Source organism: Epilithonimonas hungarica (assembly GCF_900102265.1).
GTDB lineage: Bacteria > Bacteroidota > Bacteroidia > Flavobacteriales > Weeksellaceae > Epilithonimonas > Epilithonimonas hungarica.
Genome location: NZ_FNBH01000005.1, coordinates 173015 through 230685 on the forward strand (window position 1 = coordinate 173015; position 57671 = coordinate 230685).

Sequence of the window (57671 nt, forward strand, 5' to 3'; positions counted from 1 at the left end):
GTGTGAAAGATGTTCACGATATGGCAACTGTTGCACCAGTAGCAGCGTCTGTAGAAGTTAATGCTGTTGATGCAGCGGTTCTTCAGAAAGTGAATGATGCATTGAAAGACATCCCTGGTGTGAAAGCTGAAGATGTTGCAGGAACTTTGACATTGACAGGAACTACAACTTCTGCTAACGCAAGAAAAGTAAAAGAGTCTGTAGATGCACTAAAAATTGGTAAATACGATAACAAAATAACTGTTAAATAATTATGAGCTTACAAGATAAATACGCAAGTGTGGTTTCTGCAGCTCAGTCTGCTGGACTTTCTGACCTTTCTGTTCAAGAGCAGGACGGTGTTTTGTACATCACAGGAAAAGCTGCAAGTAGTGCTGCAAAAGACACAGTTTGGAATGCTTTAGGCGCAATTGACCCATCTTATACGGCAACCGATGTCAATATCGATGTTCAGGTTTCCGGATTGACTGCTGGTGCTTCTTTGACTGTTGCAACTGATGAATCCAATCTTAATATCAGACAAGAACCTTCTACAGAAGCTTCTATTGTAGGGAAAGCTGCAAAAGGAGAAACAGTAACTTTGGTTGAGCAATCTTCAGAAGATTGGTGGAAGATCAAAACGGCTGACGGTGAAGAAGGTTATGCATACGCAAGATATTTGAAAGCTTAATTTCAAAACTTTAATAAAATTTGAAACCTCTGACTTTTCAGGGGTTTTTCTATTTTTGAGGTTCAGCATTTAACATTAAGTCAATTTCCAATCTAACTCCTAACTATTAAAAACTATTGATGAGAAAACTCCTATTTCTTTTTATTCTGATTTGTCTAAGACTAAATGCCCAAACGTACAACATCAACGGGAAAGTGACTGACGAGAATAACAATCCAATTGAAAACGCCACAATTTCATTAATAAAACAAAAGGATTCTACTATCATTAATTTTACCGGAACCAATAATAAAGGAAACTTTGAAATCAAGATCCCTGAGCAAAAAGAAACTTCTTTTTTACAGATCTCCGGAGATAAATTTCGTTCGCTTTCTAAAAAATTTGAAATTATTATTAAAGATGAAGAACTTGGAACCGTCAAATTAGAAAAAGATTTAATCACGAATATCGAGGAAGTCCAAATCACAGCTTCGCCGGTCAAAATCAAAAAAGACACAGTTGAGTATAATGCATCTTATCTGAAAGTAAAACCTGACGCCAAAATAGATGAATTGCTAAAAGAGATCCCTGGCGTAGAAACTGATGCCGACGGAAAAATGACAATTAACGGACAACCTGTCAACAAAATCCTCATCAATGGAAAGCCTTTCTTCAATCGAGATGGAAGCATTGCTTTGCAGACTTATCCCGCAGACATCATCAAGAAAATTCAAATCACGACGTCTAAAACCAAGGAAGAAGAATTTACAGGAAGAGCTCCTATTTCCGATAGCTTGACCGTGAACTTTAATATTGATGAAAAAGACAACAAAGTCAATCTCAATAATGTGATGCTTGGCTACGGAAGCAACGACCGCTACGAGGGAACTATGTTTTTCACAAGAGCTCAAAATAATAGAAATATCGCTCTGATTGGTGCTTCCAACAACATCAACACAGCTGGGTTTTCCGTCGATAGTTTTTTTGACAATGGAACCAAAAGCAAAAACTCCGCAATAAACGGCAGCTCTGTAAACCAAGGAATTATGAGGACCTCGATGATCGGGCTCAATTACATTGATAAAATCGGAGAGAATCTCGACTTGGAAAAATTCAGTCTGCAATATGATGATAACAATCTGGAAACTTATTCCAAAACTTCTAGGACGACTTTTTTGCCAGAATATAAACTTGATAAAGACACGGAACGAAGTGGAAATACGGACACAAGAAAATTCAATTTCGGTACAGATACGAATTATAAAATCAATAAATCCACCAAAATCACTTTATCTATAGATTTCACAAATACCAACATAGACAGAACTAATGACAGCAAGAGTTTTACGTTTCGGGATGATGAGCAACTCAATAGCAATGTGAGCTCATCCAGAGGAAATTCTGTCAACAATAGTTTTTCTCCAAAAATTGGATTTACCAAAAAATTTCAGAAAAACGGAAGGTCTTTTTCAGCGTATCTTAAGAATGTTTTTTCGGAAAGTAAGAATGACAATTTTAATCTTCAGGAAACCATTTTCTATCAATCTCCGGAAGACAATGATTACAGAAATCAACGCTCACAGACCAAAAACTCAAGAAATAGTTTCTTTGCAGACGTCAAATATTACGAACCAATTACAGATTATTCCACGATTTCTATGATCGTGACTTATGATAATCAAACTCGTGATAATGAAAAAATTGTGAATGATTTTGATATTGCAAATAATCAATATTCGGTTTACAATTCTCTATTGTCCAATATTCTGAATCAAAACAGCACTTACATCAATCCTGAAATCGGTTATCATCTTAACCGTGGCAAAATATCTTTCAACGCAAGTACGAATCTGAATATTTCTAAATTGGATGTCAGCACGATGTTTAATCTTCAGAATTCTGGATTTCAGAAAAACTTCACTTTGCCAGAATATGATGTTAATTTTAAATATAATTTCACCAAACTTAAAAATATCCGAATCAGCAACCGAGGTAGTTACACGATTCCCACAGCTATGGAACTCAACCCTTTCCGAGACGAGTCAAATCCGCTTTTGACTTTTCAGGGAAATAAGGATCTGAAGAGTACTTGGCAAAACTCGACCAATATTAATTTTATGGGTTCTAACATTGGTAGAACAATGAATTTTTATGTCAGATTGGAATTCAGTTATTGGGAAAATGACATTGTGGATTATTCCTATTTTGATGAGACTGGAAAACAGTTCAGTTCGTATGCGAACATCAGCGGAAACAAAAGACTGAATCTCATTTCCAATTTTACAAAAACCATTAAATGGAACGGAAATCAGCTAAAATTAACACCAGCTTTCTCTTCTAATTTCAATTATCGAAAAGGATTTGTGGATGGTTCAGAATTCACGAATGATATTTTCAGTGTGACGCCAAGATTTAATTTAAATCTAAGACTGAAAGACATTATCGATCTGAGAGCATCTTACAGCTACGGTTTTTCGCAGTCCCATTACACCAATTATCGTCTGGATAAAACCAAGACATCCAACAAAAATCTGAATTTGGGAATGGTCAATTATTTTCTTGCTAATAATTTATTCATCGAAAATGATTTCAGATTCAGAGAGAATAATAATATGTCGGCAAACTTCAACAGAAAATCTTATTTCTGGAATGCAAGTGTGAATTATCAATTTTATAAAAAACAGATGATGCTGAAATTCCGGGTTTATGACTTACTGAATCAAAGACAAAACGCTGTCACAAACATCGGCGACAATTATATCGAAGACCGGGAAGATCTGGTTCTCAGACGGTATTTTATGTTGTCATTAGTAATGAAATTCAATAAAATCGGCGGAAATAAGAGTTGATTCTAATCTAACCACATAGGCACATAAGAAAATCTAAAAAAGAAAAGACCCAGAAGTTCTAATAGCCATTTCATCTTAGTTATTTTTTGCAACAACAAAATCTACTGTACCTATGTGGTTTCATCAATACAAAACCTCTTTTGTGATAATACTCTCAATATTATCCGGGTAATCCACTTCTATCCTATTCTCAGAATTTATCCATTCCCGGATTTTGATTGGGTCAAGTTTGTCAGAATTGGCAATTCCCATTTTGTGAAGTGCAAACGCATTACATTCCTGTTCGTATTGATTTTCAATCGGGATAACGAATAATTTCTTATTCATAAAAAGAGCTTCTGCAGGTGTTTCGAAGCCTGCATTACAAAGAATTCCTTCACAAGTTTCAAAGAATTCCAAATACCTGTTCTCATCTATCGGGAAAATCTCAACATTGTTGAACTTCTGATGTTGCTTGGCATATTTGGAAAAAACTTTCCATTGAACATCAATTCTCGTCAGGAAATTAGTGATGACCTCATCCGAAAAGCTTGGAAGATAAACCAGATAATGACCTTTGTTTTCGGGATTTAGCTTTCTGATCTTTTGTCTGATGACCGGCTTTTTGATATGCGAATTATAATTTTCAAAATGAAACCCGATTTTCTTTTCACAAGGCACATAATGTTTCAGAATAAAATCCCCGAACCAATCTTTCTTCTCTGGCTTCGGTGTTTCTTTGAAAGTTAAAGAAGCTTGATGGCTCAGTTCTACAATTGGTAAATTTCTCAATTTCGCCGACCAACCTGTCAAAGGTTCAAAATCATTGATGATCAGATCATACGCACTTAAATCCAAATCCTTAATCACTTTCGCAGCTTTGCAAAAATTATTTTCAAAAAACGTTTTCTTGTAAGACAAACCGCCAGTTTTATTATAAAGCAAAGAAATCCCTTTGAAACGAAAATCAATATCAAAATCCGACTTCAGTTGGGTCTGATGTCCACTGATTAAAGTATCCACAAGCGCGTGTTTTTTCAGAATGGGAATGATTTCCTGAGCTCTTGCAAGATGTCCGTTTCCTGTGCCTTGGAAGGCGTATAATATTTTCATATTGCTTTAAAAAAATTTAAATATTTGTGTTTTTATAATTTTAAAATAGACATTTCGACAAGCTCAGTATGACAATTTTAACAACAATTATTTTAGCAGTGTCACTCTGAGGTTCTCGAAGACTTTTAAACAATCTGAGTTACGATTTTCATCAGTTCAGTGCTGTCAATTTCCTTCATCTCGTCCGTTTCATCATCTGTAAGCGTATGTTTTTCATCTTCGTAAATGAAAAGTTTCCAGTCGCCATTCTGATATTCCAAAGCGGAAAGATTTTCCACCCAATCGCCGGAATTCAGATAGATACATTTTCCTTTTTTGTTAACAACTTCTCGAATCTGAGGCTGATGAATATGACCACAGATTACATAATCAAATTCATTTTCAATGGCCAGTTCAGAAGCGGTCAGTTCAAAATCACCGATATATTTTACGGCTTTTTTGACATTATTCTTAATTTTTTTTGAGAAGGAATATTTTTCTTTTCCCATTTTTTCCAATCCCCAATTCACAAGATTGTTAATTGCAATCAGCAAATCATAGCCTTTTCCACCCAACTTCGCAATCCACTTGGAATGTTGAACCGACGCATCAAAAACATCGCCGTGAAAAATCCAGGCTTTCTGATTACCAAGTTTCAGAACGTGCTTGTTACACAATTTCAGTTTTCCTAATTCAAAATCTGTAAAATTCCTGAACGCCTCATCGTGATTTCCCGTGATGTAAAAAACCTCCGATTCTTTGGTCGCAAACGAAATCAGTTTTTTGACAACCTTGAGATGAGACTTGGGAAAATAAGACTTCTTGAACTGCCAGATGTCGATGATATCGCCGTTCAAAATCAATGTTTTTGGACGGATAGAATTCAGATATCTTAGTAATTCTTTGGCTTTGCAACCATAAGTTCCAAGATGCACATCAGAAATAATGACAATTTCAACATCTCTTTTCATTCGTTGATCAATGGCAATTTTATTCACAGTCAGATTTATACAAAGAACGAAATCTAATTTGAACTGTGCATGAATGCTATTTTATTTTTGTTGATGAGAATCGGCGATTTTTCTTTGATTCTCTTAATATTAATTTAAAATATTGGTGGTTATTCTCTCAAAAATATTAGTTTTGTTCAGTTACAATTTATGTTGAAGAAATTTTAGCAATGTAATTGGAACACAAAGCACACAAAGAATTGATAGAATAATGCTCAAGAGTTCACAAAGCCGCTTCGCTTATATGAGAATTTTACTCTTTGTTAAGTTTTACGCCTTGGTGAGCCTTAAAACATTTTAATAAATTAAATCTTAGTGGACTTGGTGTTCAAAATATTTAAATCTATATAGAAAGTTATGAAAGGTCAGAATAAACTGTTTATCGCAATTATCGTCGCATTGATTTTGGGTGTCGTTTTAGGAGGCATTGTCCATACAAATTATCCCGATTCTGCCGATGACTTTTCAAAAAACATAAAACTTCTGGGAACGATTTTCATCAGACTGATCCAGATGATCATTGCGCCTTTGGTTTTCTCAACTTTAGTGGTTGGGATTGCAAAAATGGGCGACATCAAGATGGTTGGCCGTGTCGGGACAAAAGCGATGCTTTGGTTCATAACAGCTTCCCTGGTTTCTTTGTTAATCGGTCTGGTTTTAGTGAATTGGCTGGAGCCGGGCCACGTAACACAACTTCCAATCACAGATACTTCTTCAGCTTCCGAAATCGTGAATAATAGCAAAGGTTTCTCGATGGAAGACTTCGTAAAACACGTTATTCCAAAAAGTTTATTCGAAGCTTTTGCAACCAATGAAGTTTTACAGATTGTTGTCTTTTCTGTAATTTTTGGAATTGCGCTTTCTGCAATGGGTGAAGAATATACAAAACCTGTAATCAAAGGATTGGACGTGATCGCTCATGCCATTTTGAAAATGGTGGGTTATATAATGTGGGTGGCACCTCTAGGCGTTTTCGGAGCGATCGCTGCAGTGGTTGCTACCAATGGTTTTGAGATCTTCAAAGTTTACGCCATTTATCTCCGGGATTTCTTCTTTGCACTGGGAATTCTTTGGTTGGTTCTGTTATTAGTTGGTTATATGATTCTCGGCAATCGTCTTTTCGAATTGTTACGAAGAATCAAAGAACCATTATTAATTGCTTTTTCCACCACCAGTTCCGAAGCCGTCTTCCCAAAATTGGTAGAAGAACTGGAAAGATTTGGTTGCAACAGCAGGATTGTTTCTTTCATTTTGCCTTTGGGTTATTCTTTCAATCTTGACGGAAGTATGATGTATATGACATTTGCGTCAATTTTCATTGCTCAGATTTACGGCATCGATATGCCTGTTGGACAGCAAATCATAATGCTCTTGGTTCTGATGCTTACTAGTAAAGGAATTGCCGGTGTTCCGAGAGCGAGTCTAGTAATCATCGTGGCGGCGTGTGGAATGTTTGATATTCCGGTAGAGGGAATTGCTTTGATCTTACCAATAGACCATTTCTGCGATATGGGAAGAAGTATGACGAATGTTCTTGGTAATGCATTGGCGACGTCTGCAGTGAGTAAGTGGGAAGGGCAGTTGGAGAATTAATATTTTGTATTCTAATGTAACAAATCAAAGACCAGAATTGTCCTTATGTCATAACCCAATAACTAATGAAACAAGCTTTCTTGACCCTATTATTCCTAAATCTTTCATTTTTAGGATTTTGCCAAAAAGCAGAGAAAACAAAATCAATCGACAACTATCTTACCGAAGTAATGAAAACTTATGAGATTCCAGGTTTGGCGGTCGGCGTTGTAAAAAATGATAAAATTATTTTCAAAAAATATTACGGCAGAGAAAACTTGGAGTCTGATAAAAAAGTGGATTCACATTCTCTTTTCCGGGTTTATTCTACTACGAAACTGATTACCAATGTTGCTGTTTTTCAATTGATTGAAAAAGGACAACTTTCGCTTGAAGATAAAATTTCGAAGTATGTTGATAATCTTCCAAAACAGTGGCAAGATGTGAAAATAAAAAATCTTTTGTCACACTCTTCTGGCATTCCGGATTTTGCTCGTTATGAGGATATTCCGGCTGATGCATCTAATGCTCAGGTTTTTGAAAGGCTGTCCAAAGAAAAAATGGAATTTGAAACTGGAAATCAATTCAGTTATAATCAGACGAATTATATGCTTTTGGCGATGATTATCGAAAAAATCACAAGACAAAAGTTTGAAGATTATGTTCAGAAAAATCAATTTTCAGATGCTAACAACAAGGTTATATTTTCGTCCAATTCTATTGAAGAAGTTCCAAATCGTATTCAGTTATACCGATACAATGATTCGCTTAAACAGTATAAAAAATCTACGCACGTTGGTGGTCTAAGGTCACATCCTGGCAACGGATTGACAATTTCGCTTCCCGATTTTCTGCAATGGAGCATTAATCTTGACACAAACAAATTCCTGACAGACAATACAAAAAAGATAATGTGGAGATCTTTTGATTATACCAATAAACAAGATGTTTTTGCGCACGGCTGGGAAATTACCAAAACTGGAAACATAATGTCTTATGGTTTTTCTGGTGGAAACATCAGTGCTTACAGTATCTTTCCAGAGAATGATTTGTCTATCATTTTTATGTCAAACGGTTACAAATACAATGCTTTTCCGCCTCTTTATTTTATCGTCAACCACATTGCAGGATTGATTGATAAACATTTGGCCAATCCGTATTGGTCAAGAGAAGAATCGGTAGCTTCTGAAATTATCAACAAGCCTAATGTCAAAAAGGAAATTTATGGCTATAGGATTGAGAATGATAACGTGATTTTCACTTACAAAATCCCTAAAGATTTAAACGCTGAAGCTATAGATAAAATGTCTGTTGCAGGTTCATTCAATGATTGGAATCCTGGGAATAAAGCTTATCAAATGGTATTAAAGGACAAAAATACGTTTGAATTGGTGTTGCCGAAATCTCAATTCGAGAAAGGAAAGACTTATGAGTTCCGGTTTGTAATGAACAAAAGTGGTTGGTTCACGACGCCTTACAGCGCACTCAACACCAATGGAAATCCGAATGATAATAATTTGACTTTTAGGGTTGATTAATAATCATTTTTTGAAAAACACTTTGGCTCCGCCCAGTGTGACATTTATAGTAAGACTTCTTTATTCAGCAATGTCAGTCTGAGGCTCTCGAAGACTTTATAAATTGAAATTCCATTATGTGTTGAGATTGACTTCGTCGAACCACTTCATTAGGTTTCCTACGGAATGACATAATTTTATTTTCATTGACAAAACTAAATTCGAAGACAAAATCCCTAGCCCTGATGGTAGTGGAAATCCCACAGTTAGCGATGGGAAAGCAAGGCGCAAGGAATTGCAACAGACAGCAGGTTCCCGGCTCCTAATTGCGGTGGAGTGTGGGAGTGTTTGAGAGTTGATGATTTTTTTTACTGAATGATTATCTTGAACACTAAAAACGCTCCAACTCGCCCACCCAACTCGCCTGCCAAAAATCATCAACATAGACAAAATCATAAATTCAATTAATTCTAAATTAATTTTAAAATCCGTAATTTTGTAGCCACTTAAGAATAATAAATTTATGCTGACGAAATCAAAAGTTCAGGATTTTCTGAAAGAGATAGAAGTGGATGACCTTGTAAGTAATTTCCAGGTGATGGGCAATGACGTATATATTGATATGACTTCTCATTCTCCGGCAATGCACGAGAAAAAGAAACTGGAAGTGGCGATGAAGCAGGCTTTTGCTTCGGAATTCGGGGAACATATCAACTTGAAATTGAAAATCGCTTCTCCTGAATTGCCTGCAACTCCCGTGACGAATGAAATCAAAGGAAAACAGATTCCGGGAATTCAGAATATCATCGCCATTGCTTCCGGAAAAGGTGGCGTTGGAAAATCTACGGTTGCGGCAAACCTTGCGGTAACGTTGGCAAAAATGGGCTTCAAGGTTGGATTGCTGGATGCTGATATCTATGGACCCTCTGTTCCTACAATGCTTGATACAGAAGGTCAACGACCAATCTCTGTAGAAGTGAACGGCCGAAATCTGATGAAACCAATTGAAAATTACGGCGTGAAAATGCTGTCTATCGGATATTTTTCAGGTGCAAACCAAGCGGTTGTCTGGAGAGGGCCGATGGCTTCTAAAGCGTTGAATCAAATGATCCGTGATGCGGATTGGGGCGAATTGGATTTCCTTTTAATTGACCTTCCTCCAGGAACTGGAGACATTCATTTATCTATTATTCAGGAAGTTCCGGTAACTGGAGCGGTTATTGTGAGTACGCCTCAACATGTTGCATTGGCCGATGTAAGAAAAGGAATCGCAATGTTCAATATGGAAAGTATCAACATTCCGGTTTTGGGATTGATAGAAAATATGGCTTATTTTACGCCGGAAGAGCTACCCGAGAATAAATATTATATCTTTGGAAAACAAGGTGCCCAATTTATGGCAGAAGATTTGGGAATTCCGGTTTTGGGAGAGATTCCATTGATTCAAAGCATCAGAGAGGCTGGAGATGTTGGAAGGCCAGCAGCGTTGCAGGAAAATTCCAAAATCGCTGAAATCTACACCAAAACTGCCCAAAATATGGTAGAAAGCCTTGTAGAAAGAAACACCAATCTGCCACCAACCGAAGCCGTTAAAATCACAACAATGGCCGGTTGCTCGCCTAAGAAAAAATAATAAAATGAATAATACAAATCAAATTCAGGAAGAACTGGTAACCAAAGTAATGGATGCTTTGGACAGTATTCGACCATTTCTTAACAAAGACGGCGGTGATATCGAACTTGTAGATGTTCAGGGAACAACCGTTATTGTAAGACTTTTGGGGCATTGTTCCAGCTGTGGAATCAGTAGTTCTACGATGAAATTGGGTGTGGAAAACACCATTAAGCAGTTTGCTCCGGAAATAGAGACTGTTATCAATATTGAATAAAAAAATCCCGATTCAAAATGAATCGGGATTCTTATTTATTGTTACTCTACAATTTCTGCGTCTATAACATTAGGATTATTTTTACGGCTTTCCCAGAGCAGGAATTTGTCTACTTCTTTCATTAGCAATGGAATCGCAAAAGCCAGAATTGCCAAATCGTCCAAAGCTCCTACAACAGGAACGAAATCCGGAATGATATCGATCGGCGAAATCACATAAATCAGAGCCAAAGCAGGCAACAGAATGTCTGTGAATTTCATTTTATATTCCCCTTTGTAATAAAGTTTTATCATCCTGAAAACCGCAGGAATCTTCTGCAAGAACCCTTTGTGTTTGATAGCTTCCTGAGCCAGTTTAAATTTTGAATGTTTCATTTTGTGTTTGATATTTTCATTTTCAGATGCAAAATTTGCAAATTCTATTCCATTGTATTTCTATAATTGTTAATTAACTTTCATTAAGATTTACTTTATTTTTTGAAATCTTTAATACAAATTTGATAGAGTTAAAATAGCTATTTAATATTGAATAAGTATTTTAAAATTTCAAAATATTATATGTCTATGTGGTTTTAAAATATTAAGTCAATTTATCCGTCAACTTGGCAAATTGCTTCTCTGCACTTTTCCCTTCATACAAAATATCATAAACTGCATTGATGATAGGCAGTTTCAGCTTCTTTTCTTTACAGATGGCGTAGATTCCGTTGGTAGCATAATAACCTTCTGCAACCATACTCATCGATTGGATTGCCGATTTCACGGTATAACCTTTGCCAATTAAATTTCCTAAGTTTCTGTTTCTGGAAAAGAGCGAGTAAGCCGTTACAATCAAATCGCCCAGATATGCACTGTCGTTCACATCTCTCTTTTCAGGATAAATCGCTTCCAGAAAGGTTTCCATTTCCCGAATGGCGTTGGAAACATAAACCGCAATGAAGTTGTCTCCGTAACCCAAACCGCTCGCAATCCCAGCTCCAATAGCATAAATATTTTTAAGAATCGCCGAATATTCGTTTCCGAGAATATCGCAACTCGTATTGACTTTGATATAAAAAGAGGACAGAACTTCTCGTAAAATATCTGCATCATCCTGCTCCGCTACAGCAACGGTAAGATAGGATAAGCGTTCCATCGCAACCTCTTCTGCATGGCAAGGACCGGCAATGACCGCCTGATTTTTGAATCCGATCTTGAACTCATCACGAAGATAATGCGCCACAATATCGTTATGTTTCGGAACAATCCCTTTGATGGCAGAACAGAATAATTTGTCCTGGTAATCACAAGTCAATTTTTCCATAGATTCCGCCAGATAAATAGAAGGAACAGCAAGAATGATCACATCACAATTGGAGACCAACTCATTGATATCCGTAGTAATCTGAAGTTTTTTGAGATTGAAATTAACCGTTGTAAGATAAGTCGGATTATGTCCGCGTTGCTCGATAGCGCCTTTTACAAACTCGTTACGAACACACCAGTTAACCGTTTTGCAATTTTCAAGAAGCATTTTCACGATAGCAGTTGCAAAACTTCCGCTTCCCAAAACGCCAACTCGTACATTCTTAGGTGATTTAGTCAATTTCTTTGCCATTCTTTTTCGTCTTTTTCATTGTTACAAATCTAATGTAAATTATGAATTTACATCCATCTAAATTTTCTTTAACAATAAATTAAGAATAATTAACTTTCTTTAATCAAATTATATTCCGAACACCTATTAACATTAGAAAAAATAAAAATTTCTTACTTTTGCAATCCATTTAAAAACCCTATTAATGGTTCAATTTTTAAGATCGAAAAAGAAAAAGAACATTGTTCTCATATTATTGCTGATCATTTGCTTTATCGAAGGATTGGTCATCGCAAAATTTTACAACGGGATAGATGACAAGGTCTATCAGGTCAATCTTGTAAAAATCAACAACGAAAAGGACAGCATCGACCATCTGCAGCTGAAAACCGACCTTGCACTGGTTGACCAAAGTATTAGAAGCATCGATGGTTTTTTAAAATCGAAGAACGTATCTGACCTTAGGATCGAAAGATTGGCAAAAGATAGTCTGGAAAATGAAGTTTACCTGGCAAAAGTCAGCAACAGATACAGCCAATATCTTATCGACCTGGAACAAAAATTACAGCAGGTTCCCTTGGGAATTCCGACTGATGGTTATATCTCGTCTAACTTTGGAATCCGAAAAAATCCAATTCCCAAAAAGTCTACAGAAGTTGCAAATAGTTCCAATATTGCCGAAGAAAAAGACAGTCTTGGTAATGTTATAAAAAGGCAAGCGATTGTAAAAGAAGATAAAAATGCATCCAGCAATGCACCTGCTGAGAAAGACCAAATGCAATTCCACAAAGGTTTGGATGTTGGAGTCGCTTATGGAAGCCCGGTGAAATGTTCAGCATCGGGAAAAGTGATTTTCGCTGGTGTAAAAGGTGGTTATGGAAATTGTGTGATCATCGAGCACGGTAACGGATTGGCGACTTTATACGGACACCTTTCAGAAATCCTGGTCGAAGCCAATGACCGAGTGAAAGTGGGACAAACCATAGCCAAATCGGGAAATACGGGTCGATCGACAGGACCTCATCTTCATTATGAGGTTCATAAAAACAATCAGCCGGTCAATCCAAGGTTGTTCTTGAATTTTTAATTTTATGAGTCTTCGAGAACCTCAGACTGACAATCTGAAACATACGTTAATCAAATAAAAAACGCTCCAGAATCTGGAGCGTTTTTCAATATATTTTGAGGAAAATTATTTCTTCAATACTTCAAGAAACTCATCGTGAGAGATTGAAGTTTCGTTTTTCTTAGATTTCTCCAAGATAACGTCTTTCAATTTCGCCATAGCAACTTCAGAAGATATTTGTCTTACCTGGTTTTCGTCTTTCAACATTTCCGCAGCATATTTCTGAACCTCATCATCACCTAAGTGGTGGATTCCGTAGATCGCTAACTGATTTCTTACCAATTGCTCAGCTTGTCCCAGAACTTCTGAATAATCCAATTGGATCTCATTATCGTTCATCAATTTTCCTTCAAGGATTTGACCTTTGATAATGTTCTTTTCGTTTTCAAGGATCTCTTTAGCCTGTGCTTCAGAAGTGATATTTTGATTAGAGAACAATAACCATTTGATCAGGAATTCTTCCGGTAATTTGATTTCTTCTTTCTCGTTAACTTGCTCTAGGATTTTGTTTACGAAATGAACATCAGCATTTTGTTGGAAATACTCATCTAATTCCGTTTTCACTCTCGCTCTCAATTCCTCTTCAGTTGTAATAACATCCTTACCATAAACTTTGTCGAACAACTCTTGGTTAAGTTCCGCAAGGTTCAATCCGTAGATATCTTTTACAGTTACTTCAACCTCGTTGTGGTGAAGGTGTTCTGCTTCTTCTTTGCTGAATCCTAATTGTTTTGCCAATTCTTCCTTAGAAACTAGATCTTCTTTAGAAACTTTTACAGAATCGTCCTTTTTCAATTTTTTCACCAGATCGTAAGCTTCTTTCTGTTCTTTAGAAATCGTTACATTTTTTGGAGCGTGGTGGTGCTCCCCTTCTGCATCAGCTTCTACAACTTGAGCAATTTCTAAAGCGACATAAGAATCTTTACCTATTTTTTCTTCTGGCAATCTTTCCGCAAAACGTTTTTGCATATTTTCTACACTTGTAGAGATTTCTTTGTCAGAAGCTTCTACTTTGTAGTGAGGTGCTTCGTATTTAGTCAAATCCACAGTGAATTCTGGCTCGTATCCAACTTCGAAAGCTACGGATAGAGATTCTGCATTGTGATTGAAGTCGTTGACTGGCTGAGGAACCGGTTGTCCAACCAATCTCAGTTTGTTTTCGTTTACATAACCGTTTAGAGCCTCAGAAACCTGTTTGTTGATTTCTTCGAAAGCGATTCCAGCCTCATATTGTTTTCTTACCATACTCAATGGCACTTTCCCTTTTCTGAATCCGGGAATCTGCGCATTTTTCGCATAGTTGATCAATTGCTTTTCTACTTTTTCCTTATAATCTGCCTTCTCCAATGTTACCGTAAGTAGTGCACTTACCTCATCGTGGTTTTTAGCTGTAACGTTCATTAATTGAAATTTTTAGGTTGCAAAAGTATGCAAATTCTGAGGAACTTCAAAATTAAATACGATCTTGATATTTATAAAAAATCATAATTTTTTATAAATGATGTTCTTAAGAAGCTTTCCAAAAAGTCCAAACCGTCCCATTGAAAACAGCCAGCATCTTTTTTGTCGTGTCATAAACTATCATTCCCGGTGTCGGAGAAACAATATTAAGGTGTGGATTGGCCACCTTTGGCAGGATCATAGCTCTATTTGTATCTTCCAAAACCAAGATCCCCGGCGTGGAAGTTACTGTTCCGAATGACACTTTCGCATCTGTCTGCTCTGTCAAACCATCTTGCAAACTCGTATCAGCAGAACCATTGGTGGCTATGGTAAGGTCTTTCCATGCATTATTTACGTAGGCCTTTACTTTTTTGTCACTAACATCAAAAATCAAGGTTCCATTTACAACTCCGGAAACGGCACTTTCGCTCGTCACCCAGGGAAGGACCAGACCTCTGTTCTCTGAGCCAAATTCAATAGAGGAAGATGCAGATTCTAATACTGTCTTTCCAATTGCAACTTGGGAAAAACCGAAATAATAAATAAGAATAAAAATTGACAATAAGGATCTTTTCATTTGTTTGTGTGTTTATTTTTTATTAATCAGGACAGGCTTGTGTATTGAAACATTTCCAGCCAGAGGCTGTTCCGTCCGTATTGATCTGTAAACAATTCAATGTCGTGTTGTAAACCATCATTCCTTCTTTCAGATCATCAGCTGGAATTTGTTCCACTTGGGTTGTCGTTAATCTATTAACAACAAAACCTTTGGTCTTGGATTCCAAAACGAGCCAGGCCCCTTTCCTTGTTTCCGGCCAGTTTGTATCTCCTGGGCTAGCTCTTGTCAAAGATGTGATCCCACTTGGAGAAGGTAAGGTTGTTCCAGAATTGATTGCCGGTTTATAACAAACTGGGTCTCCCCCCGCTACATTTATCATAACAGTTGCTGTGCTACAGCTACTAGGTAGGCTAACTCTACATATCTGATAAGTTATAGTATAATTTCCCGTCAAGACATTTGAACCAACTTGTACCAAACCTGTAGATGTATTAAGCGTAACATTGGGATTGGATGTAGAAACCTGCGTGAGGATCACATTAGAAGTTGTCGCCACAACTCCGTTATACTGTTCAAGATCATTGACCAGAACAGATGTTACAGAGGAAGCACCTGCATTGATGGCAAAATTATCACTATTTGCGATTGGCGGAAAGCTACCATCCATATTCGGGCACAATCCAATATTGGTAGTCAAAGAAGCCCCGCAAGTTCCACCCGCCGAACAATCGAATGTCACATTTGCCGAAGCAGCCGTCGTGGTAGCTCCAGAAGTATTTATATAATTGGGTGCGTTGGCAAAAATAGCTGTTGAGCCTTGAGTTCCTGATTTTATCATTGTGGCCTCGTACTGTGAATATCTTGTAAAATCCAGGTTAGGTCCAACTTTGGCTCCGTTGGGATTGATCGGATTGATGACATATACAAACCCTTTCTTTGAAGATGAGGCTGGTCCTTTGATGCTCGCACCATTAGGCTGCCAAGTCGTTATTTTCAAAAGTCCTTCATTATATATGGAAGATGTGCTTGAACCGTTTATAGCTCCTTTGGAATAAAATGTACCGTAGTTCTCCAAACGACTGTTCGAACCCATATCCACTGTCCCCGTTCCAACATTGAAGACACCTGTATTGATAACCCTTCCACTGCTCAGATTGTATCCCTGAGCTGTATTCATCGTTCCACAATTGATATAAGTGGTTGCATTACTGCTGCTGAAATTCTGCCCGACGTTGATAGTCCCAAAATTTCTAAATATGGTTGTTCCTGATATATTGATATTACTTGTAATAGAATATGTCCCGTAATTATCTATAACGTTAGTAGCATCGTTATTTCCAAATCCTAGAACGCCAACATCCACGCCCCCTCGATTGGTCAATGTATTTGCAGTTCCGCTGAAAGTGAAATTATTATTCCCTGAACTTCCGGACCTCATTGTCCCGCCACTTGCAATATTGATGGTAAGATTAGAATTGATATTCGGATTTTGATTGAATTGTAATGTTCCTGCGATTTCAAAAGTAACATTGCTTCCGTTGGCAGAATTAACATTATTCTGTATGACCAAAGTAACTCCGGGCGCAATGCAAATCTTGGAATTATTCTCAAAAGTCACATCGCTCAAGGTTGTGTTTGTCGTAAAGCAAACAACACTACCAGAAGAGAATGTATAGTTACTGCTTGTAGGATTTGTAACCGTACAACTTGTACATTGGGAATAATAGTTTATTGACAAAAATAGAAGGAATAACAAATATCCGTCATTCTTAAAATAAATTTTAATCATCTCATTTTATGTGTGTTTGATAAATCAAAAATATTTGTCAGAATGTGTTAATTTCCAACAAATCAACAACAAAATTAGGAATTTACTATGAATAATATTTTTATCATATGTTAATTAATAGTAATATTTAAATATTTTTTCAACATAAAACCCACTCCACACTTCCAATATAAAAAATAAAGACGCCCTCAAAAAGAACATCTTTATTTATAATTTAAAATATCAGTTAATGAACATCCACTGTAATATCAACATCGGTTTCTCCTCCTGTGGTCTGACCTAATTGATTGGTGGCGGAAGGATAGTTTTGATTAACACTTGCAGGGCCGTGAATTAATTTGATATTCATTTTTCCGGTTTCTTGTGTAGAATTAACTGTCCATTCTGTTCTCAATCCTAATCTTTGTCCGTCTGTTCTTACAATATCGTTTGCAGCTCTTATCACAATAATGTCAGCATTCGCTGGACCGAATGTAATGAAGTGATGGTCTTTTTCTTCCTCGATCTCATCAGAAGAATGATAATGGTCATCGTGTTTGATCTGGAAATCCAATACCGCCGTATAAGTATCTCCGGTATGCAAATGCAAATGCCCGTCTGCCTGTCCGCTAATTACATTAACGGTTTGAACGTCACTTGCGTCAGCCTTATTCGTCAATGTTAAAACAACTTTCCCGATCTCGTCGTGCTCATGGACATCCTCTGGAACTGCGTCATCATCATTTCGGCAAGAGAAGATGAAAAGTGAAACTAAAAGAACTAATGTAATATTGATAAATTTTTTCATTTTGATTTAAATTTTAAGTTTTTAATAATTAAAAATTGTATTTCAGAGTAACCACGAAGTTCCTTCCCGGTTCGTACATATAATATCTCAGCCTGTTAAGATATTCACGATACTCTGTGTTAAATAGGTTATTGATTCTGAAATTAAAATTCAGATTTTTGAACAGGTCTGCTCCGATGGAAGCATTAAATAAAGCATAAGCGGCCGGCGTAGAACTGAAATCAACTGTCTCATTATATTCTACGCCATCTTTAATAAAAGTTACCGGAAGATTTCTTATCGGAAAACGATTTTGTTTAAATGTATTTTCGTTCTCCAAAGTGACGTAGAAATTCTTTGGCTTATTAAGCATCAATTCGATTGAGTTTCTCAATTTAGCCGGCATCATTAGAATCAATGGCTCATTATTCGAAAGATCGTCACCTCTCAAAATACTGAAACCCGATCTCCATTTCAGATTAGACAAGATAGACAATTCTGCATCGGCGTCCACTCCCATCATTCTGGCTTTGACCTGCTGATAGGTCCAAACCGGGAAAACACCTCTATTGGTATTCAGGATACTGCTCGGAACTTGATTCACAAAACTGTCAGAATACATCAAGTAAGGATTGATTTCCAAATGTAACCCTCTCAACAAATCAAAATGACCTGCCAATGACAGATTAATATTATAGATCGTTTCTTTCTTGATGTTTAGATTTCCCTCTTCCATAATGGCTGCAGAATGATGCAATCCATCCGAGAAAAGTTCCGCAGGATTCGGCGTTCTTTCGGTTCTTGATAAATTGAGCCTAAACTCGTAATCCTGAGTCGGTTTATAGTCCAATCCAAGATTAGCAGATAGATTATGATAATCCAAAATAGGTCTCGTCAAAGTTCTGCTGCCGGATTCCTGTACAAAAAACTGTGGGAAGATCGCCGCATAGTTTGCTTCCCATTTATCCGAATCATAATATTTATATGAATCGTATCTGCTGAAATCATATCTCACAGCAGCCTCTGCATTGAGTTTGGAACTGAATCTATACTTGAAAACAGAAAAAGCCCCTGCATCATACCTGTAATAATCCGGAATCAAGCGTCTTGCTTTGGTCGCAGGATTTGGATAATTATCCTGGTAACCCGCAGAAATCCCGCTTTCCAGACTCCAATTGGAACGTTCAAGCAAATGAATCAAACTCGCCGAATGTGTAATGAGCCTCAGATCCATAGAAGGCAATTCATTCAGCTCGCCTCTTCGGATATCATATTCCTTTCTTCTGTTAAGCTGAAAACTATATTGGAAAGTCAACTTCCCAAAATCAGCAAAACGCTTGTAAGCCGACAGTTTTGCAATATGATGTTCTACTTGTTGCTTCGGATGGTCAATATCATAGCTGAAGTTGTCCAAAAAGTAAGGCTGCCCAAAGTTAACGGCATTGTAAAAATCTTCGGGACTTGACAAATGTGCACCTTTGTAAATCCCGAATTCCTGATTGGTTCCGCTATACGAAACGTCAAAACCTTGCAAAAAACCACGTTTCCCGAAAGAGAAATTAAAGGAGTTAAACTCCATTCCGGTATTTTGTAACGTATGGTGCGGAACATATTCGTCACCCGTTTTTCGGTAACTTCCACCCGCTTTTACAAACCATTGGTTTTCCCAGGCTTTGAGAACATTAGCCCCAATTTCTCCGCCTCTACCATTAGAGATCCCCGAAAGTCTTACACTTCCCATTACAGTATCTTTCTTTGGAAGGTTTGACGGTTCTAAAATGACAACGCCGCCGACGCCTTCATTCCCGTACTTCAAAGCAGATGCACCTTTCACCACATCAATGTGTTCAAAATCATTGACATCGATATTAGGTGCGTGTTCTACTCCCCATTCTTGTTCCGCCATTTTCACACCATTGTTCACGATAGAAATTCGGCTTCCGTACAATCCTCGGATGACAGGTTTTGTAATATTGTTTCCTGTTTTCAACGCTGTAACGCCTGCAATTTTCGAAAGTAAGTTGCCCAGATTTTCTGTGGAATTTCTTTCGATCTCCGTTTTATCCAGCGTTCTCATAATCACAGAACCTTTGGTCTTATGGTCCACGTGAATCGTAACCGTTTCTATTTCGCCAATATGATGCTCCAAATTAATGGTCAAATGAACATCCTGCGTAACTCCTACATTTTCAGTATAATCATTACAATCAGGATGTTTTGCAATGAGTTTATATTGACCTGCAGGAATTTGTTTAAAAGAAAACTTTCCCGTTTTATCTGTTCTGGTTGAGAATTCACCGATTTTTACCACAGCATTTTCCAGCATCGTTTTGTCGTGAAAATCCTGAACAGTTCCTTGAACAGTATATGTTTTCTGTGCATTTGTAATTACCAATCCACAAAAGACCAGCAATAAACTATATATCAATTTCATTGTAAAATAAAAGATTGCATACTTTTTTTCTCAAAAAGCATATTTAAAAGAATCTTGAAATTCGTTGTAATCATCGACGGATTCGCACAAATAAAAATGTACAAATTGTAATTAATTGTAATTAATAGCCGAAACAAACCCCAAAGGCTTATTTTTTCATTAATAAAAATTAAAATAGTCGACAAAGGATTTTTTAATCTATTCCGGGGATAAATTTAATCGCAAAGATTTTTAAGGTTCAAAGTACAAAGTATTGATACTTGATGAAGCTTGAATTTTCCTATGCTTTTACCCTAGATTTAGATCAATTATGAAATGGACGGAGGGCCACGAAGCTGAAAAGTGAATTTGGTCTGAGACCATATTTTTTCCTGTACAGAAAAAGTTTGCTTTGTTTCGTTGGTGTGGTTTTCAAAATGAAAAGCGAATTCTTCCGGAACCAGGGAATTACCTGTCGCCAGAAAATGACAAGCCAAACAGTCACCGGATTGGCTCTTGGAAACTTCTTTGGAAATGCTCTTTTCCGTTTTTTTGAAACCCGAATCCTTGAAGTAAGATTCGCCTGCGTGGCTATGTAATTGTGAAGAAAACAACGCCACAAAAAGATACATCACGGCAAAAAATACCGAGATAAAATTCCTAACAACCTTGTTTTTTCTAATTAACATCAATGCAAATGTAGAAATTTTTTGTGAAAAACAGAGATTATGTTAAATTCTAAAAAGATTATTGGCTTTAAATTGCTCGCAGATCAAGAAAATAGAGTGGATTTTTTATTATCTGCAAAATCTGCCCAATCTGCGAGAGAATTATTTTACATTTTTACTTTTCTTCTTCAAAGTACAAACGGTAATATTTTCCTTTTTCGTCCTGTCCGGTCTCTATCATTTTTCTGTCACCGTGGATGTAGATGTGGAAATTCTTATCGAGTTTGATAATCGATTTAAAATGACGCTGCTGTTTTTTAACCGCCTGGTTATTAATTGGAAAATCTTCCGAAATCGAGATCTGCATATCCTGTTCGTAATCCGATTTGAAGTTGGAAAAACTTTCGATCACGTTCTCGTCCTCCAAAACTTCTTTTACAAAATCATCATACTTGAACTCTTCTTTTTCTTTGAAGAAATTAATGGACTTATTCAGGAAATCAGCTTGGTCAGCTTTGGAAACTTCAAATTCCTGCGGTAATTGCTGCGTGATAAAATCCTTGTAAACAGACAGAGTTTCCTGGGTGTGGAAATATTCATCATCGCGTTGTTTTACTTTCAGGAAATCCTCGAACCAATAATACATGTCACCGTTTTTGTTGTTATCGACAACCGACAAGATATAGCCACTCTCTTTTTCACTGTTATAGATCAAAGCCGCTTTATCAATCTTGGACAAACTGATCCCAAAATCTCTTTCAATTTCAAAAGACTCATCCTGAGGATTGATTTTTAGGAAACCTTCTCTCTTTTCGGTTTTGAAGATCCCGATAGAATCTGTTTTTTCACTCTTGCCATCAGCCGATTCAAAAACCTCGCCTTCAAAATAAACAACGAACAACTCGCCAGCCTGAACCCGTGGATTTTCTGCCGCTTCGTAAAGGTGTTTGGCAATATTCTCAGATTCCCACTGGAACTTGGCTTTATCTTCAAAAATCTCAGACACAGAACTGTAAACCGGGTTATTCACCAGATAAGAATCGCTATAAAACTGGAACTGTTCTTCGGATTTGAAAGCGCTCATAAAGTAATTCCCGAGCAATTCCTTCATCTCCTCTTCCAACTGAAGCTCTTCCTGGGAAAGCGTTAGGGATTCTCCATTGATCTTATTCCCGACTCTGTGAACTGTAATTTTTGAAAACATTTTTTGTTGTTTAGGATTGCAAAGATAATTTATTCTCTTGTTTTCTAACGAATGAAAATACTGTCATTGCGAACGAAGTGAAGCAATTTTAATATTAGTAGCAAAAAATCCCCAAGCTCTCGCTCGGGGATTTTTCATTTATTAATTGTCATGATCGTTTCTTCCGAAACTTTATATTCTCCTTTCTGATAAATTTCTTTATTCAAAAGTATTTCATAAGTGTAAATACCTTTTGGAAAGTCATATATACATTCTTTAGATTCTTTCGGGATCACTAATGCTTTTTTAATTTCCTCATCTTCTATTTTTCCAACTAAGTTTACTGCAATTTTTTCATCCATTTTGTTTTTGAAACAAAAACTATCTACTGTTTTTGCATTGGGATCAACGGATTTTCCATTTCCTTTGATTGCAGAAAAACCTTGTATCAATATATTTCCAATAGCAATGCCTTTGTCAAGACCTGTATTTTGGGATTTAAAAAAAAGAGGAATGAGCAACAAAAAAGCAATCAGTAGATAATTGTTTTTTGTCATTGGTTTTATTAATTATTTTAATGAGCCGATAATTGAAGTGATTTTCTTTTTGTCCATAGAACCTTCGATCTTTTTTACAACTTTACCACTTTTAATAAAATAAGTGATCGGGACAATTTCCGTATAAATAAGACTCTTCTCGCTTCTATTTTCCAGGAAATTACGGATAGCCTTTCTGTAAGCTGCATTCTGGAGGGTAACATCCGGGAGCGATTTATTTTTCATAAGAAAATCCTTTAGTTTCCCGCTGTCCTTATCTATAGAAAGCGTTGCAAACCTCACATCCGGGAATTCTTTCTGAAGTTCTAAAAACATTGGCATTTCTTCTACACAAGGTTGGCACCACGTCGCCCATAAATTAACAACAACTAATTGATCCGTAGAAAGAAACTGTTTATAAAAATCGCTAGATCTTATGTCATATTGATTATTGACTTCAATATCATCAGTTCGTTTTCCAAGATGTAGACTTCCTATATCTATACCAACATTATATATTATAAATAAAGTGACCAGTAAAATCCCAAAAATTGTTAACAGTTTCTTTTTCATTTTAACTTAGTTTTTTATTGTAGAGAAATTCCTGATAACAATAAGCCCATCTTCATTTACTTTATATTTCCCAGCTTTGATTATTATTTTTTCTCCAGCTTTTTTAGTTTCAGCAATATTATTGTTTAGTATCATATCTTCATCGAAAGATAATAGTCCTTCATTTTTCTGTGATAAGGCAATTAACTCACTGTTTTGAGACAGATCAATTGTTAAGATTCCGCCAACATTCGTAGTCGCATTTTTAGTGAACGGAACTTTTACACAAAAAGCATATGAATAGCTATATTCATGTCCAAAAATGTGACCCTGATGTGTTTCAACCCAACAAACTGACCTGGCACTTATGACGCTTGGTTCAAAAGCAATTTGTCCATCTATAATTTTATATTCCCCTGCCTTCATTGCGTAAGCCTGATCATCACCTAATGTTTTGTTCGGATCATACAAAATTTGATCATTTTCAATTTTAATAGTTTTCAAATTTTTATTAGCGGCATTTTCAGCAAAACTATCCCCCAAGCTCATTACAGCAATACTGCTGTTACTATTTTTATTCGTTACGATGTAATGACATTCTGTATCTGACCAAATTTCCACTCCAATACTCCCAACCCCACAACAAGAAATGGTTGTACAGATCTTTAATCTGATTTTATTATTAGTCGATTGAGAATTTGTGATTGCTAATAAATCTTCGGCATTTGGATTCATATAATTTTGTCCCGATGCAAAACCATTAATAAGTAAAATCAATAACACTCCAAATTTAAACATTTTTTTCATAATTCAAATTGTTTTTTTTACGATAATAAATCGTTTTTTAGTTTTTAATAAATTTTTTACACATTTGTTTTCCGGATAACAGAGACAAAACTATTCATTAGAATTGATATATTATTGTTCAAAAAAGAAAAATTTTCAACCATTTTTGATAAATTTTTTGTCAAAATTTATATCATAATTTATTTATTACTGTTTTATTTTTGCATATTTTTGTTCAATTAGTTTTAAGATATGAAAATTGGAAATAAATTGAGAGGCTTGAGGAGCGAGAAAGGTTTCAGCACAATGGACATCGCAGAAAGGCTGGACGTTTCGGAGTCTACTTACAGAAGATACGAGTCCGACAAAAGCTTTCCTGATATCTTTACTCTGGAAAAAATCGCAAAGGTCTACGACAAAAGTTTTTTGGAATTACTCCCTGAAGAAATTGTAATTAATAACCAACAACAAGGTGGCACTTCTACAAATGCAATTGTTGTTAATCAACTTTCTGAAAAACTTGTAGAGCAATACGAAGCAAGGATAAAAAATCTGGAAGAGCAATTAGCCTATTGGAAAGATAGATCAAAATAATTAAAAAATCCCCGAGCATTCGCCCAGGGATTTCTTATATAGTTCAAAAATCAGGATTTAGGCCCTTCCTCACCTTTCCCTTCTACCCTTACCTTGGTCAGCAATTTCGAAATCGTATAATCATCCTTTTTCACCGTATCCTTGAAAACCTTTTTACCATTGTTGCTCACTTTCGAGATATAGCTGTAGGCGTTTTCAAACAAGATCTTATTGCCCTCTACCAAAGATTTTCGGTTACTCACGATAGCGATCTGCTCCGCATTCCAGGCTTCCAGCTGAGGAAGAATAGGAGGAAAGTACTTCAAAAAATCTTTCGGCATATTGCCAGCGTCTAGTTCTGCCTGATGACTTTCCAGATAAGGCAGCACTTCTCGCAGCTCATACACAGCACCTTCGATATTCCTTGTCGTCAGTTTGCTTCGGATGTTGGATATAGAAGCAGACTCAAGTCCGGCATCCCTCGCATAATCAATCAGAAACAATAGCTTTTGATTGGCTTCATCCGCCAGTCCGTACAACTGTCTGGTCACACTTTTCAGTTCCTCCGTTTTTGCCAGCACAGATGCCGTTTTCCGCACCGCATCAATAGCATTTTGAAATTCGATAACAAAATCGGCATTCATCATTTTGTAATGTTCTGCCAATTCGCTTTGGTCTCTGTTAAAACTTGCAATCAGCGCATCGCCAATCGCAGGATACTCTTCATAGTTTAAATTGTTATTTCCCATTCACTACGTTTTTGAATTAATTTTATTTACAGTTTTATTTTACTCTTCTGATTGTTCACTCAACTCTTCTGATTATCTACTCAAGTCTTCTGACTGCCTACTTAACTTCTCTGATTGTCTTCTTAACTCTTCTGATTGTTTTCTTAATTTCTCTGACTATCTTCTCAAGTCTTCTGACTGTCTACTTAACCCTTCTGATTATCAACCCAACACCTTTTACACTCAAATATATTTATATTTTCAGCCAAAAACAAACATTATTCAAAATTATTTCCACACAAATAACTCATTTAATTTAATTTTTAAACAATAAACAACTATTATAATTAACAAAAACCTATCAACCATAAAATTATGATTGAATTTCAAAAAATGATAAGACATTATTAAAACAAATAATCACAGAAACCCACAATATTTTATCTTTGACACAAACATTCATCAATATGAAGTCACCCTATCAAAAATACTGTCTATTCTTATTTTTATTAATGACATTCTCTTTCACCAATGCCCAAACCATCGAAGAAGAAGTTGCAAAAAAATCCTGCGAGTGCATCCAATCGAAACGATCACCTGAAGGACAGATTACAAGCCCTGAAATAAAAAAATGTGTTTCTAAAAGTGGTGACGAAGTTTTGAGATCCAAAGATCCACAGGAAGTGAAAAGACTCACAAAGAACATGGAGGAAGTTGTAGCGCGATTGAAAACCGTCTATCAATTAGTAGAAAAATGCTTACCTAGAATTGACGCCTAATAAAAATCCCCAAGTTAAAACTCGGGGATTATTTTTTAATTTTTCTTCACGAAAACCTGTTCTATATTTTGGAGTTCGTTTTTATTTAGATGAGACGTTTTCTCAAGTTTTACAAGAAATGCAGCAACCTCTTCCGGACTTGCGGGCGAACCAATATTTTCACCTTTGTCATCAAAAGAATCCGCTAGAACGTTTCCCTTGGAATCCAGCATCAGCCAAAAAGGAAGCCCGGCCGTTTCTCCTTTATATTTGTTCATCAGTTCCTGTCCGCCGGGATTTTCGAGTTTTTTCTTTTCCCCACGTTCCTGAACATCTACATAAGCAGTCACATAACTCTTATCAAAAAGTGGTTTTGTGGTTGGCAGGTTCATATTCTTTTCCATCAGTTTGCACCAGCCGCACCACGAAGCATGGAATATCAAAAGGACATTTTTATTTTCTGTCTTGGCTTGCGCCAAAGCTTTATCCAATACAACATCTGCCTTTGCCTGAGCAAACCCCAATTGCATGGCAAATAACGCCAATACTATAACAATCTTTGAAAATTTCATTATTGATCTATTTAACATCAAACGAATTTATGGATTTTCTTATTAAACAATAAATATCTTGCCCAGAGATCTGGCAGCTTACCCTAATCTCTCTCAAATTTTTCTATTTTAAGCTTTGGAGATAATTCTTTGATATAGAAAGAAGCAACAGCTCTGGAAAAACCGGGTAAAAGTTCGCCATCATTGGACAAAGTTATAATTGTATAACCTTCTTTCGGGAACCTCAAAATATCAGCCAGTCCGGGGCCGCCGCTATGTCCCGCATACAGGACATTGTCTTCTGTACCAGTTACCCAGCCGACTTTGGAGAAATCAGCAGCTTTGCCCGCAATTGTTTCTGTTTTGTAGATATAATTATCAGAAAATGATTTTGGGAATTGTACTTCATTGTCCAGACCTACCGCCCAGTTTGCCATATCATCTACCGAGGCAAAATAACCACCGGCAGGATAGGTATATTGCGGATAGAGATATTTGTAGGCTTGCATTTTACCGTTGAGGTCGTAATAAGTCGTGGCTTTTTCCGGAATAATATCTGTACGCAGGAATTGTCCGTTTACCTTGAATTCCATGTCGAAAGCGCCATCATCCATTTTCAAAGGAATGGAAACTTCATCTTTCAAGATCTGGACAAAAGGCTTGTTATAGATCTTTTCAAAAATATAAGACAAGACCATAAAATCTGATTGTGCATATTGCTGCTTTGATCCAGTTTTGAAAACCAAAGGAAGTTTTTTGACGGCGTCCACAATTTTCTCGGTTGGCAAATACACATCACTCTCATAATAGTCGGCAATACCGCTGGAATGGCTGATCAGATTTTCTATTTTTATGTCACTCCATTCTTTCGGACATTCGGCAATATATTTTGAAACCGGATCCTCCAGGCTGATCCTGTTATTATACATGGTTTTCAAAAGAAGTGTGGACGTCAGAAGTTTCGTACAGGATGCGATTTGAAAATTAGTATGTTGGGTAACTTTATTTTTCCAGTCGAGGTTTGCAAGTCCATAGGTTGTTTTCTTGATGATTTTACCATTTTTTATGACCGCAACTGCCATTCCCGGGATTTTTAAATTCTTCATTTGCTGATTGAAAAATCGATCTACTTTTTGATCAATGTTCTTGTGATCATCTTGCCCAAAATAGAAGACAATGAATAATAAAGTAAAGATAAAAGCGAACGTTTTTTTCATAGGTTACGAATTATTACCATGTTTAAATTTTATAACTATTTTTATAGTTGTTCAAAGCTAAGATTTATTTTTGATTTATCACTATTTTTATAGTTAATTAATTTTAATTAAATATTTATAGTCAAAATTCATTAAAAAAGAAATTAAAAATATGTTTCCAAAAGTGGCAACGAAATTTTGAAATCCAAAGATCCTGAGTTCTATTCTCTTTCTTTGGAAACAACACTGCTGATTATCAATACGTTATTATAAAGCAAAAATTCAAATAAGCTATTAAGAAAAGGTTTTATGTTAAATTTGTGTTATATAAACAATTATTATTTAAAAATATTCAATAATATAAATAATTTAATATAAATTTGCGAAAATTTATAACACAAAAATGATAAAAAAATACAGGATAACACAATCTTTGTTATCTATTCTCCTATTATTTTTTTTTATCAATACTTACAGTCAGATCACGATTGTTGAGGGTACGGTTTTTTATGTAGAAAAAAACACCGTTCTCACTGGAGACATCCAGGTTTCAGCCTCGCAATCTAACAATTCTCAGTCTTATCCAGCACAAGCTTTATCTTCCAAAAGTAAAAAAGATAAAAAGTTTATAGCCTACGGAACAACAAAGCTAAAGCATCAAAAAAAGAAATCAGATTCTAAAAAACTAATCCAAAATACGTCTCCCGCTGATGCGAACAAGGCAATTTTGCTCCAACATCATTGGAAAAATGTTGATAGTTGTTATTTCACCACCTCAGACTCCAGTAAAAGACCGGTAATACTACCTGATCAATATTTGAAATATGACATTTCTTTATTACGTTATATTTTCATTTTTAATTATTTTTATGAAGAAAAACGGAGTTTTTACAAAATCCGATTTCTCTATAACTTACATAACGAAAGTTCCCGTACACGTCCCCCCCCTTTTTTATTATCCTAGAAAATTTACTGTAATTACGATATTTTCTTAATTATAGTCATGAAAACTTTATTTATCGTCAGCTATCCTTTCTAGCGGAAAGGTAAGCTTATATTTATATATCAAATAATGAAAAAATATACTTTATATTCTGCATTTAGTAAAAATGCAGTACAAAAGCTACTGCTTTTACTATTCGCATTTGTTATAATGCCAAGTTGCATTTCACTTTCTGCCCAGCAACAAAACTCATTTGTTCTTGCCGTTCCCGGACAGAATCTTAATTTCCTGAATGCCAATCGTACACTGATCACCAATATGGGTAACAATGGTTTGTCAGCTGGCTCTGTTTGGCGCTATGACAATCTTATCACAACCAACGGTATTACCATTTACGGTGTCCTTACCATTAAAGAGATCAATGGTACCGGTACAACTCTAACAATGTTGGATGATGAAACCGCCGGAACAGGACTTCCGGGGAGATTTCAACCAAGGATAACAACAGCCGCCACTGGGGGAAACATCTTGTTTGAGCTTGAGTTTTATGAGGTTACTACCAATAACAGGGCTTATATTTCGGAATATTACTTTACAGCGGCCGATATAGACGGAAGCGAATTTGTGGAGATAGGTGGTTACTCAACTTATCAGATAGATGCCACCAGTGGACTGACCATTACCCAGCAGCCTACCGGACGTACCAGGTTTGGAGGCATTACAACGGAGCTTGATGGAATAAATTTCGAAAATACTGCAGCCTTTATTGCACAGTACAAATTCCCTTATACCAAAGTTACATTTGCACTAGGTAAAAGTAATGCAGGAACAAGCCGCCAGTTTTCTCTACAGTTCGGAACCGCCGGAGGAACTTTCACCAACCCGACAACCGTGAGAAACCCGGTAAAACTGATGTACATTACCAAAAAGGCTGATACCGACAACTTTGTTGCGGGAACCACAAGAAAATATACCGTTGTCCTGGATAACATTGGAACTACTGCGGAAAATGTCACACTTACCGATCCATTACCGGCAGGATTGACCTATGTCCCTAATACGACCGCTATTTCAGTACCCGCAATAAGTGAAGCGGAAAGCGTAGCGGATAACTTCAACTCTGTTTCTTATGCCCGGAATAACGGAATAGCTTGGTGGAAAAATGAATGGACTGAAATAGGAGAAGCTACAGATCCCGCCGCAGGACAAATCACAATTGCGTCCAACGCTTTGCGTTTTGTAACTTTACCAAACGGAAGAGGTATTGAAAGAACAGTCAATCTTTTAAGAGCAACCAATGCCACGTTGTCATTTGCCTATACACAGAGTGCCACAAACGGAACATTGGATGTTCAGGTATCTGCTAACGGGTCAACCTATGTTTCGATAGGCAGTGTCAGTGGAAATACAAGCGGGACATTCACCGGGACTATCGGGGCTGCCTATTTAACAGCAGATACCCGTATACGTTTAGTTAACTCCAGTGGAGGCACATGGGGTACAAAAACAACGACCGTGGACAATCTGACAGTGCAATATACACTTTCGCTAGCCACACAAAACAAGACCAACGCTGCGTCTGGAGGAACTTTATTAAATGGTGTACCATCAAATGTGATAGTGAGTGGAGACAATATAACATTACTACCTGGTGCAAAAGCGACCATAACCTTTGATGTAAATGTAAACTGTAATGCTCAGGGAACTATTACAAATACTGCAACAGCTGCAGCCCCTGGATTATATGAAGATACTATTTCGGCTTCTCATACCGCCTATGTAGATCCGGTAAATGTAACAGGATCCAGTCGTTGTGATGCAGGTACGGAAATACTTACAGCGAGTGGCGCGCAAGGTAATCAGCAATACCGTTGGTACGCTGCTTCCAGCGGAGGAACTCCTTTGGCAACCGGAGCATCTTTTACGACACCGAGCATATCCAGCACCACGACTTATTATGTATCTTTTTACAACCCCGATACAGGCTGTGAATCCGGACGCACACCTGTAACAGCTGTTGTATCTTCTGCTGGAGCCATAACTGGCACAGGTGTTATTTCTACTACTACAGGCGCCAATGGAACCACAGGTGATACCGGAGCAGTAGCCGCTCCCAATACTGCAGCCAATAATAATGCTTCTGGTACAACCGCTTGGACCAACTTGACCAATATCACGAGCAGTAACAATGCTAATACTTCAGCTACAAATATTGCTGCAAACGGCGGGACTTCACAGTATTTAGAAATTCCTTTCCCTGCTATTTCTATTCCTACAGGATATAGTGCCAATGACATATCGGGAATTGCCATTGGTATAGAAAGAAATGCTAATAATACAAACAGCATACGTGATAATGTCATTCAACTTCTGAAAAACAATATTGCCGTAGGGGACAATAAGGCAAATACAGGAACATTTTGGCCAAACTCTGATGCCTCGGTCATTTATGGAGGAGATACTGATCTTTGGGGAACAACTTGGCAGGCTGCGGATTTTACCAATACAAAACTGCGGATCCAGGTATATAATAATGCGACTGCTACAAGAACTGCAAATATAGATTATGTGTATGTTAGAGTTTATTTTGGTGCTTTTGGAGATGACCAAAGTAGTGTAAGCTTCAAAATTTCAGGGGTTTCAGGTGCCACAGGATATACTTGGACCGTACCAAATGGTGCAACTATCACATCCGGACAGGGATCGAGCTCAATTCTTGTTAACTTTAACAATGCCGGACAAAGTGGAACATACAATGTTTGTGCAACACCTTCAAATACTTGTGGAAACGGAACTCAGGTATGTCGTCAGATTGCGATTACCAACAATGTAAACAATGAGATCTCTGGAACGGTTTACAATGATCAGAACGGCTCAGTCGCCCCACAAAAGGTGGATGGCACGCCTATCTCACAGATTGGAGGACAACAGTTATATGCAATATTAACGCAAAGCGCAACAACAGGTACCCCAGCGGCAAACCGCGCCATCTCTTCCGTCACTGTCGATCCCGATGGGACGTACAAGTTCTCGTATCTTGCTAACACAACGGCAAATTATTATCGTGTTTACATTAAAACAACACCTTACGGTGATGGAATTGCAGTACCTGCAACTTCTGATTTGCCGGCAGGAGCAGTTTTCAACGGAGCAATTGATAATGATTCCACAAATTCTCTGACCGGAGGTAACTCTACTAATGGTTATCTTAATGTAACCGCCGGAAACAACACTAACAATACGAATGTTAATTTTGGTATTGCCGTAAGTAACCCAATTGGCAATCCTGATGTTACCAGCACATTGGAAGACACTGCAAAAACATTCAATATTTTAACAAACGATACGGCTACTTCCGGTACATTAGTTGGCGCCAGTGTAGATTTGGATCCAGTAACTGCCGGAAGGCAAACTACCTACACAACAGTTAATGGAACATGGACTGTTGATAACAGTGGAAACGTAACTTTTACACCTGTACCTGATTATTTTGGTAATGACTCTATTACTTATACAGTAGAAAACTCATTAGGGTACAAATCCAATCCAACCAGTATTACAATCACTGTAGATCCGGTAAATGATGCGCCGTCTTTTACAAAAGGTGCTGATCAGGCAAACCCACAGACTTCTTCAGCTACAACTTACACAGTAGCAGGATGGGCCACAAACATCAGTAAGGGACCTGCCAATGAATCTTTACAATCTGTTAGTTTTATCGTTACCAATGATAATAATACCTTGTTTAGCATTCAGCCTACGATCACGGCACTTGGGCAACTACAGTACACGATAGCCGGGAATGCTTCCGGAACAGCTTTGGTAAGCGTACGTATTCAGGATGATGGAGGCACAGCTAATGGAGGAATTGATACTTCAGCTGTTCAGACGTTTACCATAACTGTAAATTCTACACATTGCTACAAACCAGCAGTGACTGATGCCGGAAATAACATTCCTTCTCAGCATGGCATTACGGCATTATCGAGAGCCGGAACAAATAATGGTAACTGGCCTATGGTCAGACAAAGTGCATGGACTGTTTTAGAATCCAAAGAAAAAGGATTTGTAATTAACAGAGTACCAACCACAGCATCTCTTGCTAATATTACCAATCCTATCATTGGAATGATGGTATACGATGTGGAGGCAAAATGTATTAAAATATATGCAGTAAAATCTGGTGAAACAAATCCCTCTTGGCCTTGTTTTGAAACACAAGCTTGTCCGGATTAATATTATCGGTAGAGGTTTTGGACTGTGTGATCTCTGCAAGCCGGGATTTCCATTATCACAAAACCTGATTCAATGAAGTCAACAACAATCAACCTTCAATGTGCTCACAATGCATTGAAGGTTTAATAGAACAATTAAAATGAGAAATATCAAAAATATTACAGCTATGGTTGCTTTAATTTTATTTTTGCATGCAAAAGCACAGGTAGCCATAGGAAAAGATGAACTTTCTAAAATACAGCCTGCAAATACGGTAACAAATCCGAACATTTCTTTGGAGTTTTACGATAGCGCAGATAATAAAAAGGGAATGGTATTACCTTGGACCTCCACAGTCAACGATCAGCCCGTTGCTTATAATTCCACAACCGGAACTGGCTACAGAGGTATGCAGGGAACAATAGAAAATGGCACATTTATATTCGATCTTTCGGACAAAAATGTAAAATACAGAAAAGATGGTGCATGGTTTAACCTTACTAATGTTACCTACCCCGTTAATGTGATAAGAGCGGATAATTCTACCGTAACACTTTCTGCAAACAACACATTAGATACTTCGCTACAAGACGACAAAATAGAATCCGCTAGTGCTAAAGTAGCAATAGGCACAAATGCAAATAACGATACGACCAATGGAATAATGGTACTTACAGATACGGATCGTGCAATGGTTCTGCCCAAGGTAGCAAGTCCACATCTGAATATCATAAATCCTACACCAGGAATGATGGTCTTTGATACTGTAAAGCAACAATTGGCAGTATTTAATGGAACTGTATGGAGTTTTTGGAAACCATAATGTTCATTATATAATTGGATAAAAGTAAAAGCTTAATCTTTGGGTTAAGCTTTTGTTATTTCATGAATCGACTCTCGACGAGGCCGCTTTTTCTTTCTCCGATTTCAAAAAACATTCGTACAATTTTTATTCTCCTTGTATGATTCCATCGAGCAACTTGTCTATTGGAGTAAAAATCAGTTGATAAATCTCCGTTCTTAAAATAGCGATGCCATTATCATAGTATTAATATATTCGAGATAACATTAAAAAAGCATCCTTCAAAACAATTATGATCAGCTAAAAATAAAAACCGCTATAAACATTAAATTTACAGCGGTTTTATTATTATTTCTAATTGATGTTAATCAATCATTATTTCACTTCTTCAAAGTCTGCATCCTGAACATCTTCTGCCCCGTTTGCATTTCCTTGAGATTGTCCTGCATCAGCACCTTGAGCTTGTTGACCTTGTGCATACATTTCTTCTGAAGCCGCCATCCAGGCCGCATCAAGAGCTTCTGTCTTAGCTTTCACATCATCGCTGTTTTTAGCTTCAAAAGCGGTTTTCAATTCTGTGTGAGCAGTTTCGATTGCGGCTTTTTTGTCTGCAGATAATTTGTCGCCAAATTCTTTCAATTGTTTTTCAGTCTGGAAGATCAATCCGTCTGCTTTATTGAAGATCTCAACTTCTTCTTTCTTCTTAGCATCAGCTGCAGAATTTTCCTGAGCTTCTTTCTTCATTCTTTCGATTTCCTCGTCAGAAAGGCCTGATGAAGCCTGGATTTTGATTGATTGCTCTTTACCTGTCCCTTTATCTTTAGCAGAAACGCTCAAGATCCCGTTTGCATCGATATCGAAAGTTACTTCGATTTGAGGTACTCCTCTTTGTGCTGGTGGAATATCTGTCAAGTCAAATCTACCGATCTCTTTGTTATCGTTGAACATTGGTCTTTCACCCTGTCCCACTCTGATGCTTACAGCTGGCTGGTTATCAGATGCTGTAGAGAACACCTCAGATTTTTTAGTTGGAATAGTCGTGTTTGCTTCAATTAATTTAGTAAAAACAGAACCCATCGTTTCTATACCCAAAGAAAGCGGTGTAACATCCAACAAAAGAACGTCTTTTACATCTCCTGTCAAAACTCCACCTTGGATAGCTGCCCCAATAGCTACAACCTCATCCGGATTAACGCCTTTTGAAGGTTTTTTACCGAAGAATTTTTCTACTTCTTCCTGGATGATCGGGATTCTTGTAGAACCACCTACCAAGATCACTTCGTCAATATCTGAAGTTGATAGACCTGCATCTTTCAATGCTTTAGCAACCGGTTCCATAGAACGTCTTACCAAGTCTGCAGATAATTGCTCAAATTTAGCTTTGGTCAAAGTCTTAACCAAGTGCTTAGGACCTGTAGCTGTAGCTGTGATATAAGGAAGATTGATCTCGGTTTGAGGAGAAGAAGACAACTCGATTTTTGCTTTTTCAGCTGCTTCTTTCAATCTTTGTAATGCGATTGCATCAGATTTCAAGTCAACACCTTCCTCAGCTTTGAATTCGTCTGCCATCCAGTTGATGATCACATCATCAAAGTCATCACCACCTAAATGCGTATCACCGTTTGTAGACAATACTTCGAAAACGCCATCTCCTAGATCAAGGATAGAGATATCGAAAGTCCCACCTCCTAAATCGTAAACTGCAATTTTTTGGTCTTTGTGAGACTTATCCATTCCATAGGCCAAAGCAGCTGCTGTAGGCTCATTGATGATTCTTTCTACTTTAAGGCCTGCAATTTCTCCAGCTTCTTTCGTAGCTTGTCTTTGAGCATCATTGAAGTAAGCCGGAACAGTGATCACCGCTCTTGTTACTTCCTGCCCAAGATAATCTTCAGCAGTTTTCTTCATTTTCTGAAGCGTCATTGCAGAAATTTCCTGTGGTGTATATTCTCTGTCATCGATCTTTACTTTCACGGTATCGTTTGGTCCGGGAACTACTTCGTAAGGAACTCTGGAAATTTCCTGAGCATCTTCTTTGAAGTGTGTCCCGATAAATCTTTTGATAGAATATACCGTTTTCTTTGGATTCGTTACAGCCTGTCTTTTTGCAGGATCACCCACTTTTCTTTCTCCATCTTCTGTAAACGCCACGATAGAAGGTGTTGTTCTTTTACCTTCTGCATTAGGGATAACTACAGCATCCTTACCTTCCATTACTGCAACGCAAGAGTTGGTAGTACCTAAGTCAATTCCGATTATTTTACTCATTTTTATATGTTATTTTTTGTTATTATTAATTATTTACAATCAGCAATTCTCAATATTTGTACCACGCCATAAAAAGTGACAAATTGTCATTAACAAAAAAACTCCGTACGGGACGGAGTTTCATTTAAGTCAAAATAGTTAGTTTAGTGTTTGATAAATTTCATTGACTTGATGAAGTTACCATTATCATAAGTTCTTACATAATAAGTTCCAGCAGGAAGGCCTTTCACATCAATTTTATCAATTTCATTATTGATGTTTGCCTTTTTTACCAATCTTCCATCATTTCCGAAAATTTCAACTTCATTGATTTTAACCAAAGGTGAAGCAATTGAAATATAATTAACCGCTGGATTTGGGAAAAGACTGATCGAGTTCGACTTTTCTACATCATCAACAGCTAAAAGAGAGCAAGCGTTAGAATTCAATAAACTCGCTCTTGGACCTGCCATTGTATTTTGAGCTATAGTTTTCTGGTCGTTAGAGAACATTGCCATTTGTCTGTCATAAACGTAATCCATATAATTCATATACATTGCACCAAGTGTTGTAGAAACACAGGTGTAAATATTTACATTCGTTGGCTTCGTGAAATGAGGGTAATATGTTGCGGGCGTATCCGCACAAAAATCATCCCAACCTGTTTTTCCACAGTTATTTTTATTTGGTGTATCTCCATAATCTTCAACCGAACCCCAAGGATGTTCCAACCCAAAGTAGTGACCAATCTCGTGAGTTGCGGTTCTTCCTAGGTTATATGGATATGTAGCCGTGCCAGTAGTTCCAAATTGTTTATAGCCAATCGCAAGTCCATCATAAGCCGCACCCGCAGAATCTGGCAAATATGCCCAGCCTAGATAGTCTTCTGACATATTCCCAACCCAAATGTTAAGATATTTTGTAGGATCCCAAGCTACCAAACCAGATGATTTGTAATAATTATCATCAAAATTAAAACCTGACGCCACTGATTTTCTTTCGATTCCTGTAGTTGTAGAACCATCAGGTTTTTTTGTTGCCATGCAGAAAACCAATTCCATATCAGCAGCCACGCCTTGGAATCCTGCAGGCACAATTGTACCGAAATCAGAATTCAGTTTACGATAGTCATTATTCAATACAGTCAACTGAGACGCAATCTGAGCATCAGAAATATTCATTGCAGTGCTAGAATATAACACGTGAACAACCACAGGAATTGTGACAAGTCCTGCTTTTTTAGATTTGTAGTCGTTGTTTACCAAGAAATCCTTCAAAGCTTCTCGGTTAGCTTTCGCTTGTGGATTGGCAGCAAAAAACTCTGCCATTTTTTTGTCTGTTCCACAGGTTCTTTGTCCATAGGCACTAAGACAAAAAACACTTACTAATGTAAATAAAATTTTCTTCATATTTTTAAATCTTCAATAAAAGGGAGGCAAATGTATTAAATTTTTTAAAAAAACAAAGCTTTTTTATTAAAAATTTAATACATTATCATTTAATGGCTTCTACAAGGCATTTGTATTCTATTTAAAATTTAATTGACATTTAAGAAACATAAGGAACAGGCAAAACATTGTAGTTTACAATCCCAAATTAATACAATGGATTTTACTAATTTTGAGATTATCAAAAACCCTATAATGGCACAAGAATTTAATCCACGCGACGTCACCTGGCTTGGCTTTAATGCCAGAGTATTGCAGGAAGCAATGGACAAGAGCGTTCCTATACATCTCAGAATCAGATTCCTTGGGATCTTCTCCAATAATCTGGATGAATTTTTCCGTGTCAGAGTTGCAGGACTGAAACGTGCGATGGACTTCAAACAAAAAGTTTTGGCAGAGTCTTTTTATGATGCGCCATCAAAAATATTACAAAAAATAAATAAGCTGGTTATCCACCAACAGGAAGACTTTGACAAAACATGGAAAGATGTTCAGCGTGAGATGGCAAAAGAAAAGGTTTTCATAAAAGACCACGAACATCTTACAAAAGAACAAAAGGAATTCGTTGTGAAATATTTTGATGAGGAGGTAGAATCCAATGTGATCCCGATATTGCTTCACGATAACAAACCAATGCCATACCTGCGTGAGAAAAGTCTTTTCATTGGTATTGCAATGCGCAGAAAAGAATGGCAATACGAGAGCCAATATGCGATCATAGAACTTCCTGTGACTGCAAATGGTAGATTTGTCCTGTTGCCGACTCAAAATCCGGAGCAAAAAGATGTGATGCTTTTGGAAGACGTTATCATCTACAATCTTCCGCACATTTTCTCCTACTTTGGCTATGACGAATTTACGGCACATTGTTTCAAAGTGACAAAAGATGCCGAGTTTGACCTTGACAATGATATCAAAACAACCTTGGCAGACAAAATAGAAAAAGGCGTAAAAAGCCGACGAAAAGGGAAGCCAACCCGCTTTGTCTTTGATAAGGAAATGGATAAAGCTCTGCTGGAATTCCTTATCAAAAAATTAAATCTTACCAAAAAAGACAGTATTATTCCGGGACAGAAGATTCACAACTTCAGGCATTTTATGGATTTTCCCGATGTCTTCAAAGCTTATCAAAAACCTGTTGAAAGAACATCTTTCATCCATCCGGAATTTGCTAATAAACAAAGGGTCACAGATGTCATTATCAAAAAAGATGTTTTATTGACTTTCCCGTACCATTCGTATGATTCAGTGATCGATCTATTGAGAGAATCAGCGATGGACCCAGATGTGAAATCTATCCAGATCACAGCTTATAGATTAGCCTCAAGTTCCAAAATAATAAATGCGCTTATCAATGCTGTACGAAACGGAAAAGAAGTAACCGTCATGTTGGAACTGCGCGCCAGATTTGATGAGGAAAATAACCTTGGATGGAAAGACAGATTGGAACTGGAAGGCGTAAAGGTACTTTTAGGGATACCGAATAAAAAAGTCCACGCCAAACTGTGTGTCATCAAAAAAAGGGTCAACAACAGGACCATGCAATATGGCTTTGTAAGCACAGGAAACTTCAACGAGAAAACTGCCAAGATCTACGGAGACCATTTACTGATGACATCCAACAGGGCAATAATGGCAGATATCAATAAAGTTTTCAATGTTCTGAACAAACCCAAAGCTGACCCAACAGCAGTTCTGAAAACCTGCAAAAGTCTGATGGTCTGCCCTCAGTTCATGAGAGAAAAGATCATTGCTCATATCGATAAAGAAATCGAAGAAGCCAAAGCTGGAAGAAAGGCCGAGATGATAATCAAAGTCAATTCATTGAGCGATAAGACCTTGATCCTTAAACTTTATGAAGCTGCAAATGCCGGTGTCGATACCAAAATGATCGTACGGGGAATTTATTGTGCTGTGAATCAAAAGAATTTCAAGAAAAAAATATACGCCATCAGTATCGTGGACGAATACCTGGAACACGCCAGGGTAATGTATTTCTATAATAAAGGTGCAGAAAACATGTACATCTCATCTGCCGATTGGATGACAAGAAATCTGGACTACAGGATAGAAGCTGCAACTCCAATCCTTCAAAAAAATCTAAAAAAAGAGCTGAAAGAGCTTTTGGAAATTCAACTTCAGGATAATGTTAAAGCCAGAATTCTTGATAAAAATATGAGAAACGAATATGTAGAATCTGATAAGAAAAACGAAAACAGGTCGCAGATAGAAACCTATAATTATCTCAAAAATCAGAAATATTAATAATTTACTTTAATTTTATACTCTAATTCGTCTCAAGAAAAATGATAATTGCCGCTATAGATATAGGCAGTAATGCCGCAAGACTGCTCATCAACGAAGTCAAGGAAATAAAAGGACAAGCAGAATTCACGAAACTGAATCTCCTGAGAATCCCTCTGAGATTAGGCTTTGATGTGTTTAGCAACGGCGAGATTGGCGCAGAGAGAAAGCAGATGGTGATTAACACGATGAAGATTTTCAGTCAACTAATGACAATGTACAAAGTCGAACATTATCGTGCGTGTGCTACCAGTGCGATGCGTGATGCGAAAAACGGACAAGAAATCATCGACATCGTAAAAGAACAGGCCAGTATCGAGATCGAGATCATTACCGGAGACGAAGAAGCCACGTTGATCTATGAAAATCACGTTGCAGAAGGCCTGGACAAAGATTTCGCTTATCTTTACGTGGATGTAGGAGGCGGCTCTACCGAGTTGACATTCTACGAAAATAACAAGATGAAGTACGAACATTCTTTCAACATCGGAACAATCAGATTGTTAAACGGTTTTGTAACTCCAAATATCTGGGAGGAAATGAAAGACGAGATCAAAGAAAAGATCAAGAGCAAGCAGCCGGTTGTTGCAATTGGTTCCGGCGGTAATATCAACAAAATATTCTCACTCAGCAAAACCAAAGACGGTAAACCAATGCCGGTCTCTGTTATCAAAAAATACCTGAAAGAGATGCAAAACCTGTCTGTAGAAGAGAGGATGCATCTTTATCAGTTCCGCGAAGACCGTGCCGACGTTATCGTGCCGGCTCTACAAATTTTCAACAACGTTATGACCTGGGCAGATATCAAACATATCTATGTCCCAAAAATCTCCGTTGCAGACGGATTGGTGAAAAGCATCTACTATAATCTGAAGAAAAGGAAAACAAAATAATCATTTATCAAAATTACCTTACATCAACGTGAATCAAATTCCTAAGTCCTAATTTTGTTTCTATAAAAAATGAAACTATTATGGAATTAGGAATTGGGATGTTCGGAGATGTTTCTCTTGACACGAAAACCGGAAAATATAGAGATGCAAGCGTAAAACTTAACGAAATCCTTGAGCAGGTAAAACTAATGGACCAGGTTGGCCTGGATGTGTTTGCGATGGGCGAACACCACCGTGCAGATTATGCCGTTTCTTCTCCTGAGATCCTTTTGGCTGCTGCTGCAAGTATCACAAATAATATTAAACTGGCAAGCGGCGTAACAGTTCTCAGTTCATCAGAACCGGTGAAAGTTTACGAAGATTTCTCAATGATAGATCTGATCTCAAAAGGACGGGCAGAGATTTTCGTTGGACGAGGAAGCTTCATCGAATCTTTTCCTTTATATGGTTATGATCTGTCAGATTACGATCAGCTTTTTGAGGAGAAATTGGATTTATTATTGAAAATCAACAATGAGGAAAATGTAAGCTGGAGCGGAGTTCTTCGTCGTCCAATGGAAAACCAGACTGTTTATCCAAGAGCTTTTAACAATGGCATCTTACCAATCTGGATCGCTGTTGGTGGAACTCCGGAATCTGTTCTAAGAGCAGCAAAACTGGGATTACCTTTGATTGTTGCGATCATCGGTGGAATGCCAAAACAATTTAGAAACCTCATCGAGTTTTACAAACAGGAATACCTGAAAGCCGGACACGACGAGAGCAAAATGCAGATTGCCATCCATTCCCACACTTTTGTAAGTGATGACAAGAATGCGATTGACCAATATTTCTTCAATTACAAGTCCCAGATGGACAGAATCGGCAGAAGCCGAGGATGGGCACCTTATACCAAAGAACAATATGACGGGGGGAGAAGCAAAGAAGGCGCGCTATTCATTGGAAGTGCAGATGAAGTTGCAGAGAAGATCAACGATGTGAAAGAGCTGTTTGGGCTCACAAGATTCATCGGACATATGGATGTTGGGGACCCGTCTCACGATATAATGATGAAATCCATCGGATTATTCGGAGAAAAAGTGGCGCCGCAAGTCAGATAATCAGATTCTATGACGTTACAATTAACAAAAAAATAAAATTCAAATAACGAATGTCGAAAATATTTTGATAATGTTTTCGGCATTTTTGTTTCAATAAACACCATTCATTTTAATTGAATATTAATTAAAAAACCTTAAATATTTATTAAGATTCAATTAAAACCGCATCCGATATTTATATTCATTTTTGCTCGAATCTAATAAAAAAATAAAGTAAAAATGAAAAACAATTACCTTTTTAAAGGTCTATTGCCTATTGCTGCTATGTTTTACGGCACAACTCAGGCACAAACCCTAGTCCATTACTGGAACTTCAACAACAATGCTAATGTCGCAAGCATTATCACACCGACTTCCACTTTATTGAACGGTTCTATCAACGCCTCATCAACTGGGACTGGAAGTTCAGATACGTTTGTTGACTTTGCAGGAGGAACAGGTCAAAATTTCAACGCAGAAAATCTTAATGCAAGAAATGGCGACGCTTCCGGAACCCACTTGAGATACAATTACCCTATCAATGGAAATATTCAGTTTAATATCCCGACGACTGGCTATAGCAATGTAGTTGTAAAGTTCTCTACAAGAAGGTCTGGTTCAGGCGCTGGAAAACAAAAATGGTCCTACTCGCTGGACGGGACAACTTTTACAACTTACAATTATACCGCTGATAGTGATTCGGAAGGAGCTGTTTTGCCACAAGACGCCAATCCTAAATTAGTCACTCTGGATTTTTCAACTATTACAGGCGCATCCAACAATCCAAACTTTAAATTGAAAGTAGAATTCGTTGCAGGCGCGGGCGGTTCTGTAGGAAATAACAGATTTGATAATTTCACAGTTGACGCAGATAAAATCGGAGGGACCGATACGACCGCACCAACCGTAACTTATTCACCTGTAAACAATACCAACAATGCTTCGATAAGTGTTAATCCTACAATCAAATTCAATGAGAATGTAAGATTGATTGACAATGCTCCGATAACTTCAGCCAATGCTCAGAATCTCGTTGAATTAAAATTGAATAATAATTCAGGAACCACAGTTCCATTCACCACAACATTTGCTGATAATCAAATTACAGTAATTCCGAACTCTGCTTTAATTCCTGATAAGACTTATTATTTCGCTTTGAAACCAAATGTGATAGAGGACGAAAGTGACAATGCTGTAACAGCTTCAACTTCGAGTACATTCACAACAGCAGGGACAACTATTTCACTAGACAAAACTTTGATCAAAGTTGATGAGAATGCTGGAACTTTGGCATTCAAAATCAATGTTACGAACCCTTCTAATGCAACAGTCAATCTGGTGGCGAAACCAGCTTTCGGAACTGCGGACAGCAGTGATCATACATTTACTTCTGAAACTATTAATATCATTCCCGGAACTTCAACTTACACCGTTAACATCCCAATTATTGATGACTCGACACCAGAACAACAGGCGGAATATTTCGTTCTAAGTCTTGAAAATCCTGTTGGTGCTGCTATTTCAGGAGATGCGTCTTCTACAGTTTATATTATCGATAACGATAAACCATCACCTGCTCCTTCCAGCCAAATTACTTTAAATTATATCGGAAGTTTTGACCCTTCCAGTAATGGTAACAGTTCTACGGAAATTGTAGTTCACGACCCGCAAACTCAAAGATTGTTCACGATTAGTTCTTTGACTGATTTTTTTGACATCATCGATTTCTCGAATCCGTTGACACCAACTGTAATCAAAACTGTGGATATGAAACCTTACGGAGGAATCACAAGTATCGCCGTGAAAAACGGATTCCTTGCCGTAGCTTCTCCAAACGGAGCAAATGCCCAAGCTAATGGTTCTGTTGTTTTCTTTGACATTAACGGAAACTTTCTGAAGCAATTAACGGTCGGAGTTTTGCCGGATATGGTCACTTTCACACCGGATGGTAAAAAAGTAATGACCGCAAACGAGGGCGAACCCAATGATGCTTACACCATCGATCCGGAAGGTTCTATCAGTATTATTGATATTTCCGGAGGGATTGCAAACTTAACTCAATCTAATGTCAAGACGCTTTCTTTTGCGGGATACAATGCCCAGGAAGCAGCATTCATCATATCAGGCGGGAGAAAAGTAAAATCTGCGAGTACACTTGCCCAGGATTTGGAACCGGAATATATTGCCATCAGTTCAGATAGTCAAAAAGCTTGGGTTTCTTGCCAGGAAAACAACGGGATCATTGAGGTTGACCTTACAACAGACACGCTTGGAAACATCTGGGGATTAGGTAAAAAGGATATGAGCCTTGCAGGAAATGGCTTCGATGCTTCCGACAACAACGGCGAAGTTCTGATTGCGAACTGGCCAGTGAAAGCTTATTACAATCCGGATGCAATGGCTTCTTTCAGGATTGGAAATACCAACTATCTTGTGACAGCTAATGAAGGTGATGAAAAAGATTTGGGAGGATTCAGCGAGAGAACAACGGTTGGGGCAAACGGTTATGTTCTGAATCCAGCTAATTTCCCGAATGCTTCTATCTTGAAAGCTTCTCATAATTTAGGAAGATTCCGAGTGACGAATGTGAATGGAAACACAGATAGCAACACAGATTTTGAGGAAATCAATGCTTTGGGAGCAAGATCTTTCTCTATCTTCAATGCGGATACAAAAGCTATTGTTTATGATAGTGGCGACCAGTTCGAAAGGTATATTGCCGAGAATCATCCTTTGATCTTCAATGCAGACAACGAAGCGAATGGCGCAAAATCAAGAAGTCGTGCAAAAGGTCCAGAACCAGAAGGTGTAACATTGGGAACGATTGCAGGACAGACTTTCGCTTTCATCACTTTAGAAAGAACCGGCGGCGTAATGGTCTATAACGTAACCGATCCGAACAACGTAACTTTTACAGATTACAAACACTCCAGAATGACATCAGCTTATGGAGGAGATAATGGTCCGGAAGGAGTAACATACATCGCTCCCGAAAACTCTGCAACAGGGAAAGGTTATGTGGTAATCGCCAACGAGATCAGTGGAACTTTGTCAATGTACGAAATAGCGCTATCTCCGGAGTTGGCAACGGGTGATGTGAAAAACGAAAAAGCAACGTTCAACATCTTCCCAAATCCTGTGAGCAAAGGAAATCTTCTTTATTTCAACAGAGCCCAGGGCTACGAATTATACGATATGTCAGGAAAACTATTATCTAAGGAAAACAATGCCTTAACCATCGACACATCCAGACTTTCAACAGGCGTTTATCTTGTAAAAACCTCGGAAGGTTTTATAAAAAGAGTGATTGTAAAATAAGTTTCTCTTTGATAAATGACAAAAAAAGCCTCAGGTTTTCTGAGGCTTTTTTACGTTTCAAAATCTGAAAAAATGACCTCTTGCAAGTCCTATGAACAAGACATTTGCAGAGATAAACGTCCGTGCTTTTCAGGGAAAGTTTTCAATGGTTGATTTTAACTAAAACTATTTTAGTTCAACCTTATTTCCCCGATAAACAAAGGATTGTGAATTTGCAGGAATATAGTTGATTTTAAAATCATTAATTCTTCTAGAAGTCAAATAGGGATTAATGACAAAGTCTAAAATCTTACTTTCATTTTTATTCTCTTTCATCCAAAAGACAACATGGTCCTTATCTTTTACGCTCACGATCTTCTCCCTGTAAAAACTATGAACCAGCATTTCGTCTTTATTATATTGATGAATATTAAACAAAATTCTAATTGCAAAAAATGCGAAAAGACAAAATCCAAACCTCAGCAGACTCTTTGGTTTGATAGTATCTTTGATTAAGAATTTCAAGAAATAAATCGATAAAAGAAGAATACTTAATTCTAGAATATTGAGTGGAATATTCTTTGTCATCAAAGATTCGAAACCAGAAAACCAATGAATGATTTTCAGAATATACTCAACAAAAATATCAAACCCTTTATACAAAAACGGAATATGACTCAATCCGAAAGCAATCAAAACCACAATTAACAAAGAAGAAATAATGATCAATTCAGACAACGGAATAATCAAAAAATTCGCAATAATTGAAACAAAGGAAAACTGGTGAAAATAATAAATCGCTAAAGGCAAAGTCGCAATCTGCGCAGCAAAGGTCATTGCAGAGATTTCGTAAAATAATTTTTCCGCTTTGAATTTTGGTTTTCTGAATAGATTCTTGATTGGATTCGTCAGCCACCAGATTCCCAAAACAGCAACGTAACTCAACTGAGATCCAATATCAAACAATTGATTTGAATCTACAATCAAAAGAATAAAAGCCGACAATGCCAAAGAATGCAACAAATCTGATTTTCGCTGCAACAAAACCATAATATAATAACATGAGATCATCAGGCAACTTCGCATCACAGAACTTCCATAATCGATGAAAATAGCAAAAGCCCAAATAAGAAGAATACTCAATACAATGGAAGCTTTTCTAAATTTGACAGGAATAATTTGATTAAAAACTGTTAAAACAATCCAGAAAATAATCACCATATGCGAGCCGGAAATTGCCAAAAGGTGCGTCAATCCAGTTTGATTGAAATCTTTAACCGTTTCTCCATCCATCTCAGTTCTGTCCGACAAAATGATTCCTTTGAGAAATTCCTGAATCTTTGGAGACAATGATGATTGGTTGATTTTGGTCAGGACATCCAATCGCTTTTGCCTGATTTTATCTTCAACAGAAATTGATCTTTTATCGGTTTTCAGAATATCATCCGGGAGGTAAGCTTGAAAATAAACGTCTTGCCTTGCTAAATACTTTTTGTAATCGAACTGGAAATCATTCTTGATTTCTTCCGGTTGGTGGATGTAAACTTCGGCTTTATAATAATGCTTGAAATCTAATGTTTCTAAATCTTTCGGAATACTGAGAACCGTTTTTACCGGAAGATTTTCTTTTTGTTTCAAATCCGATATATCGAGAACATCAACGTAATACTTCCGGTTCTTCTCATTGGAATTGAGTTTTTTATCAAGCTGAAAAACAATCGTTTCTTTTTGTTTTAAAATCGGAAGTTTGGGTTGTTCCGAATTATGAAAATGAACAAAAATCCCAATTGAGAAAAAGAAAAATCCTAAACAGTAATGTTTGATGTGTTGAAAAAATTTATTCTTAACTAATATAGAAAACAGAGAAGCAGTTGAAATTATAAGAAGTTGAAAGATGAGCGCCTGACTCATAATCAGGTGCTCTTGAAAAAGAATTCCTGCAATAAAGCATAGCAGCAATATCAGTAATGGCTGTTTTTTCATTGAAGTTCATTTGTGTTTTTGTGTGTTTTGAGTCTTCGAGAACCTCAGACTGACAACGTCAAATTTTAATAATGAGATGAGAGTTGTCACACTGAGCCAAGTCGAAGTGTCCTAGAATAAAGATAAGAAATAAAATATAAAGTTTGTCATTCCGTAGGAATCTCTGTGAGAATTGATGTGCCTGAACTTTATAATTTCTAAACTTTCAAAATATCATCAATGATTTTAAGATGATGATTAGTATGAAGGCTTAAAAACTTAAGTGTAGTTTTTTTATTCAGGTCGCCAAGGAAGGGATGCGTGATATAAGATCTCGAAGGCAGGTTTTTCACTGCTTCTAATCTATCTTTAGCCAGATTCAAAAGTTTTTCGGCGCTTTCTTTGGTTGGCGTTTCCAGTGGAACAAATTGTTTTGGAGATTTAATTTTCCCTCTCGGAATCATTCCAAAATTGAGAAACACAAACTTCTTGATACTGAATTTCGGTTTATAGTTGTCCGGATTCGTCATAGTCAAACCTTTCAGACTTCCATTGATGATCAAAAGCGAATGTTCGAGATGCCAGCCGACAGAAGTTTTAGAAATTTCTAATTTCTCTTTATTGATTTCTGGTAAAAGCAATTCTATTTTTTGTAATAACTTTTCTAATTCCATTATTTAGGATTTACAATGAGTTCCGCAGCATTTTGACTTGCTCCGCTTCCACCAAGTTTTGTTCTCAGAACTTCATAATTATTCAGAACCTCATCTCTTTTTTTTGTATTGAGAATCTTATCAAGCTCCTCAACGAGGTTTTTAGTATTCAGATCATTTTGGATGAGTTCTGTTACGACCTCTTTGTCCATGATCAGATTGACCAAAGAAATATATTTGATATTCTTGATCAATCGTTTCCCGATTTCGTAAGAGATTCGGCTTCCTTTGTAGCAGACCACTTCCGGAATATTGAGTAACGCGGTTTCCAAAGTTGCTGTTCCCGAAGTTACCAAAGCAGCTTGGGAACATCTTAGCAAATCATAAGTTCTGTTGGAGACAAAATGAACATCTTCATCTACAAACTGCTCATAAAAATGTTTGTCAAGGCTTGGCGCACCAGCAATCACGAACTGATAATCTGGAAAATCATTTCTCACAGAAAGCATGGTTTCCAGCATTTTGGAAACCTCCTGTTTTCTGGAACCTGGCAAGAGCGCAATAATTTCCTTATTATTCAGATGATTTTCTTTTTTGAATTTGTGAATATCAATCGGTGGTAAACCTTCAATCGCATCAAGAAGCGGATGTCCTACAAAATGCGCCTCGACCTGATGTTTCTTGTAAAAATCTTTTTCGAAAGGAAGAATCACAAGCATCTCATCAACGTATTTTTTGATCGTTTCAACACGACCTTCTTTCCAGGCCCAAAGCTGAGGCGAAATATAATAAACAACCCTGATTCCCAATTCTTTGGCAAACTTCGCAATCCTCAAGTTGAATCCCGGATAATCCACCAGGATCAAAACATCAGGCTTATTTTCCAGGATATCTTTTTTGCAGAACCTGATATTGTTGAGAATGGTCCTCAGATTCTGAACAACTTCCAAAAATCCCATAAAGGCCAAATCCCGATAATGTTTGACCAAAGTTCCGCCCTGCTTCTGCATCAGATCGCCTCCCCAAAAACGAAATTCTGCGCTTTGGTCTTTTTGTTTGATGGCTTTCATTAAGTTGGAAGCGTGCAAATCACCGGAAGCTTCGCCTGCTATGATATAATATTTCAAGGTTTCTGGGTTTTAGATTTTGAAAGTCTTTTCGATAGATAGATCTAAAGAAGTTTTCCGTTCAAAATGGTTAACTTTGAACAAAATTAAAGCTTTTTAAGCGATCAGGATTGAGAAAGTTCTCATCTGGGAAAATTTTGTTTTACAGACCAGTGCCTAGCCCCGATTGCAATGGAAATCCTTTTGCTTTTCTTTCACATAAGGAAAAGCAAAAGATTGTAATGGAAAGCGGGATTAAGCTCCAAAAAAATTATTAAAATTACAAAATGGAAGATATCGTAAATAAAGTTGCGAACAGCGGGTTGGTGAATTTTGATATTTCTGACCTTGTTCCGAAAGGGAAACGTTTGGGAATCGACATCAAGGATTTTCTTTGGGAAGGAATGATCCTGAAGGAAAAAGACTTCCGTGAAAAGATCAAAAATATTGATGAGGAAATTTATAAAGATGCCTATGTTTACATCTATTGTTCCGAGGATGTGATCATCCCGTTATGGGCGTATTTTCTGATCACTTCCAAAATTACGGATGCTGCAAAGAAAATTGTGTTCGGAAACAGAGAAGATCTGGAAGTTCTGTTGATGCATAACGCCATCCAGACCTATGATTTTTCTGAGCTGCGAGACAAACGTGTCTTGGTAAAAGGCTGCAGCGACGAGTTTATCCCAAACAATGCTTACGTTGAACTGGTGGAACAACTGAAACCACTTGTGAAGTCCCTGATGTTTGGGGAAGCGTGCAGTAATGTTCCGATCTTTAAAAATTAAAATTTTTTCTGCAGAAATTGCCAAATGTTTTTATCTTTGATTTACAAATTAAAAACATAAATTATGAGTCTATTAGACCTTATCACCGGCAGCGCTGGAAATCAAGTCGCTGAACAAGCTGAAAACAAGTTCGGGATCAGCAAAAATCAAATCATTGCTCTTCTTGTTGTAGCTGCACCTTTGGTCATCAGTTACCTGAAAAAGAAATCAGAAAATGCTGAAGAAGCCGACAAACTGAATGCCGCTCTAGACAGAGACCACGACGGAAGCATCTTGAACAATCCTTCTCAGGCACTTGACAGAGAACAAGAAGGGGATTCTATCCTGAGTCACATCTTTGGTGGGGAAAAAGCCAATGTGGAAAATCAACTGGCTCAGAATACTGGGATATCTATGGACAAGATCGGTCCGGTTTTGGCAACTTTGGCTCCTGTTATTATGGGTTACATCGGCCAGCAGAAGCAAGCAAGCAACGTGACCTCAGGTGGTGGACTTGGAGATTTGTTAGGCGGGATCCTTGGTAGTTCCTCTCAGCAGGCTCAGGCATCCAACGACCCATTGAGCAATATTCTTGGAAGTGTTCTTGGTGGTGCGTCCCAATCCTCTGGCGGAGGTTTAGGTGATATCTTAGGAAGCGTTCTTGGTGGCGGCAATCAGCAACAATCCCAACAAGGCGGACTTGGCGGATTGCTGGGAAGCATCTTTGGAAAATAATTTTTATAAATATAAAAGCCGTCTCATTTAAAAACGAGACGGCTTTTTTTATTCTTCAGCAGATTTCTTTACCTTTTCAGCTTTCGGTTTAGCTACTTTTGGCTTTGGTTCAGCTTTCGCTTTTACCGGCTTTTCTACAATTACAACAGCTTTCGCAGCTTTTCTTGGTCTTGTTTTTCCGTAGCTTCCTCGTACTCTTTTTCCTTTGGTAGATTTTTGGTCACCTTTTCCCATAAGATTATATTTTATTGATTTGCACGAAGTTAGGAAAATTTCTATAGCAATATAGCTTTTTGGGGCAAAAACTTCATTCTTTGAAGTCAAGAACTCCATCTTTGGCGTTTGGAAACTTATTTAAATTGTAATTTTAGCTTTCGTACAGTCATGATATTTATTGGTAATATTTACTTACAGCAATAAGAAATTCCGAATTCCTTTCCTACATAGGTCACTTATTACCCCAAAGATTTGAACTACAATATATTGATTTTCAATACTCAAAACTGATTTTTTCTTTTTAATATTTTCAATTGTAATCTGTCTGGAATTAGCAAGTAGGAATATGTACTATTTTTGCATAAAATAAAACAAAACAAATGATGATTAATTTATTGAGGAGAAGATTCTTCTTTTCCTTTTTTCTGATGTTTTCTGTTCTCGCTTTTTCGCAGACAAATAATAAATTAACTCTTGAAAATGCAGAAAAGCTCAGACTGGAAGCTGATAAAATTCTTTATGAGAACCCGGATGAGGCATTAAAGATTGCCAATAAAGTTTACAATCTGACCAAAAATACCCACTCGATCACTTTTGCTCATAACGCCGGCTTAATTTCTGAAATTTACTCAATAAAAGGAGAACACAAAAAGTCTATCCAATATGCTGAAGAAGCTCAGGGCGTTTATAAAAAATTGGGTAAGGTCAATTACGAAATCGATATGATTAATGCTATTGGTAATGAATATGCATATTTGGGATTGTTTGACGATGGTTTAAATGAAAATTGGAAAGCCATACAAACCGCCAAATCTAATTTTAAAAAAGATCATAGCGAAGATAACACAAAAATCCTTGCGCAATCATACACCAGACGTGCTACGATTTTCGACCAGCAACACACTCAGTTTGATTCTATCTTAGAAAATCAAAGATTAGCATACAATATAGGAGCAAAGTTAAAATCTGAAAAGAATAATATGTACAAGGTAATGTTTGCTAATAATCTTGCAAATACATTGTTAAAGAAAAAGAAGAAAAACGAAAAAGATTTAAATGAAATTTTATCTGTATTGAATGTTGCCAGGAATCTTGATAAAAAAAATCTCAATTCAAAAGCGAAAGCATATATTTCATTCAATTTTGGCAATTATTTTTATTCAAAAGAAGAGGATGAAAAAGCAGAACAAGAATATCTTTCGGCATTACAGTCTGCCAAAAAAATGGACGATTTATATCTCCAAAAAGATTGTCATAACTTACTAGTAGCGGTTTATTCAGATTTAAAGGAACCTACTAAAGAATTAGAACACAGAAAAGCTTATGATGAACTAATCCAAAAAATTGATGAACTCGAGAAAAGAGATACCAACGCCCAAGTTTCAAAAATCAATAAAGAACAGCAGAAATCATTTTTTAAAACCAAAAGAAATTTAGTTATCATTATATCAGCAATCGTTTTATTGCTCATTATTTCTATCGGATTTGGAATTAGAAACCACAGAAAATCCAAAAAAGAATTTGCCAATTACCAAAAAATAATAGAGAAGCTGCAAAACCAGGAATCGCTGATTCCTGCACCTGTAATTTCCAATTCCGCTGCTGAGAAAACAACATTTTCCGTCTCTTCTGATAAAGAAGTCGAGATCTTGAAAAAACTGGAGAAGTTTGAAAGATCGGAAGGCTTCAAAAACAAAAACCTGTCTCTTTCTTCTATGGCAGAATCCCTCGGCACCAATACCGCCTATCTTTCCACGGTCATCAACAGCAATAAAAATAAAAATTTCAACAATTATATCAATGAACTGAGGATCAATTACATCATTCACAAACTTAAAAATGACCCTCAATATTTGAAATATAAGATCAGTCATTTGGCAGAAGAATGTGGTTTCTCTTCGCACAATACTTTTACAATTGCGTTCTCAAATCTTGCGGGAGTTTCACCTTCCAATTTCGTAAAGTTTCTGACAAAAGAAAGACAGATTCCGGAGAATCAATAATATTGGCCTTGTCAAGGTTTTTTGTTGGAATTGCTCAATAATCCGGCTCTCTTCAAAATCATCAAAACTAATTCACAACTGTTTTATTATCAGATATTTAACTCCATTTATGCATTCCTGTAATTATTAATTTCGAGACTATCTTCCTCTTTCTTTATCATTTTGAATTCTACTTTTGTACTTTCTAAAAACACAATAAGAATTTTTATAAAATGAAAAATGTAAACATTATGATGAAAAAAGGATTTTTTGTGACAGCGGTCGTTGCCGCCAATTTTATTTTCGGACAGGTTGGGATCAATAATGAAGACCCAAAAGCAACTTTGGATGTCACCGCAAAAACAACAGATGGTACAAAACCCGAAGGCTTCATCGCCCCAAGATTGTCGGGAGAGGAAATCAAAGGAAAAGACGCAAAGTATCTCGCAGAACAAAAGGGAACCATCATCTATGCAACCAGCGCAAGCTCGGATGCAGGTGTGAGCGGAGCCAAAACCATCAACATTGCGGCAGAAGGCTACTATTACTTTGATGGCAGCATCTGGCAAAAATTCAACAGCGGAACTGCCGTTGCTTCCGGAACAGAACCTTGGTATAATGTAGCTACTAACACCGGAGCAACTGCCAATACTCAGGATATTTATCAAATGGGAAAAGTGGGAGTAGGTACCAATACTCCCGGCGCAACCTTAGATATTGTTTCGGCAGGAAGTGATAATACGACCAAAGCATTGAAAATCAACAACTCGGCGGCAACGCCACAAGAAATGGTAACGGTTCTGAATAACGGAAATGTAGGATTGGGACGCGTAAACCCTACCGACCATCTGCACCTCGGCTACGGAAATGCGAGGATAGAATATGACCCTGCTTTGGTAGACAACGGCATCAAACTGAGCGGAACCGGCGGATTGTATCACCGCTTGCCTTCACATCTTGGTATCACGGGTACCACCAATAGATACGTGAGTGTGAATAGCAATTCTCTTGGCGTTGCCTTGGAAACAGACAATTCTGACCCTACCAAAAACGGACTTTTGATCTTACGTACCGGTACAGGCAATGTCGGGATTAATGAGCCAAACCCTACAACCACGCTCCACGTGAAAGCCAAAGATGGCGTTGGAACAGGTTTCCGTTTGGTAGATGGTTCGCAAGGAACAAACAAAATTTTGACATCTGACATAGATGGAAATGCTTCTTGGAAAGATGCAACAGCTTCTATAATTATCAATTCTACTCCGGGAGTAACTACGAATTTAAACCTTACTGATGATGCAGGTGGTAACGGTACAAATATGACCTATACAGGAGCCTCTGCTGTAGTAACTGTTCCGGGGTATTACTTTATTACCACCAAGTATATTGGAGACAAAGCTCCTTTTGGATGTAGCACTATCTTAGCACTCAATCTAAATAAAAACAGTTCTACTGTTTTTAACCGATCTACTGCCGCTTTTCCTACTCAAGATATACATACGGTTCCTGGAAATGGTCGTTTTGACTATTTTTTCACAACGCAAATTGCGTATTTAGATGCAGCTACTTATTATATGTTTGCTCGGACTCAAGGCACCGCACCTACTTGTACATCATACAGTGTTCGTGCTGGTATCGACAATAATAGCTTTACCCTGACATTGCTAAAATAGTATTCTCTCAGCTTTTCCTATAAAGTTGTTAAACCATCAAGGTTTTAGAAACCTTGATGGTTTGAAATGACTGATGGAACCTTGCTGAGGCATCTAAAGCAGCTTATGATAATTAGTGTTAAATCAACTCTAAGAATCAATAGGAATGGGCTTTAGCCCGCCGTTTTCAAAAAGAATGATGAAGAGTCGGCTTTAGCCAAAACTTATTGTCGATTTTGGCTAAAGCCTTTTTGATTCTGCAAAACCTTTCATCGGGCTAAAGCCCGACGCAATTGATTTTTGAACCTACAGAATAATCAATAAATCCTCATTTTTGACGTTCCGAAGTGCAACGATGAGGTTGTACAACCCCAAATTTGGGGTTCAGGACGCCAAAAATGGGGTCTAAGACCTAAAAAATGGGGTTCGAGACCCCAAAAATGAGGTTAGGTAACCCCAAACTTGAGGTTCAGAACGTGAAAAATGAGGTCTAAGACCTAAAAAATGGACTTCGGAACGTAAAAGTAATGCCTTAATTTTTCATTGGGTTGTAAACCGTACAATCATAAAACAATAATCATAAGTTTAAAATCTCTACTTAATACAGATGAGAAAAAAAGACGCACAAAGCTATCACGTTATGGGTATGACCAAAAAAGAAGTGCAGGAAGAGCTAGGAAACGGCTTTAATTTCTATCCGGCAGATGTCTGGCATTATGAACTAAGCAAAACCTGGTGGGGCATCAGAACTGTTCTGTTTCTAGAATTTGAAAACGACAGGGTAAATTCAAAATACATTAGAAGAATAGTTGGGAAAATTAATACCGATAAACACAAATGATGAAAAAATGCCACCTAAAACAGGTGGCGTTTTTTTTACAAACTATATCATGATCAGCCTTGTCAAGGTTTTCCATTATCTATCTTTAGTTAACAATGCCCAAAATCCTGCTTTATAAAAGAAATCTACATTGGCAATTGCTGATATGAGAATTCTGCCAGAATCAAACGAGGTTAATCCGAATATTTTTCTCAAGGTCAGATGCGTACAAATCATTATCTTTGCACTCGAAAATTCAAGGTTTAAAGTTCAGGAATTCAAAGTCAACATACGAAATCTTAAACCTTGAACCTCTAAACTTTAAACTAAATTTTATGTTCCGTACACACACAAACGGCGAACTGACGCTGAAAAATCTGAATGAAAAAGTAACACTTTCCGGTTGGGTTCAAACCATCCGTGACAAAGGTTTTATGATTTGGATAGATTTGCGAGACCGTTACGGAATTACCCAATTGGTTTTAGACGAAGAAAGAAGTTCAAAAGAACTTTTGGAATCGGCTAAGAAATTAGGTCGTGAGTTTGTGATCAAAGTAGAAGGAACCGTCATCGAACGTACTTCCAAAAACCCGAAAATCCCAACAGGCGACATCGAGATCTTGGTTGAAAATCTTACTATTTTAAATGAATCTCAATTACCACCTTTCACCATCGAAGACGAAACCGACGGTGGCGAAGAATTGAGAATGAAATACAGATACCTCGATATCAGAAGAAATCCTGTGAAAGATAAACTGATCTTCCGTCACAAAATGGCGCAGAAAGTGAGAAATTATCTTTCAGAAGAAGGCTTCATCGAGGTTGAAACGCCGGTTTTGATCAAATCAACTCCGGAAGGTGCGAGAGATTTCGTGGTTCCAAGCAGAATGAATCCGGGACAATTTTACGCGCTTCCACAATCACCACAAACCTTCAAACAATTGTTGATGGTTGGCGGAATGGACCGATATTTCCAGATCGTGAAATGTTTCCGTGATGAGGATCTGCGAGCCGACAGGCAACCGGAATTCACGCAGATCGATTGCGAAATGGCGTTTGTAGAGCAGGAAGACATCATGAATGTTTTTGAAGGAATGACCAAAACGTTATTGAAAGACATTACAGGAAGAGACTTTGAAGATTTCCCAAGAATGACCTTTGCAGATGCCATGCAAAAATACGGAAACGACAAACCGGATATCCGTTTCGGAATGGAGTTCGTGGAGCTGAATGAATTGGTGAAAGGAAAAGATTTTAAAATATTTGATGATGCTGAATTGGTTGTTGGGATCAATGTTGAAGGAATTGCAGATTATACCAGAAAACAAATCGATGAATTAATTGATTGGGTAAAGCGTCCACAGATCGGAGCTACCGGAATGGTTTGGATCAAATTCCAAAACGATGGCGTTGTAACTTCATCTGTGAACAAATTCTATTCTGAAGAAGACTTGAAGAAAATTACAGAAGAATTTGGCGCAAAAGCAGGAGATTTAATTTTTGTAATGTCCGGAAATGCAGACAAAGTTAGAACACAGCTTTCAGCCTTGAGAATGGAATTAGGAAATCGTCTCGGATTGAGAAAAGGAAATGAGTTTGCACCACTTTGGGTTGTAGATTTCCCTTTGTTGGAATTTGATGAAGAATCCGGAAGATACCACGCAATGCACCACCCTTTCACTTCTCCGAAAACCGAAGACTTTAGTTTGTTGGAAACCGACCCAGGAAAAGCAAGAGCCAATGCTTACGATTTGGTTCTGAACGGAAATGAGATTGGTGGAGGTTCTATCAGAATTTTCGATAAAGATCTGCAATCAAGAATGTTTGACCTTTTAGGATTCTCAAAAGAAGAAGCAGAAGCACAATTCGGATTCCTGATGAACGCTTTCAAATACGGAGCACCTCCTCATGGAGGATTAGCATTCGGATTTGACCGATTGGTCGCAATCTTGGACGGAAACGAGGTCATCAGAGATTATATCGCATTCCCGAAAAACAACTCCGGTAGAGATGTGATGATAGATGCACCAGCTCCGATTCATCAGGAACAACTCACTGAACTGGAACTGAAATTGGATCTAAAAGCATAAATTAGAAGCGGGGAAATTTTTCTCCGCTTTTTTTATTTACTAAGGCAACTTTGCTACCAAAAACTCCGGAGATAATTTTAAAATCCAATAGATGATTTTCCATTTCCAGTTGGGAATAATTTCAAATGAGGTTCCAGCATTAATAATAAATTTAGCAACATAGTCAGGCTCCATAATCAGGTTTTTGTTAAGTTCCAGTCCAGCATTGATTTTTGTATTAATGTAACCAATCACTAAAACATTCACTATAACTTTTCTTGAATTTAATTCTTGTCGAAGTCCTGCTAGATATTGTGTAAAAGCAGATTTTGTACTTCCGTAAACGAAATTACTTTTACGTCCACGAACACCCGATAATGATGACAAACCAATAATTCTTTCCAGATTTTTGTTCGAGATATCTGATGCAATAATATTCAGAATAGAAACGGCACCGATATAATTGGTCTTCATCATTTCAAAAGTTCCATCGAAGTTTTTTAAAGCTTCCTGATTTTCAATCAAAAAACCCGCTGCATAAACAACAATATTAGGTTTTATAGATAATTCATCGTAAAAATATTGATGAGAGGAAAAGTCTGTGGCATCAAAATATTTAATCTCAAATTTGGATTTGTTCAGATGATTTTCATCAGCAAAATTTTCCAGGGATTTTAGATTTCTGGAAGCTGCAATCACGTAATAGCCTTTATTAATGTAAA

47 protein-coding genes (2 of these 47 running past the window's edge) are annotated in these 57671 nt (G+C 37.3%); 23 read left to right on the plus strand and 24 right to left on the minus strand.

All coding sequences use genetic code 11. From position 1 onward, the window contains the following. From BLT30_RS17385 to BLT30_RS17395, 3 genes are all read left to right on the plus strand, one after another. Positions 1-251, plus strand: partial view of a BON domain-containing protein gene (locus tag BLT30_RS17385; protein ID WP_089874991.1) — the 3' portion only. The gene continues 229 nt to the left of window position 1, outside the view; the window shows 251 of its 480 coding nt (coding positions 230-480); its start codon lies off the left edge, out of view; its stop codon occupies positions 249-251. A gap of 2 nt (positions 252-253) precedes the next feature. Further along, positions 254-670 (plus strand): SH3 domain-containing protein, encoded by a 417-nt coding sequence (locus BLT30_RS17390; protein ID WP_089874993.1) that lies wholly within the window; start codon positions 254-256, stop codon positions 668-670. 119 nt (positions 671-789) lie between these two features. Further along, positions 790-3498: a TonB-dependent receptor gene (locus BLT30_RS17395; protein ID WP_089874994.1), complete on the plus strand. Its 2709-nt coding sequence runs from the start codon at positions 790-792 to the stop codon at positions 3496-3498. Between the two features lie 123 nt (positions 3499-3621). Here the strand turns inward: BLT30_RS17395 and BLT30_RS17400 are convergent, their stop codons facing one another. Together BLT30_RS17400 and BLT30_RS17405 are read right to left on the minus strand one after the other, a co-directional pair. After that, on the minus strand, positions 3622-4590 hold the full coding sequence (locus BLT30_RS17400) for a glycosyltransferase family protein (RefSeq protein WP_089874996.1): 969 nt from the start codon (positions 4588-4590) through the stop codon (positions 3622-3624). A 125-nt stretch (positions 4591-4715) separates the two neighbouring features. Beyond that, positions 4716-5540: a UDP-2,3-diacylglucosamine diphosphatase gene (locus BLT30_RS17405; RefSeq protein ID WP_089875114.1), complete on the minus strand. Its 825-nt coding sequence runs from the start codon at positions 5538-5540 to the stop codon at positions 4716-4718. 396 nt (positions 5541-5936) lie between these two features. Here BLT30_RS17405 and BLT30_RS17410 point away from each other — a divergent pair, with 396 nt between their 5' ends. The 4 genes from BLT30_RS17410 to BLT30_RS17425 all read left to right on the plus strand — a co-directional run bounded on the left by BLT30_RS17410 (position 5937) and on the right by BLT30_RS17425 (position 10557). Then, on the plus strand, positions 5937-7172 hold the full coding sequence (locus BLT30_RS17410) for a dicarboxylate/amino acid:cation symporter (protein ID WP_089874997.1): 1236 nt from the start codon (positions 5937-5939) through the stop codon (positions 7170-7172). A 65-nt stretch (positions 7173-7237) separates the two neighbouring features. Continuing rightward, positions 7238-8689: a serine hydrolase gene (locus BLT30_RS17415; protein WP_089874999.1), complete on the plus strand. Its 1452-nt coding sequence runs from the start codon at positions 7238-7240 to the stop codon at positions 8687-8689. Positions 8690-9191: 502 nt separating this feature from the next. Continuing rightward, positions 9192-10301 (plus strand): Mrp/NBP35 family ATP-binding protein, encoded by a 1110-nt coding sequence (locus BLT30_RS17420; RefSeq protein WP_089875001.1) that lies wholly within the window; start codon positions 9192-9194, stop codon positions 10299-10301. Positions 10302-10305: 4 nt separating this feature from the next. Continuing rightward, positions 10306-10557 (plus strand): NifU family protein, encoded by a 252-nt coding sequence (locus BLT30_RS17425; protein ID WP_089875002.1) that lies wholly within the window; start codon positions 10306-10308, stop codon positions 10555-10557. 41 nt (positions 10558-10598) lie between these two features. Here BLT30_RS17425 and BLT30_RS17430 read toward each other — a convergent pair whose 3' ends face one another. Further along, positions 10599-10931 carry a YkvA family protein gene (locus BLT30_RS17430; protein WP_051230622.1) on the minus strand — a complete coding sequence of 111 codons (333 nt, stop codon included), beginning with the start codon at positions 10929-10931 and terminating at the stop codon, positions 10599-10601. Positions 10932-11136: 205 nt separating this feature from the next. Continuing rightward, positions 11137-12153: an NAD(P)H-dependent glycerol-3-phosphate dehydrogenase gene (locus BLT30_RS17435; protein ID WP_089875004.1), complete on the minus strand. Its 1017-nt coding sequence runs from the start codon at positions 12151-12153 to the stop codon at positions 11137-11139. Between the two features lie 184 nt (positions 12154-12337). Between BLT30_RS17435 and BLT30_RS17440 the strand changes: the two genes are divergently transcribed. Beyond that, the gene (locus tag BLT30_RS17440) at positions 12338-13219 is read left to right on the plus strand and encodes a M23 family metallopeptidase (RefSeq protein ID WP_089875006.1); all 882 of its coding nucleotides are present in this window, start codon (positions 12338-12340) and stop codon (positions 13217-13219) included. Positions 13220-13324: 105 nt separating this feature from the next. On the opposite strand, the gene BLT30_RS17445 is transcribed toward BLT30_RS17440, so the two are convergent. The 10 genes from BLT30_RS17445 to BLT30_RS17490 all read right to left on the minus strand — a co-directional run bounded on the left by BLT30_RS17445 (position 13325) and on the right by BLT30_RS17490 (position 23974). Further along, the gene (locus BLT30_RS17445; protein ID WP_089875008.1) at positions 13325-14659 is read right to left on the minus strand and encodes a trigger factor; all 1335 of its coding nucleotides are present in this window, start codon (positions 14657-14659) and stop codon (positions 13325-13327) included. Between the two features lie 106 nt (positions 14660-14765). After that, entirely contained in the window at positions 14766-15278 is a 513-nt protein-coding gene (locus BLT30_RS17450; protein ID WP_089875011.1) for a hypothetical protein, read from the minus strand. A 22-nt stretch (positions 15279-15300) separates the two neighbouring features. Continuing rightward, positions 15301-17049, minus strand: a complete 1749-nt coding sequence (locus tag BLT30_RS17455) for a hypothetical protein (RefSeq protein WP_139166704.1) — start codon at positions 17047-17049, stop codon at positions 15301-15303. A gap of 226 nt (positions 17050-17275) precedes the next feature. Then, positions 17276-17836 (minus strand): hypothetical protein, encoded by a 561-nt coding sequence (locus BLT30_RS17460; RefSeq protein ID WP_089875015.1) that lies wholly within the window; start codon positions 17834-17836, stop codon positions 17276-17278. A 28-nt stretch (positions 17837-17864) separates the two neighbouring features. Continuing rightward, a complete protein-coding gene (locus BLT30_RS17465; RefSeq protein WP_089875016.1) occupies positions 17865-20249 on the minus strand; it encodes a TonB-dependent receptor in 2385 nt (794 codons plus the stop codon). A gap of 308 nt (positions 20250-20557) precedes the next feature. Continuing rightward, entirely contained in the window at positions 20558-20917 is a 360-nt protein-coding gene (locus BLT30_RS17470) for a hypothetical protein (protein WP_089875018.1), read from the minus strand. Positions 20918-21071: 154 nt separating this feature from the next. Beyond that, complete coding sequence (locus tag BLT30_RS17475) at positions 21072-22100, minus strand: nucleoid-associated protein (protein ID WP_027383720.1); 1029 nt, start codon at positions 22098-22100, stop codon at positions 21072-21074. A gap of 134 nt (positions 22101-22234) precedes the next feature. Then, positions 22235-22636, minus strand: a complete 402-nt coding sequence (locus tag BLT30_RS17480; protein WP_089875020.1) for a hypothetical protein — start codon at positions 22634-22636, stop codon at positions 22235-22237. A gap of 12 nt (positions 22637-22648) precedes the next feature. Further along, on the minus strand, positions 22649-23188 hold the full coding sequence (locus tag BLT30_RS17485; protein ID WP_089875022.1) for a TlpA family protein disulfide reductase: 540 nt from the start codon (positions 23186-23188) through the stop codon (positions 22649-22651). Positions 23189-23194: 6 nt separating this feature from the next. Further along, a complete protein-coding gene (locus BLT30_RS17490; RefSeq protein WP_089875025.1) occupies positions 23195-23974 on the minus strand; it encodes a hypothetical protein in 780 nt (259 codons plus the stop codon). A 231-nt stretch (positions 23975-24205) separates the two neighbouring features. Between BLT30_RS17490 and BLT30_RS17495 the strand changes: the two genes are divergently transcribed. Further along, positions 24206-24547: a helix-turn-helix domain-containing protein gene (locus BLT30_RS17495; protein WP_089875028.1), complete on the plus strand. Its 342-nt coding sequence runs from the start codon at positions 24206-24208 to the stop codon at positions 24545-24547. Between the two features lie 50 nt (positions 24548-24597). Here BLT30_RS17495 and BLT30_RS17500 read toward each other — a convergent pair whose 3' ends face one another. Next, the gene (locus BLT30_RS17500; protein WP_089875031.1) at positions 24598-25275 is read right to left on the minus strand and encodes a hypothetical protein; all 678 of its coding nucleotides are present in this window, start codon (positions 25273-25275) and stop codon (positions 24598-24600) included. 491 nt (positions 25276-25766) lie between these two features. Between BLT30_RS17500 and BLT30_RS17505 the strand changes: the two genes are divergently transcribed. Beyond that, entirely contained in the window at positions 25767-26033 is a 267-nt protein-coding gene (locus BLT30_RS17505) for a hypothetical protein (RefSeq protein ID WP_089875033.1), read from the plus strand. Positions 26034-26068: 35 nt separating this feature from the next. Here BLT30_RS17505 and BLT30_RS17510 read toward each other — a convergent pair whose 3' ends face one another. Both BLT30_RS17510 and BLT30_RS17515 read right to left on the minus strand, forming a co-directional pair. Beyond that, complete coding sequence (locus BLT30_RS17510) at positions 26069-26584, minus strand: thioredoxin family protein (protein WP_089875036.1); 516 nt, start codon at positions 26582-26584, stop codon at positions 26069-26071. A gap of 83 nt (positions 26585-26667) precedes the next feature. Beyond that, positions 26668-27780, minus strand: coding sequence for a serine hydrolase domain-containing protein (locus tag BLT30_RS17515; RefSeq protein WP_089875039.1), 1113 nt, complete (start codon positions 27778-27780; stop codon positions 26668-26670). Between the two features lie 382 nt (positions 27781-28162). On the opposite strand from BLT30_RS17515, the gene BLT30_RS17520 reads away from it, so the two are divergent. The 3 genes from BLT30_RS17520 to BLT30_RS17530 all read left to right on the plus strand — a co-directional run bounded on the left by BLT30_RS17520 (position 28163) and on the right by BLT30_RS17530 (position 33740). Beyond that, entirely contained in the window at positions 28163-28723 is a 561-nt protein-coding gene (locus BLT30_RS17520) for a hypothetical protein (protein WP_089875041.1), read from the plus strand. A gap of 108 nt (positions 28724-28831) precedes the next feature. After that, positions 28832-32938: a beta strand repeat-containing protein gene (locus tag BLT30_RS17525; protein WP_089875044.1), complete on the plus strand. Its 4107-nt coding sequence runs from the start codon at positions 28832-28834 to the stop codon at positions 32936-32938. A 139-nt stretch (positions 32939-33077) separates the two neighbouring features. After that, positions 33078-33740 carry a hypothetical protein gene (locus tag BLT30_RS17530; RefSeq protein WP_245707209.1) on the plus strand — a complete coding sequence of 221 codons (663 nt, stop codon included), beginning with the start codon at positions 33078-33080 and terminating at the stop codon, positions 33738-33740. A gap of 354 nt (positions 33741-34094) precedes the next feature. Here BLT30_RS17530 and dnaK read toward each other — a convergent pair whose 3' ends face one another. Together dnaK and BLT30_RS17540 are read right to left on the minus strand one after the other, a co-directional pair. Then, a complete protein-coding gene (gene dnaK / locus BLT30_RS17535; protein ID WP_089875045.1) occupies positions 34095-35987 on the minus strand; it encodes a molecular chaperone DnaK in 1893 nt (630 codons plus the stop codon). 143 nt (positions 35988-36130) lie between these two features. Further along, positions 36131-37375, minus strand: a complete 1245-nt coding sequence (locus BLT30_RS17540; protein ID WP_089875047.1) for a zinc-dependent metalloprotease — start codon at positions 37373-37375, stop codon at positions 36131-36133. 234 nt (positions 37376-37609) lie between these two features. Here BLT30_RS17540 and ppk1 point away from each other — a divergent pair, with 234 nt between their 5' ends. The 4 genes from ppk1 (at position 37610) to BLT30_RS17560 (ending at position 45008) form a co-directional block, all read left to right on the plus strand. Then, positions 37610-39679 (plus strand): polyphosphate kinase 1, encoded by a 2070-nt coding sequence (ppk1, locus tag BLT30_RS17545; RefSeq protein ID WP_089875118.1) that lies wholly within the window; start codon positions 37610-37612, stop codon positions 39677-39679. A gap of 41 nt (positions 39680-39720) precedes the next feature. After that, a complete protein-coding gene (locus BLT30_RS17550; protein WP_089875048.1) occupies positions 39721-40611 on the plus strand; it encodes a Ppx/GppA phosphatase family protein in 891 nt (296 codons plus the stop codon). An 80-nt stretch (positions 40612-40691) separates the two neighbouring features. Next, entirely contained in the window at positions 40692-41711 is a 1020-nt protein-coding gene (locus BLT30_RS17555) for an LLM class flavin-dependent oxidoreductase (RefSeq protein WP_089875050.1), read from the plus strand. A 219-nt stretch (positions 41712-41930) separates the two neighbouring features. Further along, positions 41931-45008 (plus strand): choice-of-anchor I family protein, encoded by a 3078-nt coding sequence (locus tag BLT30_RS17560; RefSeq protein ID WP_089875052.1) that lies wholly within the window; start codon positions 41931-41933, stop codon positions 45006-45008. 165 nt (positions 45009-45173) lie between these two features. Here the strand turns inward: BLT30_RS17560 and BLT30_RS17565 are convergent, their stop codons facing one another. From BLT30_RS17565 to lpxB, 3 genes are all read right to left on the minus strand, one after another. Further along, on the minus strand, positions 45174-46970 hold the full coding sequence (locus BLT30_RS17565; protein WP_089875054.1) for a ComEC/Rec2 family competence protein: 1797 nt from the start codon (positions 46968-46970) through the stop codon (positions 45174-45176). A gap of 197 nt (positions 46971-47167) precedes the next feature. Continuing rightward, positions 47168-47623: a DUF1569 domain-containing protein gene (locus BLT30_RS17570; RefSeq protein ID WP_089875056.1), complete on the minus strand. Its 456-nt coding sequence runs from the start codon at positions 47621-47623 to the stop codon at positions 47168-47170. Beyond that, positions 47623-48729: a lipid-A-disaccharide synthase gene (gene lpxB, locus BLT30_RS17575; protein WP_089875058.1), complete on the minus strand. Its 1107-nt coding sequence runs from the start codon at positions 48727-48729 to the stop codon at positions 47623-47625. Before lpxB ends, BLT30_RS17570 begins: the two co-directional genes overlap by 1 nt. Before the next feature lie 266 nt (positions 48730-48995). On the opposite strand from lpxB, the gene BLT30_RS17580 reads away from it, so the two are divergent. Together BLT30_RS17580 and BLT30_RS17585 are read left to right on the plus strand one after the other, a co-directional pair. After that, positions 48996-49496, plus strand: a complete 501-nt coding sequence (locus tag BLT30_RS17580) for a DUF2480 family protein (protein WP_089875060.1) — start codon at positions 48996-48998, stop codon at positions 49494-49496. Between the two features lie 63 nt (positions 49497-49559). Beyond that, on the plus strand, positions 49560-50210 hold the full coding sequence (locus BLT30_RS17585; RefSeq protein ID WP_089875062.1) for a DUF937 domain-containing protein: 651 nt from the start codon (positions 49560-49562) through the stop codon (positions 50208-50210). Between the two features lie 48 nt (positions 50211-50258). On the opposite strand, the gene BLT30_RS17590 is transcribed toward BLT30_RS17585, so the two are convergent. Next, the gene (locus BLT30_RS17590; protein ID WP_175487230.1) at positions 50259-50444 is read right to left on the minus strand and encodes a 30S ribosomal protein THX; all 186 of its coding nucleotides are present in this window, start codon (positions 50442-50444) and stop codon (positions 50259-50261) included. A 362-nt stretch (positions 50445-50806) separates the two neighbouring features. Here BLT30_RS17590 and BLT30_RS17595 point away from each other — a divergent pair, with 362 nt between their 5' ends. From BLT30_RS17595 to aspS, 4 genes are all read left to right on the plus strand, one after another. Continuing rightward, a complete protein-coding gene (locus tag BLT30_RS17595; protein ID WP_089875066.1) occupies positions 50807-52429 on the plus strand; it encodes a helix-turn-helix domain-containing protein in 1623 nt (540 codons plus the stop codon). Positions 52430-52641: 212 nt separating this feature from the next. After that, on the plus strand, positions 52642-54081 hold the full coding sequence (locus BLT30_RS17600; protein WP_089875068.1) for an autotransporter outer membrane beta-barrel domain-containing protein: 1440 nt from the start codon (positions 52642-52644) through the stop codon (positions 54079-54081). Positions 54082-54667: 586 nt separating this feature from the next. After that, the gene (locus BLT30_RS17605; protein ID WP_089875070.1) at positions 54668-54901 is read left to right on the plus strand and encodes a hypothetical protein; all 234 of its coding nucleotides are present in this window, start codon (positions 54668-54670) and stop codon (positions 54899-54901) included. A gap of 314 nt (positions 54902-55215) precedes the next feature. Then, positions 55216-56970 (plus strand): aspartate--tRNA ligase, encoded by a 1755-nt coding sequence (aspS, locus tag BLT30_RS17610; protein ID WP_089875072.1) that lies wholly within the window; start codon positions 55216-55218, stop codon positions 56968-56970. Positions 56971-57009: 39 nt separating this feature from the next. Here the strand turns inward: aspS and BLT30_RS17615 are convergent, their stop codons facing one another. After that, positions 57010-57671 carry the 3' portion of an SDR family NAD(P)-dependent oxidoreductase gene (locus BLT30_RS17615; protein ID WP_089875074.1) on the minus strand. The gene runs 67 nt beyond the window's last position, so the window shows 662 of its 729 coding nt (coding positions 68-729); its start codon lies beyond the right edge, outside the window; its stop codon occupies positions 57010-57012.

Bases quoted from the DNA above. Each gene is read 5' to 3' on its own strand.
- BLT30_RS17390 (WP_089874993.1), top strand. From the start codon at position 254: ATGAGCTTACAAGATAAATACGCAAGTGTGGTTTCTGCAGCTCAGTCT.
- BLT30_RS17395 (WP_089874994.1), top strand. From the start codon at position 790: ATGAGAAAACTCCTATTTCTTTTTATTCTGATTTGTCTAAGACTAAAT.
- BLT30_RS17400 (WP_089874996.1), bottom strand. From the start codon at position 4,590: ATGAAAATATTATACGCCTTCCAAGGCACAGGAAACGGACATCTTGCA.
- BLT30_RS17405 (WP_089875114.1), bottom strand. From the start codon at position 5,540: ATGAAAAGAGATGTTGAAATTGTCATTATTTCTGATGTGCATCTTGGA.
- BLT30_RS17410 (WP_089874997.1), top strand. From the start codon at position 5,937: ATGAAAGGTCAGAATAAACTGTTTATCGCAATTATCGTCGCATTGATT.
- BLT30_RS17415 (WP_089874999.1), top strand. From the start codon at position 7,238: ATGAAACAAGCTTTCTTGACCCTATTATTCCTAAATCTTTCATTTTTA.
- BLT30_RS17420 (WP_089875001.1), top strand. From the start codon at position 9,192: ATGCTGACGAAATCAAAAGTTCAGGATTTTCTGAAAGAGATAGAAGTG.
- BLT30_RS17425 (WP_089875002.1), top strand. From the start codon at position 10,306: ATGAATAATACAAATCAAATTCAGGAAGAACTGGTAACCAAAGTAATG.
- BLT30_RS17430 (WP_051230622.1), bottom strand. From the start codon at position 10,931: ATGAAACATTCAAAATTTAAACTGGCTCAGGAAGCTATCAAACACAAA.
- BLT30_RS17435 (WP_089875004.1), bottom strand. From the start codon at position 12,153: ATGGCAAAGAAATTGACTAAATCACCTAAGAATGTACGAGTTGGCGTT.
- BLT30_RS17440 (WP_089875006.1), top strand. From the start codon at position 12,338: ATGGTTCAATTTTTAAGATCGAAAAAGAAAAAGAACATTGTTCTCATA.
- BLT30_RS17445 (WP_089875008.1), bottom strand. From the start codon at position 14,659: ATGAACGTTACAGCTAAAAACCACGATGAGGTAAGTGCACTACTTACG.
- BLT30_RS17450 (WP_089875011.1), bottom strand. From the start codon at position 15,278: ATGAAAAGATCCTTATTGTCAATTTTTATTCTTATTTATTATTTCGGT.
- BLT30_RS17455 (WP_139166704.1), bottom strand. From the start codon at position 17,049: ATGATTAAAATTTATTTTAAGAATGACGGATATTTGTTATTCCTTCTA.
- BLT30_RS17460 (WP_089875015.1), bottom strand. From the start codon at position 17,836: ATGAAAAAATTTATCAATATTACATTAGTTCTTTTAGTTTCACTTTTC.
- BLT30_RS17465 (WP_089875016.1), bottom strand. From the start codon at position 20,249: ATGAAATTGATATATAGTTTATTGCTGGTCTTTTGTGGATTGGTAATT.
- BLT30_RS17470 (WP_089875018.1), bottom strand. From the start codon at position 20,917: ATGTTAATTAGAAAAAACAAGGTTGTTAGGAATTTTATCTCGGTATTT.
- BLT30_RS17475 (WP_027383720.1), bottom strand. From the start codon at position 22,100: ATGTTTTCAAAAATTACAGTTCACAGAGTCGGGAATAAGATCAATGGA.
- BLT30_RS17480 (WP_089875020.1), bottom strand. From the start codon at position 22,636: ATGACAAAAAACAATTATCTACTGATTGCTTTTTTGTTGCTCATTCCT.
- BLT30_RS17485 (WP_089875022.1), bottom strand. From the start codon at position 23,188: ATGAAAAAGAAACTGTTAACAATTTTTGGGATTTTACTGGTCACTTTA.
- BLT30_RS17490 (WP_089875025.1), bottom strand. From the start codon at position 23,974: ATGAAAAAAATGTTTAAATTTGGAGTGTTATTGATTTTACTTATTAAT.
- BLT30_RS17495 (WP_089875028.1), top strand. From the start codon at position 24,206: ATGAAAATTGGAAATAAATTGAGAGGCTTGAGGAGCGAGAAAGGTTTC.
- BLT30_RS17500 (WP_089875031.1), bottom strand. From the start codon at position 25,275: ATGGGAAATAACAATTTAAACTATGAAGAGTATCCTGCGATTGGCGAT.
- BLT30_RS17505 (WP_089875033.1), top strand. From the start codon at position 25,767: ATGACATTCTCTTTCACCAATGCCCAAACCATCGAAGAAGAAGTTGCA.
- BLT30_RS17510 (WP_089875036.1), bottom strand. From the start codon at position 26,584: ATGAAATTTTCAAAGATTGTTATAGTATTGGCGTTATTTGCCATGCAA.
- BLT30_RS17515 (WP_089875039.1), bottom strand. From the start codon at position 27,780: ATGAAAAAAACGTTCGCTTTTATCTTTACTTTATTATTCATTGTCTTC.
- BLT30_RS17520 (WP_089875041.1), top strand. From the start codon at position 28,163: ATGATAAAAAAATACAGGATAACACAATCTTTGTTATCTATTCTCCTA.
- BLT30_RS17525 (WP_089875044.1), top strand. From the start codon at position 28,832: ATGAAAAAATATACTTTATATTCTGCATTTAGTAAAAATGCAGTACAA.
- BLT30_RS17530 (WP_245707209.1), top strand. From the start codon at position 33,078: ATGAGAAATATCAAAAATATTACAGCTATGGTTGCTTTAATTTTATTT.
- dnaK (WP_089875045.1), bottom strand. From the start codon at position 35,987: ATGAGTAAAATAATCGGAATTGACTTAGGTACTACCAACTCTTGCGTT.
- BLT30_RS17540 (WP_089875047.1), bottom strand. From the start codon at position 37,375: ATGAAGAAAATTTTATTTACATTAGTAAGTGTTTTTTGTCTTAGTGCC.
- ppk1 (WP_089875118.1), top strand. From the start codon at position 37,610: ATGGCACAAGAATTTAATCCACGCGACGTCACCTGGCTTGGCTTTAAT.
- BLT30_RS17550 (WP_089875048.1), top strand. From the start codon at position 39,721: ATGATAATTGCCGCTATAGATATAGGCAGTAATGCCGCAAGACTGCTC.
- BLT30_RS17555 (WP_089875050.1), top strand. From the start codon at position 40,692: ATGGAATTAGGAATTGGGATGTTCGGAGATGTTTCTCTTGACACGAAA.
- BLT30_RS17560 (WP_089875052.1), top strand. From the start codon at position 41,931: ATGAAAAACAATTACCTTTTTAAAGGTCTATTGCCTATTGCTGCTATG.
- BLT30_RS17565 (WP_089875054.1), bottom strand. From the start codon at position 46,970: ATGAAAAAACAGCCATTACTGATATTGCTGCTATGCTTTATTGCAGGA.
- BLT30_RS17570 (WP_089875056.1), bottom strand. From the start codon at position 47,623: ATGGAATTAGAAAAGTTATTACAAAAAATAGAATTGCTTTTACCAGAA.
- BLT30_RS17580 (WP_089875060.1), top strand. From the start codon at position 48,996: ATGGAAGATATCGTAAATAAAGTTGCGAACAGCGGGTTGGTGAATTTT.
- BLT30_RS17585 (WP_089875062.1), top strand. From the start codon at position 49,560: ATGAGTCTATTAGACCTTATCACCGGCAGCGCTGGAAATCAAGTCGCT.
- BLT30_RS17590 (WP_175487230.1), bottom strand. From the start codon at position 50,444: ATGGGAAAAGGTGACCAAAAATCTACCAAAGGAAAAAGAGTACGAGGA.
- BLT30_RS17595 (WP_089875066.1), top strand. From the start codon at position 50,807: ATGATGATTAATTTATTGAGGAGAAGATTCTTCTTTTCCTTTTTTCTG.
- BLT30_RS17600 (WP_089875068.1), top strand. From the start codon at position 52,642: ATGAAAAATGTAAACATTATGATGAAAAAAGGATTTTTTGTGACAGCG.
- BLT30_RS17605 (WP_089875070.1), top strand. From the start codon at position 54,668: ATGAGAAAAAAAGACGCACAAAGCTATCACGTTATGGGTATGACCAAA.
- aspS (WP_089875072.1), top strand. From the start codon at position 55,216: ATGTTCCGTACACACACAAACGGCGAACTGACGCTGAAAAATCTGAAT.